This is a genomic window from Halobacillus sp. A1-3, from assembly GCF_050971765.1.
Taxonomy (GTDB): domain Bacteria; phylum Bacillota; class Bacilli; order Bacillales; family Halobacillaceae; genus Halobacillus; species Halobacillus mangrovi_B.
Genome location: NZ_JBPCEO010000009.1, coordinates 115,343 through 173,013, shown reverse-complemented (window position 1 = coordinate 173,013; position 57,671 = coordinate 115,343). Strand labels below are relative to the sequence as shown.

Here is a 57,671-nt window from a genome sequence, read left to right as displayed (position 1 = left end):
GCGATTACAAGGATAAATACTATGAAACCAAACCTGGTGGCATAGATCGATTCACGTAACACCCTCCTATCTCCCGTAGGAATTCATGTTCTTCTCTATGGCAGGTCTCCTGGCTTAGATTCATCAGCTCATAACCCTTCCCATCTTAAAGACAGTGGTTTGTTATGACCTTCCTCTATACAGTGGCGGGACCGCGTTGGATTTTCACCAAACTTCCCTTTTCAGCTTCTCTACGAAGCCACCATAGAGCGTATTTAATTGTCTAGGAGAATATCTCCATAGATCAACTATCTCATATAGTAGAATGATTCGCCATTCTTTTCTTGAATAAATTACCACCTCAGGTCATCCAGAATCTGGATGACCTGAGGTGGTATGTGTTTGGTATATTTTGGATGACCTGAGGATCTATAATTTACCAAATCCCGGTCTATTCTTTTATGATCTTGCTTTCATATGGTTGGAGGTCAATTTCTCCGTGTTTTTTGATCTCATCACTATGGTTCATGACGAATAGATACGAACCTTCCTCCGTCTCACGGCGATACACTTCAACATTTTCATCCGACTTCTCATATCCGATGGAATGGTCTTCAACTACCTTTTCTGCTATCACATCTAGAGCAGCTTCATCGAGTCCTCCTCCGATGTAATAGACGGTTCCTTCCCCGAAGTCGTTTTTCGTAACTGCGGCGTAGTCACTATAGAATTGATCCTGATAGCTGTAGAGAACGTCTGCTGTTTCTGGCACAAGCAGGTCACGCCACACCGAAATATGTCCAGGTACAGAAGCGAATTCTCCTTCGCCTTTCAATTCCAATGCATGCGCTTTTGTTAAGGACTCGATCTCTTCAATCCTTGCACCAACTAAATCACGGACCAGTCCCGGCTGAACTTCACCCAAGCGAAGGTTGTTATCTTTCCCTTTTAACCCTGTACGGTAGGAAAAGATAACAGTTCCACCGCGCTCAGCAAAGGCACGCAAACGATCAGCCAGTCCTTCATCCATCACTTGCATAACGGGCACCACAACAACTTTATAAGCATCAATGGCGCGATCAGCAGGAATGACATCAATCCGGCTGTTTAAGTTATAAAATGGACGGTACAGTCTCAACAGTTCTTCATTAAAATCAAAGTCTTTGCTTTGAATCTGACCGCGCCATGACCAGATATTATCGTAATCATAGAGGACGGCGATGTCTGATTGAATCTCAGAATTCAAGACGTGCTCGTAATTTTTAATATCTCCAAACAAGGATTGAACTTCCTTATACTTTCTTCCGTACACATTGTCATGGTCAACGACCCCATAGCAAAATTGCTCGGCTCCTTGAGTCATACCACGCCAGCGGAAGTAAAGCATGTTGGAGCACCCATGAGCAAAGGCCTGGTAGGACCACATCTTCGCCTGGTTCGGTCTTGGCAGATAGCCAATCACATCATGCCCTTGTGCGCCCATCAGCTCTTCGACAATCCAGTAGTTTTTGTTCAGTAATCCACGGTTGAAATCATGCGTCATCGCAATCTCTGCAGGGGAAACCGGTTCCTCGAGGCCGCCCCAAACTGGATAATTATCATAAGATACGTAATCCATCAGCTTTACATTTTCAGCATGATCAAACCATTTCCCGAAAAATCCGCCAGAAACGTTTGTTGTCACGTCCTGATGCGCTCCCTTTTCTTCCTGAACGATTCGCGTCATCTCGTGAGCAAATTGATTTAAGGATGCAGAGCGAAAGCGCGCCCATTCCAATTTCAAGCTTGGATTGTGCGTCGTCACCGTCGGTTTAGGGGCTGGGATTTCAGAAAAATCATTGTACGTTTGCCCCCAGAAGATCGTTCCCCACTCATCATTCAAAGCGTTGATAGAGGAGTATTTTTCTTCTAAATAATCCTGAAACTTATTGTGACACTGATCGCAATAACACATGTCGCTGCCTTCATGACCGAACTCATTATCGATTTGCCAGGAGATAATCGATTCTTCGTCGCGATAATGCTCAACGAGCTTGCGTGTAATCACTGCTGCATGGTTGCGGTAAGCATCTGAATTAAAGCAATATTGGCGGCGTCCTCCAAATACACGGGGATTTCCGAACTCGTCCTCAGACAAAATCGAAGGTTCTTTCTTCGCCAGCCAGGCAGGGAAAGTCGCCGTTGGAGTACCGAACATCACTTTTAGCCCTTGTTGTTTTACCTTTTCAATCACTTCATCGAAAAAGGAAAAATCGAATTGTCCTTCCTCGGGCTCCATCCGATGCCAGGCAAACTCACCAATCCGTACGATATTTGCCCCAAGGCCTTTAATGCCTTCTAGATCTTCTGGAATTTTTTCTTTCGGCCAATGTTCAGGATAATAATCTACACCTAAATATGTCATTCTGGTTCCCTTCCCTCTCTATAGCTGATTGATAAATTTAAGAAATGCTTCCTGTCCTTCGTCGTCCCGCTTAAAGACACCAGCGTGCTCAAGTACCTCTGAAAAACGCTTGCCGATTTCTTCCTGTAGTACTTCTTTCACATTGTCACTAGTTATGTTTGTTTCCTTAACGATGGATTTCGCCCAAGGCACATGCTTAGCCGTTTGCTCATCTTCCAGAGCTGCATCGTCTAGTTTTCCATTGACCATATAATCGCCTAATGCCTCAATTTCATCAACCAGTCTTCCAGGAAGAACGGCAAGCCCCATCACTTCAATCAAGCCGATATTTTCCTTCTTAATATGGTGTACTTCTTCATGAGGGTGAAAAATTCCCATTGGATGTTCGTCACTCGTCCGGTTATTACGGAGCACAAGGTCCAGTTCGAACTGCCCGTCGCGGTATCTAGCAATCGGGGTAATGGTGTTATGTGGTTCACCATTCGTTTCGGCGTAAACATCCGCGTCTTCATCCGTGTATGAGCGCCATGAGTTCAGAATCAAATTACCTAGCTCAGATAGACGGTGGCGGTCAGCTCCTCGCAAGCGAATGACAGACATCGGCCAGCGTACAATTCCTGCTTTTATATCCTTAAACCGAGGAACCGTGAATTCATGTTCAATCGGGGCTTTCGCCATTGGGAACTCGTGGTGTCCTCCTTGAAAATGGTCATGGCTTAGGATCGATCCGCCGACAATCGGAAGATCCGCATTCGATCCGACAAAATAGTGAGGCAGCTGATCGGTAAAATCAAGCAGACGATCGAAGCTCTCCTTCGTAATACTCATCGGGCGGTGCTCCCTTGAAAGTACAATCGCATGTTCGTTGTAATAAACATATGGAGAATACTGAAAGAACCAATGCTCACCTTCCAAGTCAAGCGGAATGATGCGATGATTGTCCCTTGCCGGATGATCAAGTCTTCCCGCATAACCGACATTCTCTTTACACAACAAGCAGTTCGGGTAAGAGGCATCTTTGTTCGCTTTGGCTGCAGCGATCGCTTTAGGGTCTTTTTCAGGCTTTGATAGGTTGATTGTGATTTCTAAATCACCATACTCTGTCTCGCTGTACCAGTGCATGTTTTTCGCGATCCGGTCTGTCCGGATGTAATGCACATCTTTTGAAAGCTGGTAAAAGTAATCCGTAGCCGCTTCAGGACCTTCTTTTTCAAACTTATGATAAAAGTCACGAATGACCTCTGAAGGCCTTGGAACAAGACGATCCATGATCTTCGGGTCAAACAAGTCCCTTTCTGTCGTTGTGTTATCCTCCAGGATGCCTTCGTCCACTGCATAATCGAGCATTCGTTCTAAAATGGATGCAGGTGTATCCGGAGGTTCTTCATTGATGGTAACCGGGTCTTCTCCCTTTAATTCAAACAAGTGAAACAAAGCGTTGCGCACATAATCGATGTCCCAGACACTAATCATTTCCTTATGCAGTCCGTATTGAATCAAGCGTTCGATATCATGATAGATCGTCATGTCACTTCACCAGTCCTTTCGATTATTTTTCGTATCCGTCCGGGTGGTTTTGGAACCAGTCCCAGGCAGTTTTTATCATTGTATCGAGATCTGCGTAGTTCGGTTTCCAACCAAGTTCATTAATCGCTCTTTCAGAAGAAGCGACAAGCTGTGCCGGGTCGCCTGCTCGTCTTGGAGCGACTTCAGCGGGAATCGTTTGACCCGTGACTTTCCTTGCACTGTCGATAACCTCTTTTACGCTGAATCCCTGGCCATTTCCGAGGTTATAAATACCGCTTTCTTGATCACGTTTTAATTTTTCAATCGCCAGCAAATGGGCGTCTACAAGGTCGTTGACGTGAATGTAATCACGGATACATGTCCCGTCCTCTGTTGGATAATCATCGCCAAAGATCATGATCTTCTCACGCTTTCCTTGAGCGACTTGCAAAATAATTGGGATCAAGTGCGTTTCTGGACGGTGGTCTTCACCGATTCTTCCATCAGGGTCTGCACCCGCAACGTTGAAGTAGCGAAGAACGACGTGCTTAATGCCGTGCGCTTGCTCCGCCCATTTGAGCATTTTTTCAATGGCAAGCTTTGTCTCTCCATATGGATTGGTCGGCACAGTAAGGTCCGTTTCCTGAATCGGCACCTGTTCCGGCTCGCCATAGACAGCTGCCGTTGATGAAAAGACGATACGCTTCACCGAATGTTTGGCCATCGCTCTTAGCAGGCAAACGGCTCCATAAACGTTATTATCATAATATTTCAGCGGATCTTCTACACTTTCTCCTACCAATGAATCAGCAGCAAAGTGGATCACTGAGTCAATGTCATTTTCTTCGAAGACACGATCGATGAACAATTGATCTCTCAAGTCTCCATTGTAAAATTCCGCTCCTTCTAAGACGGCATCATTGTGTCCTTTTTGCAGATTGTCTGCAACGATTACTTTTTCATTACGATCGATTAATTGTGCGACGGCATGGCTTCCTATATAACCTGCCCCTCCACATACAAGTACTGTCATTTGTCATTCCTCCTCCAGTTTTTTCGCTCCGTCTCCAATTTCAACAACATAAAAATCGGCCTCTAAACCTGTTTCATGGTAATAAGCTTCTCCGACGCGTTCAATAAACGTGTCCACTTGAGACTGATCGACGATGCTGATCGTGCATCCTCCAAATCCTGCCCCAGTCATCCTCGAACCAATGGCTCCTTCATTCCAGGCGGCTTCAACAAGGGCGTCCAGTTCTTTTCCTGTTACCTCATAATCATCTCTTAGAGAGACATGGGAATCATTCATCAATTGACCGAATCCTTCGATGTCCCCAGCATTCAGTTTATCTACGGCTTCTATCGTCCGGTTATTTTCGTACACTGCGTGCTTAGCACGTTTTTGTGTCATCGGATCTTCAATCAGGTGTTTGTTTTCTTCAAATGCTTCTTTGGATAGATCTCCAAGCGAGTGGATATCTAAGTTTTGTTGTAAGGCTTTTAACGCCTCTTCACATTGATTGCGGCGTTCGTTGTATTTAGAATCAGCAAGTCCTCGCCTTTTGTTCGTATTAGCAATGATCAACGAATGATCGGTAAGGGAAATAGGAGTATGCTGAAAATCAAGCGTATCACAATTTAAGAGGATCGCGTGGTCTCTTTTTCCCATACCGATGGCAAATTGATCCATGATGCCACAGTTCACACCAACAAATTCATTCTCGGCTTTTTGAGACAGCTTAATCATGTCGATTTTATCTATCGATAGATCATAAAGTTCCTTCAAGATTACAGATGTGGCTAGTTCAATAGAAGCGGATGAAGACAGACCTGCACCATTAGGAATGTTGCCAAAGAACGCAACATCAAGTCCTGTCTCTACCTCATACCCGCTTTTTCTGAACGTATCGATTACGCCTTTGGGATAGTTCGCCCAATCGTGTTCTTCAACGTAACTTAAACCGGAAAGCTCTGTTTCAATTACTCCTAGCTCCGGAAAGTTCATAGAATAGAAACGGAGCTTTTCATCCTGACGTTTTTTTGCAACGGCATACGTACCTACGCTCAGTGCGCACGGAAACACGTGCCCTCCATTATAATCGGTATGTTCACCGATCAAATTGACACGCCCTGGAGCGAAAAATGATGTCTCTCCTTTTACTCCGAATTGATTTTCAAATGCTTGTTTTAACTCCTGCATGATGATCACCTCTCACAGTATTTAAGATTGTTTGACTTTTGATAAAACAAAGAGCTGGGAGGAAAAGTCTCCAGACTCTTCTATTCCGCCTGTTTGTGCTCCGTTATAGGCGCTCTCGAGCTGAAGGCCTGCTTGCATCAGTTCGTCTCCGAAATAGGTACCTTCAAATCCTTCGACACGGTATTCGATGTCTGGACCGAGTCCCGTAAGTCGCAAACGGTTAAAACCGGGATTCGGTCTTGCTAATATTTGATAATAGCCTACGATCGCCTTTTCTTTATCGTCAGAAACGACCATCCAGCTTGTTTCATTTCGGTCATCTTCAAAAGGACTAATCAGCCGGTAAAACTGGCCGTATTGGAAAAGTTCTCTGTGCTCCTTGTACCAGTTCACTTGCTCTTTTATCTGCCGCTGCTCCGATTCAGCCATTTCGGTTACATCAAGCTCATAGCCGAACGCTCCGAAATAAGCGACGTCTCCTCTTGTCTTCAAACTTGTCATCCGTTTCACTTGATGATTCGGAACGGCTGAAATGTGTGCGCCCATGCTGCTTAAGGGGTAAACCATTGACGTTCCGTATTGAATGCTTAACCGTTCCATCGCGTCCGTATCGTCGCTTGTCCATCCTTGAGGGGCGTAGTAAAGCATTCCAGGATCGAAGCGAGCTCCCCCGCTGGCACAGGATTCGAACAATACATGTGGAAATGATTCCAACAGACGCTCGTACAAGGAATAAACACCCAGGATATAGCGGTGAGGCACTTCCATTTGTCTGTCTGATTCATGAGCGATTGAACCAATTTCCGTCATGTAACGGTTCATATCCCACTTCACGTAATCGATAGTGGCCTCAGATAAAATGGCCGCCATTCTTTCATAAATGTAATCAACGACTTCTGGATTTGAAAAATCTAGTACAAGCTGGTGTCTGCCTGTTGACGGATGTCTCTTTGGAACATGGATGATCCACTCTGGATGCTGTTCGAACAACCTGCTTTCTCTTGAAATCATCTCCGGCTCGAACCAGAGACCGAACATCATTCCCATACTGTTGATCTTTTCGGCTAGGGGAGCAAGTCCATTAGGAAGTTTTTCCTCATCAACAAACCAGTCTCCAAGTGAAGTCGTATCGTCATTTCTTTTACCAAACCAGCCGTCATCAAGAACGAAGAGTTCAATCCCAAGTTCGTTCGATTTTTCAGCTATGGATAACAATTTCTCTTCATTAAAATCAAAATAAGTGGCTTCCCAGTTGTTGATTAAGGTTGGTCGTTCACGGTCTCTCCACTGCCCCCTTGCAAGACGTTTCTGATAAAGGTCATGATAAGTTTGGCTAAGCCCATTCATCCCCTGATCAGAGTAAGCGATAACCACCTCTGGGGTTTGAAAAGCCTCTCTAGGTCCGAGCTTCCAACTGAAATCAAACGGGTTGATCCCCATGCTGACCCGGGCATTTTCATAATGGTCGACCTCCACCTGCGCAAGGAAATTGCCGCTGTAAAGAAGGCTGAAACCGAAAGCCTCACCCTGGTGTTCGGTCGTTTCTTTACGTTTCAATGCTAGAAACGGGTTATGCTGGCTGCTGCTCGTCCCCCTCGTGCTCGTGATGCTTTGAATGCCTTGCTGAAGTTGGCGCTCGTGGACGTGGCGCTCCCGTGACCATGAGCCCGATAACTGAACGAGATCATACGCTGCATTAGGAAAATCAACCGAGGTACTTAATGCACGCTGAAGTTTGTGGGTCTCTTCCCCTTTATTAATGAATCGAGCTGAGCGTGCAACGACATTACGCTTATGAAACATTGAATACATCAGCTCAAGTCCCATCTGAGTAACTTCATCAAACAGATTAATAATTAGTGTTTCTGCTTCTTCATCGCCTTCTGTATAAGTCGCTGGCAGACCCTCCAGCTGTGGCTTTCCTTGAATTACTTCATGGGAACGGTACGTAAAATTAGAAATACGGCTGCCATTCGGTTGAAGTAATTGAAAGGCCGGCTCACGGTAATCTGAGGTTCCGTAGCTTGGATATTCCTGTCTCAATAAGTCCAACGAAAAAGAAGGATCTTCTTCATACACATAAGACGAAGCTACCCGATGCTCAACTTTGGATAAATGACTAAAGTCTGTACGGTTCCTAAGTCGTTTCCCGATATATAATTGGCCAAGCTGTCCGTTTTTCATCACGTGAAAAACGTAGCTGATATTTTTGCCTTGCAGATGAAATTGTTTGTTTTCTTCATTGATGAAAATTGCCATATGTTTGCCCCCCGTTCTCTGGTCGCAAGCGCTTCCAAGAATATATGGAAGATTTAATTTTATTTTAGAAACAGAGCCCTTTCTTATCAATGGTAAATTAAAAGAGGTATTATTCCTTTTTTTGCTTGATGAATTGGTTATAATAGATATAAAATCTATGTATAGGTAAGTTAAAGGTTGTATCCCTCATATTTAAATGCAAAAATTTGCTCTATCGTAGAAAGGATGAGATTCAGATGAACCAGTTGCCTCCTACCTTTGGATCCTATGGTTACCGCTTTTCCGATCCAAAGCTTCAGCAGTTAGCGCAAATTTGGTCGCTTGGCTGGGACGAGCAATCCACCACCCTTTATGATTGGGATGGAACGAATCGCAGGGATACAGGAAAATTCATTTTTCAATATACAGTTTCAGGGGAAGGCGCCATAGAAATTAACGGAGAAAGACACCCATTGACGGCGGGTCACGCGTTCATCGTCAACATCCCTGGTAACTACCGCTATTTCCTGCCTCAACATAGCGACAAATGGGAATTCATCTATTTGACATTGTACGGAGATGTCGTGGAACACTATTGGAATGAAATTCAAGATGATATCGGACCCATATTGACTATACCGCCAGATGCGGCTCCTGTTCGTTACCTGCTTCAATTGCTTGAAAACGCAGCCGAAAAGAAGATATCTAATGCCCATCAGGCTTCTGGATTTGCTTATCAATTTACCATGGAACTTTTTCATTATTGCTCGAATTTGGAGAAGAATTTGTCACAGTGGCCGGAGACAATCATTGAAGCAGCGATGTATGCCAAAAACCATTACAGCGAAGATATCAGCCCTGACGATATGGCAGAAGCCTGCGGGATGTCGCGTTATCATTTCACTCGACAGTTCAAGCAAGCGACTGATCGAACGCCTATTCAATATTTGACTGATTTAAGAATTAATAAAGCGAAAGAACTGCTGCAAAATACGAAATACTCGACAGAAGAAATTGCAGCACTGATTGGATATAAAAATGCCAATTACTTCAATAAAGTCTTTAAGAAAGTAACGGAGACAACACCGGGGAAATTTCGAGAAGTGAATCGAGGAGCGATGTTCGATCATCATTAAAGAGAAGGCCGTGTATTCTACACGGCCTTTTTCCTTATTTAGACACTTCAATCGTTACCGAGCGATGATCATAATTGATCGTCATACTCTTCCCGGAGTCTACAAAATTCTCCAGTATATCTTTTGATAGTTGGAGCGCAAATTCCGTACGCTCTATTTTTTCCAGGTCCGCTGGCGTCTCCTGATCTAGAGATCCTTTTACATCTTCAGCTTCCTTATGAAGAGCTTCCATGGTTTCATACACTTTATGATAAAACGACTCAATGGGTTGACTAGCTTTAGCCATTCCGATCCCGCCTTTCACTCAATTTAACAATGTTTCCATTATATCAAATCGAGCGAGCAGGCAGTATGATCAAATAATTCCCGCTGGAGAAAGCAGGATATAAATGATGATCATGGCTAAGGTTGCAGCGATCCCAACTGGATAAACGAGTTTCCAAGGCTTCATATCAACTTTAGATTTTTGTTCAAGTATGAAATCTGTCTCACGCGGACGAATTTTCCCAATCAATAGCATTAACAGGGAACAAGCGACAAATAAAATAGCAAGAATGTGCAGGAAGTGAACGCCTGTATCCCAGAACAGCTGCGTTGTCGCGTAAATAGCGATAAATACAAACAAGGAAACTTTTGCTGCGATCGCTGGTACACGTTTCGTCAAATAACCTACGATTAAAATTGTGAAGATTGGAACGTTGTAAAATCCGTTAACGATCTGCAAATATTGGAAAAATCCTTGAGGGACTTTATCAATCAGCGGTGCAATACACATCGCAAATAACGCAAGAATGATTCCAACTGTTTTACCTTTTCGTACAATTTGTTTATCCGGAGCATCCGGATTGAAATACGGCTTATAAATGTTCAGAGCGATCAGTGTCACAGATGAGTTCAACGCTGAGTTAAAGGACGAAAGAATCGCACCGAATAATACTGCCGCGAAGAATCCTACTAACGGTGTCGGAAGGACTTCGGTAACCAAGCGAGGATAAGCGTCTGTCGGCTCAAGTCCAGGTCCAAACATGTTAAATGCAATAATTCCAGGCAGGATCAAGAATACTGGTCCAAGTAGTTTCAAGAAGGCTGCAATTAGAACACCTTTTTGACCTTCCTTTAAGTTCTTAGCTGCAATAGCTCGCTGCATGATGTGCTGGGCAGTCCCCCAATAGAACAAGTTAACGAGCAGCATTCCAGTGAACATCGTTCCAAATGGAACCGGGCTTTCAGGTCCCCCGACTGAATTTAGCTTCTCAGGCGAATTTTCTACGATGGTTTGGAACCCGCTTGTGAAGGAGCCGTCTCCAAGTACAAACAGCCCGATGATTGGAATTAGCAATCCACCGATAAGCAATCCAACTCCATTGATCGTGTCCGATACAGCAACGGCTTTCAATCCACCGAAAATAGCATAGATCGAACCGACAATACCGATCGCAAATACGGTAACCCACAAGCCGCCGGTACGACTTAAACCAAGAGCTTCAGGAATGTTGAAAATTCCGTTGATCGCTACAGCTCCGGAATAAAGAATCGGAGGCAGCAAGTTGAATACATACCCGAATAAGAAGAGAATCGTTACAATCTGCTTTGTTCCAAAATCGTAGCGATCTTCTAAGAAATCCGGAATCGTTGTAATTCCGCCTTTTAAATATCTAGGAAGCAAGAAGAAGGCTACTACGACAAGCGCAATGGCGGAACCTACTTCCCATCCCATAACAGCAATCGTATCCGAGTACCCTTGAGCATTCAGACCAATAAGCTGCTCTGTAGATAAGTTTGTCAGCATTAAGGAACCTGCGATCACCCACGCGCCTAAGTTCCTTCCACCCAGGAAATAACCGTCCTGTGTATCTAAGTTTTCTTTTCTCGTGAACCACCATGAAACTAAAGCGACGAGCGCTGTAAAAAATAGAAATGATGCAACTGTAAATAGATTCATCGTTGTCTCTCTCCTTCTGTAAGCGGAATCAAATTTGTGCATGAATTGATGAATGCGCTTTTTTATCTGTGTTTTATTGTAGCTAGATATGTGAAAGCGTTTCAATGGTAAAAAAACAGAACTTTTATGCACTTTTTTGCTTTCCGAAAAGAGAGAAACTCTATTTATTTTATTGATGCAACAGTACTATAGGACTGATTATTATGAATTACATTCGAGCATAACTTCTTTAAAAATATCCTTTTTTGCTATATAACCTTTCCTGTTTTGCTTAGTCACTTCTTAGTTCGAATATGATAGATTGACAATCGCCAGCTCTTTGCGCCTGATGATTAGCCCCATTGAATTCGACCGGCAGAGCTAAACCTCGTTCCATTAGTTCATCTCCATAACGTAACTGCATTTCATGACCATTGACTTTATAGATCAAGGATTCATCGAGACCTTTCAATTTCAACACTCGATTACCTGGAGGGTTGGGCATATTTTTTGGCTGATACCATCCAATCAGCGCCTTTTTCCTATCTTCATTAACTACCATCCATGCCGTCTCAGAATCTATGAAAGGACTTTTCAGGCGATAAAATTTTCCTTGCTGAATTAGCGACCTATGCTTTGTAAAAAACTTGATCTGCTGCTTGATTTCTTCTCTTTCCTCTTGCTTAAGCTGAGAGGGATCTAATTCGTATCCGAAGGTGCCAAAATAAGCCACATCCCCACGAAATTTTAATGGTGTGCTTCTTAACGTCTGGTGATTAGGCACTGCTGATACGTGAGATCCCATTGTTGATAACGGATAGCCTAATGAAGTCCCGTATTGGATCTTCAACCGTTCAACGGCATCTGTGTCATCACTCGTCCAAGCTTGAGGGGCATAATACATCATTCCAAGATCAAAGCGTCCTCCACCTCCAGCACACGATTCAAATAACAGATGAGGATAATTCGTTGTTAATCGTTCATATAGATCGTACACACCTAGCATATAGCGATGGAAAAACTCCCCTTGATTACGAACTGATCTTGCATATGGTTCTGTTATATTACGGTTCATGTCCCATTTGATGTAGTCTAGATCTGACTCTTCAATGATTGCCGATATTTTTTCATATAAGTAATGAACAACTTCAGGATTTGCCAAATCAAGCACTCGTTGGTTTCGACCGAGCGTATTCGATCTGGCAACTGAACCTATCACCCACTCAGGGTGCTTTTTAATTAATTCACTTTCAGGACTTACCATCTCCGGTTCAAACCATAGTCCGAATTGAAGGCCACTCGCTTTCACTTTCTTCGCTAATTCGCCAATCCCATTCGGAAGTTTAGACCTGTCTACATACCAGTCTCCTAGAGATGTCGTGTCATCATTCCGGTTTCCGAACCACCCATCATCCAGGACAAACAGTTCTACACCCAGATCCTTAGCTTCATCTATAAACTGATCGAGCTTTTCTTCATTGAAGTTAAAATAGGTGGCTTCCCAGTTGTTTATCAAAACTGGACGTTCTCTTTCCATCCATTTTTGATTGATCAGATGATGGCGTTGGAAATCGTGCAAAGAATGACTTAAACCATTTAAACCTTCTTTTGTAAAAGAGAGGACACTTTCAGGCGCCTGAAAGCTATCCGCAGGTTCAAGTTTCCATTGAAAACCTGTAGGGTGGATTCCCATTGAAACCCTTGTTGTTTCATAATGGTCTACTTCCGCCTGGGCCAAAAAGTTCCCACTATAAATGAATTGCACACCAATCGATTCCCCCTGATGCTCTGTTGTTTCTTCTCTTTTTAGCACGAGAAAAGGGTTGTGGTGATGGGAACTAGAGCCTCTGATACTTCCAATCGACTGCAGGCCTTGTTCAAGTTTCCTCTTTCTTATATGCCGCTCTCTCCCCCAGGCACCTGATAGATGAAGCATTTCATAATCAGCATCCGGAAGATCAAAAGTTAAAGACATTAAACGCTCAATTTTAACCGACCGTTCTCCTTTATTCACTACTCTCACACTTCTAGTGATAATTGGGAGATCAGCAAATATAGAATAATAGAGATCAACTCCAACATTTGCAGTCAGGTCCAATAGAGAAACCTTTAACGTTTGTACGCTTCCTTTATCGCCAAAAGCGGCAGGGAGGCCATCTAATTCAGGCTTCCCTTCCACCACTTCAAAGGATTTAAATACAAAATCCGATATAAACTCTCCTTGGTCATCAACAATGATAGAAGCAGGTTCTCGAAAATCCCCTTTTCCATGGACCGGAAACTCCTGCCTTACCGTTTCTAACGAAAAGGAGGGGTCATCTTCAAATACATGTGTCGAATAAGGAGCTGGATTATCGTACGCTTGGAAGTGAGAATAGTCTCCCTCCTTATGAAGAGCTCTGCCCATGTACAAGTGTCCAAGCTGTCCATTTTTCATCACATGAAAAATATAACTGATCTTTCCATTCGTTAAATGAAATTGTTTCATTTCGTCATTCACATGGATCATCTACGTCACCGCCTAACCGATTATTCTTTAACAGAACCTCCAAGAATTCCAGAGATAAACTGCTTCTGAAGCAATAAGAAGAAAATCATGATTGGCAATGTGGACAATGTCGTCCCCATCATGACCTGTCCGTAGTCAATACGGGACATACCGACTAGACTAGAAAGTGCAACCGGTAAGGTGTACATATCCTGAGACTGCAACACAACTAATGGCCAGATAAAATTATTCCACTGGAACATGAATAAGAAGATAGCCACTGCAGCAAGAGCAGGCCTCATAACAGGCAGGACAATTCTGAAAAAGATATGAAATTCCCCTGCTCCATCCACACGAGCCGCTTCAAGGAGCGAATCAGGGATCGCTTGCATGTTCTGTCTCATTAAGAAAATCGCAAACGGATAAGCAACCTGGGGCAGGATCACCGCCTGGAAGGTATTCAGCCATCCAACATTCGAGAAGATTTCAAATAAAGGAATTAAGGTTACGTGATACGGAATCATGATGGCAACCAGCAACATGAAGAATATCGCATTTCTTCCTTTAAATTGGAACTTAGCAAAAGCGTAACCTGCTGCTGTACAGATAATCGCTGAAATTACCGTAAACGATAAGGTTATGAACAAGGAGTTTCCAAGTACCCTAACGATTCCTACATTTTCATTTAAATTTTTAAAGTTTTCCCATCCATAGTCTCCTGGAAGGAAGTTCGGTGGAACCTTAAAGATTTCACCAGATGGATTCGTCGCTCCTACAAACATCCAATAGAACGGAAATACCGAAACAATTACACCGACGAATAAAAAGATGTACAGAAGTGTTTTTCTAAAAGGACTGACGTTATGCCTCATTTATCTTCACCTGCCCATTTCATTTGTGCCCAGGAGAGTACTCCAATGATCAGAACGAGCACATATGCGATTGCGGATGCGTATCCAAAGTCAAAGTATCTGAAGCCGTTTTGATATAAGTACAAGGTTATGGTTAGTGTAGAATTATTCGGACCGCCTTCGGTCAAGATATACGGTTCATCGAACAATTGGAGCGTGCCGATCGTAGATAACACAAAAGTAAATAAGAAGATCGGTTTTAACTGCGGAACAGTAATATAGAAGAATTGACGCAGTTTTCCGGCTCCATCCATTTCAGCTGCTTCATATAGAGATCCTGGGATGTTCTGAAGACCGGCTAAGAAAATAACCATGTTATACCCAGTCCAGCGCCATGTAATAGCTGCCATCAGTGCTACCTTGGCCCAAAACGGATCTGAGAGCCACGCAATCGGGTCGATCCCTACAAATGATAATAGATAGTTTACGAGACCATAATTCTCATCCAGCATAATCATAAAGATAATAGAAGAAGCTACAAGTGCTGTAATCGCTGGCATGAAGAACGCAATTCTGAAGAAGCTCTTCATTTTAACCAACTGAGAATTCAATGCTACTGCAATGACAACTGCGAGGAACAATTGAATGGGGACTTGGATGATCAGAATTAGGAATGTATTTCCTAACGCCTTATAAAACAATCCATCTTGAAAGAGCCTTATATAATTTTCCAGCCCTGCAAATACATACTCCGAACCTTCACGTTTTTGAAAACTTAATAAAAGCGAGGAAATAACGGGATAAACCGTAAAGATAAGAAAGAATGTAACAGCTGGCAAGATAAAGATGTACGGGACATTCTTAGGTGTGATCCAGCGTTTTCTTGACTTAGGTTTGCTCGACTTAGCTACATTTTGCTCATTCGTTTCTTCCAACGCAAAATACCTCCTTAATAGACTGACAGCCTTTTCGTTGAACCGCTTACATTTTATTACGACGGCTGACTTTGTTAATTAATTTAATTTACTTAATAATAACATATAGCCCTAGAGATGTCTGCTTTATTTCGGAAAAATCTAAAAAATCGGTTAACGCCTTATGGACGCTAACCGATTTTTACAATGACAGTCTATTTTGAATAGTATCGTCTATTCGCTTATTTTACGATCTGTCTCACTTTTCAGTTTCTCTGCCGCTTCCTGTAATGCTGTATCAATATCTTTACCATCTAACAAGATAGATGCTTGAGTATCAGACATTGTATCAAAGGCACGAGAGTAATCTGACGTATAGTTCGCTACAGGAATCTCTGATACCTCATCCGCAAACAGTTTGAAGATTTTCTGATTTGAGAAGAATTCAGACTCTTGATTGAAGAAGTCTTCTTCATAAGTTGAATTTAGAGATGGGAAGATCCCTTTCTCTTCCAAAGCTTTCATTTGAGGATCCACTTCTGTTGTAAAATATTCAACAAACGCATAGGCTGTATTCTTATTTTCAGATGAGGATGGGATAACTAGATCCGAACCGCCTAAGTTCGCTGCACGGTTGCCGCCTTCTTCAAATGCTGGCAGTTGGAAAACTCCCCACTGGCCGCTTTGATCAGGAGCCTGGTCCATAATCGTACCTGTGTACCAAACTCCGAATGGTACAGTAGCTACTTCACCGTTAACCGTCGCTGAAACAACCCCATTCCAACCATCATTGTTTAAGATGAGCTCTTCATTATTCAATTGGTTAATGACTTCAAACGCTTTTTTAGATTCCTCAGAAGTCACATCAATATTTCCTTCTTCATCATAGTAATAAGCACCTTGCTGATTTAACATCATACGGTACAAGGCATCATCTTTCGCGATATCCACAGGCACCATATTTGTTCCTGTTTTCTCTTTTATCGTTTTACCGGCTTCGATGTAGTCATCCCAAGTCTTAATATCCTCTGGATTTACACCTGCTTCTTCAAAAATGTCTGTGCGGTAAAATACACCTGTTGGTCCAATATCCCATGGTGCCGCAAAGAAATCACCATCTGAGTTTTGAGTTACAGAAAGTTTGTACTCCCCAAATTTATCTTCATGTTTGTCATAACCCATTTCTGATAAGTTCGCTAGTGCATCCGGGAATTGTTCTTGATAATTAGCTAATCGATCTGACTCTACTAATACTACATCCGGAAGGCCATTACCGCCTGAAGCTAGTCCGACAGTTAATTTTTCATAGACATCTAACCGGCCGATGTCTTCCACCTTAACTTCCACATCAGGATACTGCTCTTTAAAACCATCGACAGCTAACTCCATTGATTCTGCTGCTACGTTCCAACCCCATACAGTGATTTCACCTGAAGGCTCACCGCCACTTTCACCAGAAGTATCCTCACCACTATTGCCAGAACAGGCAGACAGCACCCCTGCGACTAGCCCAACTAAAAGAAATATACTCAACCATTTTTTCATCTTGCTAGACTCCCCCTTTGTTAGCGTTTACAAAACTTAATAAAATAAATTAATTAACTAATACTAACGTAGCATAATTATCATAGATTGAAAAGACTTTTCTTAAAATTAGAACATTTTAAAAGGGGTTTAGAAGGTGAAACGATAGGTTAGTTGCTTGTTCACTTAATAAATTTAATTAATTAAGTTGATAATTATGATATGATAAATGTATTCAGAATTGTTGGAGGGATTGGATGACCACAAAGTATACTAGGGGAAGTTTTCAATTGATGAAGTCTATGAATCGTTCCATCATATTAAATATGATCAGGAAACAAGGGCCTATCTCTCGAGCAGATATAGCAAAGCAAAGCCGGCTTACTCCCCCTACTGTCAGCAATATTGTTAAAGAACTGATCAATACTAAATTTGTCATAGAGACCACTCAAGGAACATCGAAAGGCGGTAGAAAACCTACCCTTCTTGAGATAAATGTTGACTATTTTTACGTTCTAGGAATTGATGTTGGAACAACAAGTATGAAATTTGTTGTAACAAACTTATTTGGTGAAGTTAAAGATACAACAAATCTGGACATCCCTCCCTCCCCTTCTAATGACGATTTATTAGTAACGATGAAACAAGGGATCCATGATTTATTAGCTAATGGAAATAATGATCCTGATAAGTACTTAGGAATCGGTGTGGGCATGCACGGCATTGTCGATCCTGTAAATGGAATTTCTTTATTTGCTCCTACGTTCCAGTTACACGACATTCCTATTAAGGAAGAATTGGAAAAAGAATTCAATATGATTGTAAATGTAGAGAACGACGCAAGAGCTATGACCTTAGGAGAATATTGGTTTGGACATGGCAACGATGCAGACAATATGGTCGGCGTAAACGTAGGAAACGGAATAGGGGCGGGCTTAATGGTAAAAGGAAGATTATTTCACGGAGAAAATAGTCTTGCTGGAGAAATTGGACATATAACCATTGACCTTTCCGGCCCTAAATGCCCATGTGGAAACTACGGCTGTCTACAAACGCTAGCTGCGGGTCCCGCTATTGCTGAGAGAGCCATAAAAGAATTGAAATCTGGAAAGAAATCAATCATCCAAGACCTAGTTAAAGGTGACTTTGATAAGGTAGATGGACGTGTAGTATACGAAGCAGCTTGCCAGAATGATGAATTTAGTATTCAACTGCTCAACCAGACCGGAAGATACTTAGGTATTGGCCTTACCAATCTGATCCATACCATCAATCCAAAGAGAATAATCATCGGAGGCGGCGTTTCTAAAGCAGGATCTTTCTTAATGGAGGGTATTGAGGAGACGATTCAAACAAGAGGGCTGACAGACAAAGCGAAAGAAACATCGATCGTTATTTCAAAATTGGGTGAACATGCGTCTGCTATAGGAGCATGTGTCCTTATATTAGAAGAATTCTTTGCAAAATAAAATTCTAGAAATACGAAAAACCTTATGAATGCCATAAGGTTTTTTGTTTTCCATTATTCATTGGCAACTTGCAGGATCATTCCTTCCAGTACTTCAATATTCCTAGCATTGAACTTAATGCCTTTATAATCAAACACAAGTACTTGCTGATCCTGCACCTGTAATAATTCTTCATAATTTCTTTTATCCGTCTCTATTTTCTGATATGTGACCATTGTATCGATGTTTTTCCGTGCTAGAAGAACTTTCATCCCCTCAATGGACGATTGGTATTTTTTATTTGGTGGTTCGGTTTCGTAAAATACCACAATGTGATACTCATTTTGAGAGGAAGGAGTAAAATGTTGAACGGCCTGTTGTGAACCACTAGCGCACCCTGCCAAAACCAACATCACAACGAGCCAACAATAAAGCTTTTTCACCCTTACACGCCTCCAAATCGGTATTTCCCTTCTTATAAGATACGTGAGGAAAGTATGGAATATCACCGTCTAATGAGAAAAAAAGGGGCCTCAGGTCATCCAATTTCTGGATGACCTGAGGCCCCTTTTTTTTGGTATTTCATATTACTGTGCGAGAAGAGATGCGCCGATGACTCCTGAGTCTCCGCTTAAGGCGGCTGGCTGAAGATTCACTTTGTCGACTAAGCCAGGATAGAGGTATTTTTTCACTTTCTCTCTTAATGGTACCCAGATCAAGTCGCCTGCTTTCATAACACCGCCACCAATGACGAATACATCCGGGTTTATCGTGTGAGTCAAGTTGGCAATGCCCATTGCTAAATATTCAATAGCTTCATCTACGATGCGTTGAGCTCTCTGATCTCCCTCACTGACGAGTTCAAACACCGCTTCAGCTCCGCCTTCAATTTCATACAATTGATACGCTCGCTGACCGATTGCTGTTCCACTTGCATAACCTTCCAAAGCACCCTTATTCAAATTGCTGTATTGATAACCGCCAGGATTTAAAATCATATTACCGATTTCACCGCTATAGCCTTGCGCCCCGCTGAAAACTTTTCCTCCTATGACCAATCCGCCCCCTACACCTGTGCTTACCGTAATATAGAAGACACTGTTGTATTCTTTTCCACTTCCAAATCTCGCTTCAGCAAGGGCGGCGGCATTTGCGTCGTTGTTCAATTGGATATTGTCGGTGGAAAAATACTTTTTCAATCCATCAACCAAATACACTTCCTCCCATCCTGGCAGGTTTGGCGGGTTCAGAATCACCCCTCTGTATGGATCAAGGGGACCTGGTGCTCCAATTCCGATCCCTTCGACCTTTTCATCTTCTGCCAGGGTCTCAATCATTCGGATTATATTGTTGATCGTATGAACAGGTCCTTTTTCTGGTTCGGTCTGTTCCTGTAACAACTCTTTAACGGTTCCATTTTTATTTATGATCGCTACTCTTACATTCGTTCCTCCAAGATCAATCCCGATATGAATCCCCATGTCAAACCTCTCCTTTTTTTTAAAAATCCCTTATATTAATCGTTTACCCCTTCTCCTTTTATCATAAATGTCTGAAAGTTATTTTTACAGGAATCTACAAAAAACGTATAATAGAGTAGTAACTTTCTATGAAAAGAGGTGGGGGTATGAGTCGCAGAGCAATCAAGAAGAAAAAGAGACGTAAAAAAAGACGTTGGAAGATTCTCCTTTTTGTAATTGCTATCATACTTGTAATCGGAGGCTTTTATCTTTTCTCCGTATATAATAATGTTAGAACAACCGTTAACCAAGACTTACACGAAGACGTTTCCTCAATAGATACTGATGAGACAAAAGAAAAAGTAGATAATAAAGAGCCTATTAACATCTTGCTCCTGGGCGTGGATGAACGTGAAAATGATGTCGGCCGCTCAGATACTATGATTGTTATGACGCTTGACCCTAACAACGATCAGATGCAAATGGTCAGCATCCCGCGTGATACGAGAGCTGAAATAGCTGGAGACGGACGAGTAACGAGAATCAACCATGCTTACGCTTACGGAGGCAGCGATATGGCGGCTAATACCGTTGAAAACTTCCTTGATATCGACCTTGACTATTACGTTCGGGTCAACATGGAAGGGCTATCGCAGTTAGTGGATGCCGTCAATGGAATTACCGTACAAAATGACCGAGCTTTTAGTTCGGGCGGTTTCAATTTTAAAGAAGGTCAAATTGAACTCGATGGACGTGAAGCACTCGCGTATGTGCGCATGCGTAAAAATGATCCAAGTGGTGATCTTGGCCGTAATGAACGTCAACGCCAGGTGATCCAAGGGATTATTGATAAAGGGGCCAGTCTCAATATCATGAACAAAGTGGATGAAGTAATGACTGTACTCGGGGACAATGTAAGCACGAATATGCAATTTGCTGATATGAGACGTCTGGCTACGAATTATAGAAGTGCCAGAAAAGATATTTCCACTTACCAGATGAGTGGACAGGGTACGATGTCTAATGGGATGTACTTGATGATCATGTCTGATGAAGAGATTCAGAAGACGCATGATATGATTGTGAATTTTGGTTCGAAAGAATAGGAAAGAGCTGTCCTGGTTTTCAGGACAGCTCTTTTGATGATTCGTTGATTCCTTTTTTCTAAATGACATGGGTTGGACTTTATTCAAGGTGCCAACAGGAAAGTGGAAGACTCTATTTCGAGACTTTATTGGAAGGTAGTGGCGTTGGGGAAGGATTCACCTTTCCTGCAGGGAAACTGGCAAGCCTTCTCTTTCGCTTCGCTCTCAGCGGCGTCTCGCCTAGTTCCTTCTCGTGCGAGAGTCCACCGTTTTCCCATCCACCATCATTTAAACAAAAGTCTCGCAACTGAATCTTTAAGAATATGAAGCTTGTTTTTAAGTATAATCTGAGTTTAACTCTTTAACCGCTGGGACAATGGATAAATGCCTAAACTTTGAATAACAAGCGATAGAAATACGACACCAAAGCATAAAGCAAGCAGTGTGTCTGCTCTGCCCGATGTTTCAGCTTCAAGGCTCAAAAGGAGGACGACAGACATGGTGCCTCTAATTCCGGCCCATGTGACGAGGGTGGCAGACTTCCACCCTAAGGCTTTTCTCCAGAATGGAAAGAATTGCACCATCCCTGAAATAACGACGAAACGAATGACAAGAGAGGCGATAAACAAAAGAACAATCCATCCCCAAAGATCTATCGAGACGTGATCGGTCATCTCAATCCCCATGATTAAAAATAAGATAGATAACAATGTGGGCTCGACCACATCCCAGAAACCAGCCAACGACTCTCGGTAATGGTCTTCTTTGTTGGTATGATTGAATTCCCATGACAGCATGATCCCAGCCGCTACGGTCGATAAGACACCTGATACGCTTAGGTGTTCAGCGATGTGAAAAATCCCATAAGCGAGCACAATGCTTAACATTACCTGAAATTCTTTATGGTGAGTAACGTGGACAGCTTTGCTGACTCCCCACCCAAATAAAATTCCGAGAAGAGCTCCTCCTAAAGAAACATAGAGAAACTCCCCAAAGAATGACCAAAATTCAAAAGACTTCTCATTCGTATATACACCGAGCAAAACAGTAAACAAAACGACACTTGTACCATCATTGATCATCGATTCTCCATCGACCACATCTGCTACTTTTTCGTCGTCAGAAGCGGACTTCAATATCGATACGACTGAAACTGGATCAGTGGGAGTAAGTATGGATGCGATTAATAAGGCTCCTATAAGGGTCAGAGATAGCACAGAACCTAAAACAACATAAGTAAAGAACCCTAGAAGAACAGCTGTCACAACAAGCCCAACCGTACTCAACGTCGCAATGATTCCAGCATGTGCCCTCAGCGCTTTTGGAGAAAAACGATAGGCTGAAACAAACAATAAAGCAGGTAGGAAAATGTCATAAAGCACTTCTTTTGTCACTTCTATATTTTGAAAATAGGGAATAAAAGACACGCCGATCCCCAGTAGGAACAGCACGGTCGGAACAGGGATATTCTTTTGTTTTTTATCTAGTGTAAAGACGGTGTAGCCAATGAAAAGTAAAAGAATCACCTGAGAAATTGTCATTTCACCCATTCCTTTCATAAAGAAAAAACACATCAATTTAGGCTGATGTGTTTTCTGTACGACTTTGTTGTATTCTTTTTACCCAATATACAGTGGCGCGAATCATCATATAAACGGAACAAAAGGCCAAGAAGCCGAGAATACTGATTGCCGCATCAGCAAACTCCATATTCCCTCTACCTGTAATTTTTTGCTGGATCTCAACTGCGAATACGAAGACGAGCATCAACGTAAACGAAAACAAAAATGAGATAGCTGTTATGCTCAACTTTGCTAAGTAATGAAATAAAATATCGACAAAAAATAATCCAATGAGTCCAAGAATGCCAATCACCCAAAAATGGAGGTCCTTGTCTGTAAGGTTCCATCCCATTAGGCTCGTTACGTCTATCAGCACATCATGCCAAACATTTACGAGTTCAGCTAATAACAAAATTACTTCTTTCATAAGACTCTCAATCTTCTCCTTTTCAAGTGCCTAATCCTTCCATTTAGGTAACTCTACCATATTTCCTTATGATTTAATAGTTTTTTCTTATAGCTTGATCTCTCTTCATAAGTGTTTGAGCCTGTCACTTTCTTTTAAAAAATAGAAAGGCTCTCTTGTATAAGAGAACCTTTACTGATAGCTTTCTTGATAAACTTTTTCTCCCTGCGGGTGAAATCTATAATAGAGTGGATACGCTCTCGTATAGCAAAGCTGAATTACAGGGCCAAGGAAAAGCATTGGAGCTAACGTTCCCAGTCCAACAGGTCCTCCTATGGCCAGAGCTAGAGATGTCATGATTACCGCTACAAGCGTTTGACCTGCCTGGATACTCAAGTTAAAACGGTTACTGACGGCAAGGAATAACTGATCAACCGGCGCACGCGGGAATTGAGGAAGAATATAGATCGCTACTCCCAGACCAATCACGGCTACACCTGTCAATAACGTTAGAACTTGAACGAGATAAGGAGCGGTGGATAGATCAACATTCCCAAACACAATTTCCAGCCAAAAGTCCAAAATTAAACTTTCTAATACGACAGGAACGACAGCTCTCACTTCAGGCAGCTGTTTCATCAATTTTGCATTGATGAAAATAATAAGCAACTGGAACGCTCCGTACCAAAAACCGACCGTGTACCCGAGATGATCGGACACTCCAATGAAAAATGATGTCCAAAATCCGGCCCCCAGTGTGGCATTGATCAGTAAGGCAACTCCGAAAAAGTTGACGAACATGCCTAACAGGTAAACCAATGAGCGATAAAGCATGACGAACTCCTCCCTTCTCCGTAAAAAATGTGGTCACGATAGAGCTTCTGGCTCAAATTTCGTGACCACATTTTATTAGCGATTATTTTTTGCGTCAATCCGTAAAACTCACTTGAAATATAATTTTTACATTTCAGCTGAAACCTTTGGCATTACTGGGTTTTAGGCTCTTATTTTTCCAGCATTATTTGATGATTGTGGAACCTTTCAGCATTTCTGGTTTTGCACCTAAAATGAGCAAAAATAATTTAGGATAACCTATGTTTTTGTGCTTTCTCAGCCGTTCCTGCACTACCTGGATATCTTCATGCTCTTTGAGCATTGTGACTTCTCTTTGGTAAAGGGAAAGAATAGATTCCTTCACGTACTCAGGATAATAGGGGGTGAGGTCTTCATTCATGACTAGAGAGCCCATATAACCATATTTAATTTGAAGCTGGCGTGTCAGACTGACGACATGAAGCAGCTGCTCGAACACAGCTGGATGCGTTTGTTTCAGGTTCTCAAAATCTTCTTTCGCAGACTCTAATTCACCCAAGCTGGCTAATGTTTTCAACATAATTGTCTTCCTCCTTTTCCCATGGCTTTTCGAGGCCAATGATCTTTGTCAGCTCGCGACTGTGTTCTCTTCTAATGTGTCTTGTCTTCGCACGCTCTTCACCTGATTGATAAAGAAATTTCTCTTCTTCTGTTTCAGGTACCACATCTGGTACTTGGATTGGTTTTTTATTTTCATCAAGAGCAACAAACGTTAAAAAGGCCGTTGCTGCCATCCTGCGCTCTCCAGTAATCATGTCTTCGGCAATCACTTTGCAGAAGATTTCCATCGATTTTTTACCTGTATAGGAAACAAACGATTCTACACATACTGAGTCAGTCTGGTGAATCGGATGCAAGAAATCAATCGAATCCGTTGAGGCCGTCACACATTCTTTTACCCGTGCGTGGCGTCTTGCGGATAACGTTGCGTTATTGTCCAATTTTTTCATAAGAACTCCGCCGAACAAGGTGTTGTAATTATTCAAATCATTGATCATTACTTGATCCGTATTGATGACTAAACTATCTTTAGGGCTTTTCGCTTTCATAGGTCCTCTTCCTTTCTGTATTTATTCATCGCTAAGCGCTTATTCGTAGTGACATGTCTCTACAAAAAGGATGATACATTCAGTCTAAGGACCTTTTATAGAAAAGTGAAATAGTGATTTCTCATGGGTTTCATAGACATTATCTATGTAAATGGTTACATGGATGCATGACGGGCATAGTTTGGAATAAATATCCCCCTCAGGTCATCCAGAATCTGGATGACCTGAGGGGGAGTTAAGTTTTCCCAACCGTTATTCAGCTGAACTATTTGGGTCTTGGGTAAGGCGGGTTTGTGTGTAGGTGAGCCATTCTTTTGTTGCATAGGAGAGGTATCGCTCCTTAGGCCAGATAATGGCAAGCTCCCACTCTACGGATGGTTTGGTGACTTTGATGGCTTTAACATCTTCTTTGAGGAGTTTGGAAACGCTGTTTGGCAGGATGGAAATGCCGAGGTTCGAAGCGATCATTTTTCCAATAAAGTCCCATTGAGAACTCTTAGAAATAACTTTTGGAAGAAATCCAGCTTCTTTACATGCGCCCGTAATCCTGTCATTAAGTACAAAATCTTTGTTAAACATAATGAAGGATTCTTCCTTTAGCTCCTCTAGTTTTATTTCCTCTCTTTCGTAAAGAGCGTGAGAAGGCGGCAGGACGACTTTAAGCTCTTCTCGTAATAAGAAGAAGTAATCGAAGTCTTCTTCCTTTGTGGGCAGGACGGTAATCCCGACGTCAAGCTCATCAGCAAGGATATTCTCTTCAATTTTTTTCGCTCCGTTCTCGATGAGCTGGAAGGTAATGTTCGGATACTGGTTGTGAAAGCCTCCCAGGATATGAAAGAACTGCTCTGCATCCATAATCGGAGGCAGGCCGATTCGTATATGACCTTTCTGCAAACCAAGAAGGTCATCCAGCTGAGTCTGGAGGTTATTGAACGCTTTATTGATGACTTGAGCTTGCGCTAGAATGACGCGTCCTGCATCCGTTAACGTGATTTGTTTACGTGACCTTTCAAATAGTTCTACGCCAAGATCTGCTTCTAGATTCTTGATCATCTTACTAATCGTTGGTTGACTTATGTATAAGTGTTCTGCCGCTCTCGTGAAACTGTTGAATCGAGATACTTCGATAAAATATTGTAAATGTCGAATATCCAAACTTCCTCACTCTGCCTCTCTCCATAAATTCTATCCCCATCATAGAAAACCAGCACTCAGCAAAGCAAGAGATAAATTTGGGATTTTCTGTTACCTCAGGTCATACATATTTTTCCATTCAACGACCAGATACTTTCTTTGCTCCTTGCTAAGCTGGGGCAATAGCTATAAAATTCATACATAAGACTTTTTTGACAGAAACTTTAACGTTAAGGAGAACTCATTATGGCACGGACCGTCTCTTTTCAGCCGAAACACTTCATTGATCGGCTTTCCCCTTTCCAGATCATCGTATTGTTCTATGTGTCTGCGGCACTACTATCAACGTTGTTGATCAGTTTGCCTTTTTTACATAGAGAAGGGGTTCAATTGAGTTTCATTGATAGCTTATTCACGGCTGTAAGTGCAATCAGTGTAACCGGCCTAACGGTTACATCAACAGCCGAAACCTTCAATACAGCCGGTTATTTTGTCCTTATGTTCATTCTCCAGTTCGGCGGGATAGGTGTAATGACCCTCGGTACTTTCGTCTGGCTGCTGCTTGGTCAAAAAATCGGACTTAAACGAAGGCAACTGATTAAAACAGACCAGAACCGCTCGACCTTTTCCGGTATGGTTAAGCTAATCCGGCAGATCTTACTTATCATCGTGATCATCGAAATCATTGGTGCTATTATTTTAGGTATCTATTTTACGCAATATTTCCCTAGTGTCGGCGAAGCTTTCGTCCAAGGAGCATTCGCTTCAGTGAGTGCTACGACGAATGCAGGGTTTGATATCACAGGTTCTTCGCTCGTCATGTTTGAGAACGATTATTTTGTCCAATTCATTAATATCTTGTTATTAACGCTCGGGGCCATCGGTTTCCCAGTACTAATTGAAGTCAAAGATTATTTAACCAAAAAGCAGGAAGATTTCTTTACGTTTTCCCTGTTCACAAAGTTGACTTCGATTACATTTGCTGCCTTAGTTGTGATTGGAACGATTCTTATCTTCCTATTCGACCGGACTCACTTTTTTAGTGATAAATCGTGGCATGAATCTTTCTTTTACGCTTTTTTCCAATCGGTAACCACTCGTAATGGGGGGTTAGCCACGATGGACGTTGCGGAGTTTACGTCTCCGACGCTGCTCGTCATCTGTGTCCTCATGTTCATCGGTGCGTCCCCAAGCAGTGTTGGAGGAGGGATTCGGACGACCACATTTGCGATTATGCTTTTAAGTATTCTGGCTTATGCGAGAGGGAAAAGGCATGTGCGTGTCTTCCGCAGAGAAATCCATGAAGAGGATATCTCCCGGTCGTATATTGTTATTACGACAGCAATGATGATTACGGGTGGTGCAATTATTTTATTAAACGCCTTCGAGCCGCAGTTTACCCTCTTGGAAATAATCTTTGAAGCTTGCTCAGCTTTCGGGACGACAGGGCTTTCGATGGGGATCACTTCTGACCTTCACACAGCAGGAAAAATCATCATTATTTTCTTAATGTTTGTTGGCCGAATCGGGATCTTCTCCTTCCTCTTTATTTTAAGAGGCCGTGGGATCACCGACAATTACCGCTACCCACGTGAACAAATGATCATCGGCTAGGCAGGATAGAAAATGTAAAAAACCCCCACCTCAGGTCATCCAGATTTTGGAAAAATCGAGTTGGGGGTTTTCTAGTGTTTTTCTTGTAAGCGATTTCATTTATATGAGTTTTAACTAATGACTCTGTGTACTATTTTAATCCAGCCAAAGAACGAACACCATAAAGGAATACTCAATATCAGGGACCATCTCAAACCTGTTAAGAAATCATTTTCTTTAAACATTTTGATGACCTCCGCTTCTTTGAATATCTTAATAACTATAGAATACCCATAATATAAGAATTTTATAACCTATGAATCTGCACCAGATGTTTTTTCCTTCTGATCACAGTTGAAACAAACTAACGACTGATCTTCCTTGATCACTCCATCAAGAAAGCCATCCCTGCAATAAATCTCACTCCCGCACCGAGTGCAGGTTCCTACTAATTCTACCATTCTGCTTCACTCCTGTTAAAACTGAAGTAGATCGGGCTCGATTTAGAGTACCTCTATCATGACATAAAAAAACCCTGACGTATGTAAGTCATCGTCAGGATTTTTCTATCTTCATTTCGGTTAAGTGAAATGGAAAGATATTTTTCCTAGCACGAATTCTCAGTTTTTTTTACAGATTTTCGTATTTCAGGAGGTTTTGCGCGAATCCAATCTTTCGCTTCTAGTTCTTAACAACTATTATCATTGATACATGAACCTCATCATCACGTGAGCAGCCAGTCTGCTCGTAATATCCCTTACGTCCTTAGAAGGATCCACCTCAACAATATCCATAGCTTTGACCAAAGGGTGTCTGGAGGCCATAGCTACACTTGAAAGCAATTCACGGCTCGTCATGCCTCCTGGCCCGACCGCTGGACACCCTGGCGCAAATGCTTGATCCACAACATCCATATCGACGGAAAGATAGATCATATCGACTTTGTCTTTTAATCTTTCTATCTCTTTCGACACTACAGTGTCCAGCCTTTGCCGCTCCAATTCCCCCATTGTATAAAAGCGGACACCCTGTTCTTTTGCGTAATCCGAATAGGCCTTTGCATTGGAGAAATCTCGTATACCAATCTGAACAAGATCTTCTCCTTGTAAAACATCAGCCTCAATCAAACTGCGAAAGGGTGTACCATTCGTACGTCCCCCATCATCCAAATTTCGCAAATCATGGTGAGCATCCCACTGGATTACGCCAACTCTGCCATATTTCTTATGAAAAGCAGAAATAGATGGAAAGCTGATGCCATGGTCGCCTCCAAGGACTATATAACGGCTGCAAGCTTCTGTATCGATCATATCGGTTACGCTTTGTTTCAGCCGATGCAGCGTTTCTTCAAGATCGGTCGGATGTGTTTGTACGTCCCCATAATCCAGCCAGACCACATCAGAATAATCACGATCCCGGCTACCGTCATACGTACTGAACGTTCCAAGTGCGCTCCTAATCGTTTTTGGTGCTTCTGAGGCCATCGAAAAGGAAATCGATGATTTAGAAAAAGGTAATCCGACTACACCAATATCGCCTTTAGTCCCTTTCTCATAAAAAAGTCTCGATTCGTCCGCTTTTGTTGTGTAGCGGTCTTTAAATTTAGGAATGGCTTTCGGATTGAGGTACTGAAAAGACATGACTATCACCCCGCTCCCAAATCTTTTCGCCACGCTTCCAGACCGTACTCACGTGATTGGTGCCAAAGTGGTACGGGATATATTTATAATTCGGTGCTTCCCACAGCACAAGATCGGCAGCAGAACCCACCTCTATACGTCCTGCCTGTTTCTCTCTACCTATCGCAAATGAAGCATTAGCGGTGACCGCATTCCAAATTTCTTCCGGTGTCATTTTCAGCTTCAGCGCAGCTAACGACATGATCATTTGCAGGTTTTCAGTCACGCAGCTTCCCGGATTGAAATCAGTAGCGAGCGCGACCGCCGCGCCAGTGTCAATCATTTTTCTGGCAGGGGCATACGTATCTTTTCCAAGGTAAAACGTTGTCCCTGGTAAAAGGACAGCAACTGTTTCTGAAGAAGCTAAATCCTGAATGCCCTGCTCTGAAGCTGCTACGAGGTGGTCTGCTGACACAGATCCCATTTCCACGGCGAGCTCCGTACCTCCCAAGGGGTCAATTTCATCGGCATGAATTTTCGTTTGAAATCCAAGCGCTTGGGAAGCTTGCATAAAACGTCTCGACTGCTCAATTGTAAACACCCCTGTTTCGCAAAAGATATCCGTGAATTGAGCTAAATCATTTCTTTGGACTTCTTCCAGCAAAGCAATCATCTGAGTCAGGAAGCTTTCAGGATCCTCTTTGTATTCAGGTGGAATCGCATGAGGGCCAAGGTACGTAGACACAATGTCCAGCATGCTTTCTTCATTTAACTGCTTAGCAACTTTCAATTGCTTAAGCTCCGTTTCTTTATCCAGGCCATAGCCACTTTTCGCTTCAAGAGTAGTCACGCCATAGGATGCGATTCGTTCTAAGAAAAACTTCCCCTTTTCCAAGAGCTTCTCTTCGGTTGCTTTTCTAGTAGCCCTAACGGTGGAGAGGATTCCTCCACCTTGTTTCAAAATGTCGAGATAAGGGACGCCTTGCTGTTTTAAAGCAAGCTCTTCTTCGCGCGAGCCTCCAAAGATTAGGTGAGTATGAGGATCGACAAGTCCAGGGGAAACGACTCTGCCATTTGCATCGATGGTCTCCTTTGCCTCTACTCTTTCTGTTGCGCTACCTATCCATGCCACTTTCCCGTCTTTCAACGCTACCGCCGCGTTTTCTTTTACATTTAAAATCTTCATTTCTTCCCCTTTTAGAGGTCCTTTTTCAGGAAGAATGAGCTGCCCGATATTCGTGATTAATGTATCGTACATGTTGGGGTACCTCCTTCTTTTAACAGATGATTATTTTTGCACCTTAAACGAATTATGATTGATCAAATATTCCAATGTGATGTTTCTTCGCCATCTCTTCTGCTTTCTCATAACCTGCGTCAGCATGTCTTAAAATCCCCATACCAGGATCTGTCGTCAATACGCGTTCTAATCGTTCTTTTGCTAAGTCCGTACCGTCGGCGACAGCGACCATACCTGCATGAAGGGAGTATCCCATACCAACACCGCCGCCATGGTGGAAGGAAATCCACGAACCGCCTGCCGCTGTGTTGATGAGCGCGTTCAATACCGCCCAGTCCCCAACAGCGTCACTGCCATCTTTCATCGCTTCTGTTTCTCTATTCGGCGAAGCAACCGAACCGCAGTCCAGATGGTCTCTTCCGATAACAATAGGCGCTTTTAATTCCCCGGTTTTAACGAGTTCATTGATGGCAAGACCCATTTTTGCCCGCTCACCATAACCGAGCCAGCATATTCTTGAAGGAAGTCCCTGGAACTGGACCTTTTTCTGTGCCATATCGATCCATCTGATCAGCTTTTCATTTTCTGGAAAAAGTTCTTTAATCAGCCGGTCTGTACGATAGATGTCCTCTGGATCACCAGATAAAGCGGCCCAGCGGAAAGGCCCTTTTCCTTCACAAAATAACGGGCGAATGTAGGCAGGGACAAAGCCCGGGAAGTCGAACGCAGCCTTCACCCCTTCATCAAAGGCCACTTGGCGAATGTTGTTGCCGTAGTCAAAGACAATAGATCCTTTCTTTTGAAAATCTAGCATCGCTTTTACGTGTTTCGCCATAGATTTTGAGGCTAACTGCACATATCGTTCCGCATTTTTTTGGCGTAATTCTTCCGCTTCAGCTAGCGAAAAACCTTCTGGAATGTACCCATTTAAAGGATCGTGAGCAGATGTCTGATCTGTAACTATATCAATCTCTACGCCTTTATCCAGCAATTGATGATGGATATCAGCGGCATTTCCTAAGAGTGCAATGGAAAGCGGCTTGCCTTGCTGTTTAGCTTCCTCTGCCATTAGCAGAGCTTCGTCAATGGAGTCAGCTTTCTGGTCACAATATCCTGAAACTAAACGTTTTTGTATCCGATCAGCGTCTATCTCCACTGCGATGACGACTCCACCGTTCATCGTGACGGCTAAAGGCTGCGCTCCTCCCATACCTCCAAGGCCTGCCGTCAAAGTGATCGTTCCTTTTAACGTACCACCAAAATGCTTCTCTGCGAGCGACGCAAACGTCTCATAGGTCCCTTGCAAAATTCCTTGAGAGCCGATGTAGATCCAGCTTCCTGCTGTCATTTGGCCATACATCATCAATCCTTTCCGGTCGAGCTCGTGAAAGTGCTCCCAAGTGGCCCATTTCGGAACGAGTACTGAATTTGACAGAAGCACCCTAGGAGCTGCTTCATGTGTTCGAAATACTCCAACCGGCTTTCCTGATTGGATCAGCATCGTTTCATCTTTTTTCAACTGCTTTAATGTTGAGACGATCGCCTCGAAAGACTCCCAATTTCGTGCCGCTTTCCCTATCCCTCCATAAACAACTAGTTCCTCTGGCTTTTCAGCGACCTCCGGATCAAGGTTGTTGCATAACATTCTTAAGACAGCTTCTTGCTCCCAACCGAGACATTCAAGGTTCGTGCCTTTTCTTGCACTAATACTACGTGTTTTCGACATAATATCTTCCCCCTTCTGAATACGATTGCCATGCGTTCCACTCAAATTGGTCTCCCTTCAACCACTCCGTCAGCCTTTCAATATCATTTGAGAAGACGCGATCTTCTACAATAGGCGGTACAATAGTCCTCGCCGCTTCCCACAAACTCCTTGTTACAGGAGCTGCTTTTTCTATTCCTCGATACTCTATGGCCTGCATCGCACAAATCAGTTCAATGGCTACGACTTTGTACGCATTTTCAATGATCATTGAGGCATGGCGGGCTCCAATTGTTCCCATACTTACATGGTCTTCCTGATTGGCTGAAGAAGGAATCGAGTCTACACTTGCAGGATGGGCAAGGGTTTTATTTTCTGATACAAGCGATGCAGCAACATACTGCATAATCATAGCCCCAGACTGTACACCAGGGTCGACACTGAGAAAAGGCGGCAGGTCGTTCAGCTGCGGGTTCACTAACCGCTCGACTCTACGCTCTGATATGTTTGCCAGTTCACTGATACCGATTTTTAAAAAGTCCATCGCTAAAGCAATCGGCTGCCCGTGGAAGTTTCCTCCGGATACAACGAGGCTTCCTTCATTTAAAATAAGTGGATTATCCGTGGCCGCATTCATTTCAATCTCCAGTTTGTCTTTTACATACGAGAGCGTTTGCCAAGTAGCTCCGTGAACTTGAGGAATGCAGCGGAGCGAGTAAGCATCCTGCACACGCTTTTCGCCCTGATAGGAGACAAGGAGGCTTCCCGCTGTAATTTCACGAATTCTTCTAGCCACTTCCATTTGTTCCTTGTAACCTCTGGCTTCGTGGATCGCAGGGTGAAAGGCATCAATGATCCCTTCCAGTGCTTCCAGCGTCATCGAACCAGCCCAGTCGCAAGCTAAAGCGAGCTGTTCAGCTTCGATGTAATTGATCACACCCACCGCTGTCATCGCCTGGGTTCCGTTGATAAGGGCTAATCCTTCCTTAGCTTTTAATTGGATCGGTTTGAGCCCTAGTTCTTGGTAAACATGAACAGTTTCATGCACTTCACCTTTATAAAAGACTTCTCCTTCGCCCATAAGCACAAGTGCTAAGTGGGATAAAGGCGCTAAATCACCGGAAGCGCCAAGGGAGCCTTGAGATGGAATTCTCGGATGTATGTGTAAGTTCACGAGTTCGCACAAACGGACGACGATCTCTTCTCTGACTCCAGAAACTCCTTTCAGCAAAGCATTCAACCGAAGCACCGTCAGTGCCCGGCTGACCACCTCTGAAAAAGGCTCTCCGACTCCGCACGCATGAGAGCGAATTAAATGGAGCTGCAATGTATCGACTTCATGATCAGGAATTCTTACATCACTTAACTTGCCAAAGCCTGTGTTAATTCCGTAAACCGTATCTCCATTTTTAACAATGCCCTCGACAGAACGACGACTAGCACGGACGTTCTGCAAGCTGCCCTCACAGATTTTGACAGGTTCATATTGAAAGCATATCTCTTTCATCTGCTCGATCGATAAATGATTTCCGTCTAATACAATCATATTCTCTCCCCCTTTCTTTCAATGTTTTTAAGACATTAGACTAAAAAAAGAGACGACAATGGCATAGAAATACCATTGTCGCCTCCTCATAACTTATGACTATAGGCTACTTACTTATTTATATATGATTAATACCAAGTCCAAATGTCTCGTGTTCCAAACCTTTAACCGGAGCTCCTATTGTTCCGTAAAAAGCGACAGCAATCCAGTTGCCTTCCTCTTTACGGTCATAAGGCTCTCCCCGGACAATAGCAAAGCGAAGTCCGACCGTCCGCATCATATTACCGACGCCAAGCTGACCGCGCATAACTCCCTCAAGGGACTCTAAAATAGCGTGATACAAGGCGTGTGTTTCCCTGTATACGTCTTGCGAAATGATTCCGTTTCGTTTCGCTGCGGTTTCTACTGCCGCAATGACCTTCTGAATATCCATGGAACCTGCTTTTCCCTGACAAAACTGAACTTCTTCAAGAGAAGCTGCAAAAGGCTCAAGCTCATCAGGGGTGAGCGATGCTACAAGCATAGCCAGTTTGCCGATTTGAATTTTCTGCGTCATCTCATTCACCACATTCGTCTCATAACTAATAACTATCTAAATTGTAACCGCTTTCTTAAATTTCTGTCAATATCAGCTTTTGGAATAAACAACCACCTCAGGTCATCCAGAATCTGGATGACCTGAGGTGGTTAATATTCCCATCCCCTCAAAGGATTTGATCGATGATGCCGTAGTCTCTTGCTTCTTCGGCACTCATGAAGTAATCCCGTTCCATATCTTCGCGTACTTTTTCTGGTGACTGTCCTGTGTGATCGGCAATAATTTGATTGACCTTGTCTTTCAGCTTCAAAATCCGGCGGGCGGAAATTTCAATATCTGTCGCCTGGCCTTTAGCTCCGCCAAGCGGCTGATGAATCATTACTTCACTGTTGGGAAGGGCGTAGCGCTTGCCTTTCTCCCCTGCCAATAACAATATCGCTCCAAAGGATGCAGCCATTCCAGTACAAATGGTCCTGACATGAGGCTTGATGTGCTTCATCGTGTCAAAGATGGCAAACCCTGCTGAAGTAGAGCCGCCCGGGCTATTAATATAAAGGGAAATATCTTTATCAGGATCGTCAGCTGTTAAGAACAACAGCTGAGCAACGACTGTATTTGCTACTTGATCATTAATTTCATCCCCTAATATGACAATCCGATCTTTTAACAACCGGGAATATATATCGTAGGAACGTTCACCATTTCTCACTTGTTCAATGACATACGGAATCGTAGCCATCGCTTTATCCTCCTAAATCCTAAGCAGCTACGCACATAGGAGAGAAGCTTTGTTTTTTGGAAAGGCTTCGAGTAGAAGTGAATCCTTTGAGCAATGGAGCCATTTTTAACAACCGGGAAGGATCATTCGTTATCAAAGCGTTTCTGAAGAGTGGATAAAGGACTTCATAATCCTCTTCGTCCATCGGCTGGATCGAGCGTATTCCTTCAGATTGAAGTCTGCGCCTTGCTCTATGCAGGGTATCTTTTACAGCTTCTTCACTCATGCCGAGGTAATCAGCCAATTCACGGGACTTATAGAGGAAGACTTCCTTCAAGAAAAACGTGACGGCCTGCTTGGCTGTAAGCTGAGTCAGTAATTGATCGAGCACTTCTTCATTAGAAGGACTGTCTGTGTTTGTTTTCGACTCACTGACAGATTCATGGAGTTCTTCTTTTTCTCGTTTGCGCACTTGATCAACCCATGTGTGATAGGTCACTTTTTTCAATAGCGCAAGCGACCATTCATCCTGTGGGTACTTTAGAAGTGCCTTTACGATGGCTTCTTGTGCCAGGTCTTCTCCATCCCACTTATTCTTTGATAAAAAAAGTCCATACCGCTGTAGATTCTCCCACCAATTTTCCGGAAGTTTGTGATTGCTTTTAGTTTTTAAAACGGTTAACCGGTTCATTGCTCTACTCCTTTCCAAACCTCTCACCCTTATAAACGGTTAAGAAGTAAAAAAAGATAGGGGTTATTTAAATATTTTCCATGCTGACAAAAATCCGATGATCCATAATGGAATTGAAATCAGTGTCCCCCACAAGCACCCTTTATAAAAATTCGGCTCAGACATGTGACACTCCTTCCATATCTTATTATTCATTACTATACCCTGATATCCCCTTTCCCATCTCAGAAAAAAACTGCTGAGGAAGTCCCTCAGCAGTAGATCATTTATTTCTGTATAAACATTTGTGTCCAGTAGTGGCCGTAACCTCCACCTTCCACATGACCAATCCCGATATGTGTCAAATCAGGATCTAATATATTCATTTTATGTCCTGGACTATCCATCCACGCATTGACTACTCCCTCTGGAGTCTGCATGCCTGCTGCGATATTTTCAGCGGCACTCTCGTAAGTAATTCCAAATTCGCCCATCATGTCAAACGGTGAGCCGTACGTTGGAGATTCATGTGCAAAATACCCTTTATTAATCATGTCCCGGGATTTCTCTTCAGCAACCTTCGATAATTCTGTATCGATTGTCAGCGGTTCCAAACCTCTGCTAGTTCTTTCTTCGTTAGTCAGTACAACCACTTGTTTTTCAAATGACGTTACCTCTTGATCATCTGCATCAGAGGATTGCTCTTCTTGTTTAATAAACGATTGATCCATAGTTGCTGCTAACATTACGGAAAACTCAGCTCGATTAACACTTTGAGCAGGTCTGAATGTTCCGTCAGGATATCCGTTAATAATTTGCTGAGACGATAAATCAAGTACGGATCCTTTCGCCCATTTTATGGATGCCACATCGCTGAACTCCACCGCTTCGCCTGCTCTTTCTACACCGTAGGCATTATCGATGATCACAGCAGCTTCCGCTCTTGTAATCGCTTCAGAAGGCTTGAAAGTTCCATTCGGATACCCATTAATCAGCCCTTTTTCATTGGCTAGAGCAATGGCATTCGCATAAAAATTGTCTCCAGATACATCACTGAACGCTGGTACCTGGTTTGCTTGTTCGTTTGGATACAGAGCATTGACAAGCATTAACGCTGCCTGAGCGCGAGTAATGTTATCCTCGGGTCCAAATCGCCCATCCCCATATCCCTGAACAATGCCTTGATCATGTAAGTATTCAATTTCCTCGACTGCCCAAGGAACTTGATCGACGTCCTGGAAGGTGCTTGATGCACTTACCGTCCCAGTAAAAACAGAAAGCATGAGAGCTAAAGAAAAAATCGTCGACCCTATGAATTTCAATGATTATTCCTCCTCGTTTGAAATAATTTCTATACTACTAGTTTTATATATTCTATTCGAAGAAGTCAATTCCCTATTGAGGGTGTTCATTAAATCTACTAATCTTTTTAAGAAGTTTATTAAATTCTGTAATTATTTTGTAAAATTATCTATTATTTTAGTGCTTTGAATCGATTTCATAGATTATAATAAAAATGTTGGAAAAAACTAAAACTACATCAAGGAGGAATTTTTCGTGCACATGTTTAAAAAAAGTGCATTGGCTTTATTTGTCATGCTTTTGGCCTTCACCGCCTTTAGTACATCTACGAGTTTTGTACAAGCCGCTGCGAACACAAAAATCACGATCCTACATACCAATGATTCTCATGGTCGTGTATTTGAAGGTGCCTATGACGGTATGGGATTCTCTAAACTAGCTACTTTGGCAGAGGATATTCAAGCTGAAAACCCGAACACCCTGCTTTTGGATGCAGGTGATACCTTCCACGGAACTCCTTTCGCTACACTGGAAGAAGGTTCAAGTATCGTTGATATTATGAATCAGCTTGAGTATGACGGAATGGCTGCTGGAAATCACGACTTCAACTACGGCCAGGATCGTCTGCTTGAACTGAGAGATATGGCTAACTTCCCAGTGATCAGCGCAAACATCCGCCACAAAGATACAAACAACCAATTTTTAGACACTCATTTCATTAAAGAGGTTGATGGCGTTAAGATCGGCGTCTTTGGTCTAACCACTCCAGAAACTACCTACAAAACGAATCCAAACAACATTACAGGACTTGAATTCACAAATATTGTTGACGAAGGAAAAGCCATGGTCAAAAAACTTCGTGAAGAAGATAACGTTGACATGGTTATCGCTCTTACACACCTGGGTACGGATGCTTCCAGTACTGAAACATCCATCAAGCTTGCTGACAACGTAGAAGGCATCGACTTGATCGTCGATGGCCACAGCCATACGGTTGATCATACAGCTGATAACGGAACTAATACAATGATCGTCAGTGCAGGAGAATATACGAAGAACCTTGGTATCGTTGAGCTTGAATTTGATGCAGATAAGAATTTGACTAACATTACCCCAACTCGTATCACAAAAGAACAAGCTGCTGATACTAACAAAGATCCAGAAATGGAAGATGTCATCACTGATATTGAAGCTGAGCAGGATGAAATCATGTCAGAAGTCGTAGGAAGCTCAGAAGTAATCCTTAACGGAGAACGCAGCTCTGTACGCACAAGTGAAACAAACCTTGGAAACTTGATTACAAACGCCATGCTTGCTGAATCAGGAGCTGACCTTGCTATTACAAACGGAGGCGGAATCCGTGCTTCCATCGATAAAGGTGAAATCACACTTGGAGAAATCATCAATGTTTCTCCATTCGGCAACTACCTTGTAACGAAGAAAATGACAGGACAGACAGTTAAAGATGCCCTTGAGCATGGAGTCAGCGATTATCCAGCAACAAAAGGTGCTTTCCCGCACGTAGCAGGAATGACGTTTTCGATCGATCCTAGAGCTGAAAAAGGAAACCGTGTAAAAGATTTAATGATTCAAGGTGAGAAAGTTGACCTCAACAAAGAATACACCGTTGCAACGAATGACTTCCTAGCTGCCGGTGGAGACGACTACGATATGTTCCCTGGTACAGAATTAGTGAATGAATACGATGCGCTTGAAGAGATCATGAAAAGCTATATCAAAGACAATTCTCCAATCAATATGGGCGATGAGAACAGAGTAAATATCCACCTTCCTTTTAACGATGTAAGTCGTGATAACTGGGGATATGATCACATCGAACGTCTTTACGGACATGGTATCGTTAATGGCATGACTGAAGACATGTTTGGACCTAAGAAGACTTTGACCCGCCTACAATTCGCTGCGATGCTTGTACGTGGTCTAGACTTAGAAGCGACAGAAGAAGCTCCTTTCTCTGATTTGAAATATGTAAGAGAAGACATGCAAGAAGCAATCAATGCTGCTTATGAACACGGATTAGTTAAAGGACATGAAGACAATACGTTCCGTCCAAATATGGAAGTAGACCGTGACGAAATGGCGCTGATGATCAAACGTGCTTATGAAAAACAAACAGGCACAACAGTCGGCGGTACGAACGATTTGCCATTCACAGACCTTGGCAATGTTGACCGCGAAGCGCTTGATGCGATTCAAGATGTCTACTCCCTTGGATTCATGCAAGGTCACAATGAAACTACTTTTGAACCATTTGGTGAGGCTACACGTCAACAAAGTGCTAAAGTGATCGATTTGTTCTTGCAAAAGGTAAAATAACTTAGATTTAGCAGAGGCTTTCCCAATGTGGGAAAGCCTCTTTTCTTTGGTCTGTTAAAACATTTTTGTTGATTTATTTGTGTTTTAAATTGGTAATCTTCCAATTATTTAGAAAGAGGATCAGATGAAAATTCCCGCTTTTAATTATTAAACTTGTACAAAAGTACCACACTTTCCTTCTGACTCCCCCGAAAAACATGAGTGATTTGGGTCCTTCATTAATCACTCAACCTGAGGCGTATAAAAATAGAGAATAAATATATTTGGACTATAGGGCTGTAGGGTTGCAAGCTTTTTACCAAGTTGTAAGTAGTTAAGTTTTACTGCCTTCTTACCTAAAAAGTAAATACCTCATTTTAAGCGTAGCACTCCTGATTGCTGCAAAATCCAATAGAAAAAGCCCCTGCAAAGCAGGGACTTTTACTCTCACTTATTTGAAAATCATAACTTTACCAACTGTACCATCTTCACTTTCACCAGTAACACGGAACTTCAATCCGTACTCTGGTACATTACGACCAGCGTCAACTAGACCTTCATTTAAGTAGTTTTGGCTGTCATCGAAAAGTGGTGTACGCTTCGTATAGTTATCTTTAAGAGTTATTCCTGAAATATTTGAATAATCCAAGAACATTTTTTCTGTCTTATCTAAGCTAAATGCTGCATCGTGTACCTGGTAGCGAGTAGAAGCAACTGCTCCATCACTCCAGTAGTTCGTGTGCTGATCAGCATCAACAACTCCAACAAAACCGTCTCCAGGGTGAATGCCTGTCCAGTTTTCAGAGTATTGTTTATCTACATACCAGACGACAAGACCATCGTCGAATGTCATCAAGCTGTCACCACGGCGGATGTTTGCAAGACCTTCATCGACACCGTTGTGACTGCGCCATTCAAGCAGGTAGTAGTGATCAGAACGTTTGATACCATCATTCTTCGTAAATCCATCAAGATTGAATTTAGGCTCACCTTCTGCGTCATCAAATACAACTTCTTCTCCATCTACAACGATTGAAAGATCATCAGCATATAAACCTGGGTTAGAAACAGCTGCATCCGTAACATATTCAATCGCTACTTCAACTTCTTGTCCCGCATAAGCAGAAAGGTCAAAGGAAGCATCGATCCAGCCGTCAGAAGAACCAGTAATTCCATTCCCCAAGTTAGAATCATGAGGATTTTCATTTGTTGTGATATCGCTTGCAACTGGCTCACCGTTTACAGTTACATACGCGTAATCCCAATCTGTTTCGATATCATACCAGGCTTTGAAATTAAACTCGGCAGATGTAGCGTTCGTCAAATCAACCGTTGTAGTAAGGTAATTGTGCAAGTCATCTGCGCTTCCAGAGAAGTATTCATACTCACCGCTAGCCGGCTCATTGATCACTGTCTCTTTTTGTGGAAGATTCACTTTCACTACATCCTGGTTCGTACCTTTAGTCACCGCTTCATCTAGCAGGAATTCAGAACCCTCACTAGTAATATCTTTAAGGTCTAATTCTTCCCCAGATAACCAGTTTCCTTCTGTCCCTTCGTTATCTACAACTGCAGAAGCTTGCAACATTTCCTTCATGTATGGGCTGAACCCTGTCGGCATTGTTCCTGGGATATCTCCAGCCCAGCTTCCGCTTGACATGATAGACCAGTAGCTTACCGGCTCACCAGCACCAGAATACTGCGTATCATATTCATCTGGAAGCCCAAGATCGTGACCGAATTCATGAGCCATAACTCCGACCGCTCCATCTTCTGGCTCAATCGTGTAATCATAGGCCGCCATTTGACCACCCCAGTAAGGAACCGATGCTTCAGTGCCTGGAAGTGTTGTCACTCCTCCAAGATTCCATCGGTGAGACCAAATTGCGTCCGATCCTAATGATCCACCTCCAGCTTCTTCACCAACACCAGAGTGAATAACCATTAAGTGGTCGACAAGACCGTCTGCTTCAAGGTAGTTTCCATCGCCATCTAAATCATAGCGATCCCACTTGTCGTAATCGGCAATATTAACCTCTGGATCCGCAGCAGCTTTAGCCAAAGCTTCTTTAACTAGTCCCCGTGCATTTACATCGTTACCATCGGGCTGAGGGTCGTTGGCACCGTAATCGGCTGCCGGATTGTCAGCTGTGTACCACCCTGCAACTTCTCCTTCAACAGAGTAGCTTCCACCAGACTGCTGCTCATAATATTGTTTCATAGATACATAGTTCTTACCGTCTGGACCAGTCCAGCCGCCATCACCAAATAGCATGTCCTGATAGTGTTCACTAGAATACGCATCTTCACCTTCATAGTACATGTCGGTTTCATCCGCGCTCAATGAGTTATGAGGTTTGTCTGGATAATCGATCAACAGGACGAGTACTTTGTCGGTTCGCATTTCACCATCATAAGCTTCTTCTTCTATTCCATCAGGCGTATCAGCCTGTCCTAATTTATTCCCTTTACCATTTTTTAGGCTATTTTCATTCATTGCTTCTTGAAGTTTAGCTTTATTATCTTTCTCTTCATCTGATAACTCGCCTGATTCTTTCTTAGCTGATTCAGACTTCGCTTTCAGGTATTTGTTTAATCCTTTTTCAGCTTCCGCTTGAGTTGCATCCTCAGCGATTTTCCCATTCTCTTTCAGCATTTCAATTAATCGCTCATCGTTGGCAATCGCCAGATCAAATGGTGACCCCGTTTCAGAATGAGCATGAGACTTATGTAAGTCTTTATATGGTTCTAAAGACTTCTCCACGGCACTTGTGCTTATAGGCCCGACTGTCAGTGCGAGCGCCAGAGCAGAGGTTAATATTTTACCGGTTTTTTTCAAAGACTTTCTCCCCTTTACTTAATTTTGTAAAAAACTATGCTGCAAGTACTAATTTATCAAAATTTACAGAATAATCAATTCGAAATTTGTAATTTTCTAAAAAATAAAGCATATAGACTAAAGGGGAGTTTAAAGCGTTAAAGTGTGATTTGGTTCTTTCGGTTCACGAAATAAATGCAAAAACACACTAAAATTCACCTGTGAAAAATTAACCAGTTTATTGTAATAGAGGGATTATAGACCTAATTTATGAAAGGGAGAGTTTTCATTAGAAAGAAAAAAAGACCTAAGAAAAGTGCGTCTTAGGTCTTTTGGAGGTATTAGGTATTTATGCCCACCACATTTCAGTGGCTGGTTCCTCAATCAAAACCGACTTGAGGTTTTTTACTGCTTGATTGAACCCTTCATTAATCGACATGATCGGATCTTCATGTTCGATGCTGACCACATGATCATAACCATAAGTCCGAAGCGCACTAATGATATTCGACCATTCTTTCGTTCCATGGCCATAACCGACTGAACGGAAGCTCCATGCGCGGGTTTTCACATTCCCATAAGGCTGCATATCTGTAAGGCCATACATATTGACGTTCTCTTGATCAATGTATGTGTCTTTAGCGTGGAAATGGTGGATGGCATCTGCATTTCCAAGAATTTTTATTGCAGCTACAGGGTCGATTCCTTGCCACCATAGATGACTCGGATCCAGGTTTGCACCGATCGCTTCATTTGTTGCTTCACGAAGCTTCAACATCGTGTAAGGAGTATGAACAAGGAAGCCTGCGTGTAATTCCAAGCCGACTTTCACCCCATGAGCTTGAGCGAATTCCCCTTGCTCTTTCCAATAAGGAATCAGCTTTTCAATCCATTGCCAGTCGAGTGTTTCTGAGTACTCTGGAGGCCATGGAGTTACAGGCCAGTTAGGGGCTTTGTCCCCTTCGAATCCACCAGGTGTTCCAGAGAATGTGTTAACGACAGGCACATCCATCAGACTGGCTAATTTTACGGTTTTTACAAAAGCATCATGGGATTCTTTTGCGAAGTCTTCGTCAGGGGAAATCGGATTTCCGTGGCAGCTGAATGCGCTGATTGTAAGACCACGCGAATGGACTTTGTCTAAGTATTCCTTACGCAAATCCTCACTTTCAAGCAATTCATCGACATTGCAATGAGCATTTCCAGGATAGCCGCCAGTTCCGATTTCTACTGCTTTCAAACCAGCTTCTTTCACATGATCCAGCATTTCTTCAAACGATTTATCAGAAAATAGTACGGTAAATACACCAAGTTTCATTCCGAGTTCCTCCATTCTATTTTGTAAATGTCACACTCTTCCCTGTGTCACTGCTCTTATAAATGGCTTCAATTAATTGAGTGACTTTCATGGCCTGTTCGGGTTTCACAATCAATTCATCCTGTCCTAAGCAGCTATCGACAAAGTTTTTTGCTTGTACAAGACCAGCGTCAGGCTCACCTTCTCTGATTTTCGCAGAACTGTCCCAAAGAGCTCCGTATTTAGCCTGATAAAGCTCAAATGGATACACACTAAGACCACCGTCCACACCCGAGATGCTAAGAGTGGTGTGGTCTTCTTTGATGTTGGCAGCCCATGAGCATTCAAACTGCATGGACAAGCCATTAGAGAAGGTAATGTAGCTTGTGACATGGTCATCGACATTGAATGTTTCATGGTCGAAAGCTCCCCAATCGTTCACTTGATCTGGTGTCTTACTTAGCCGATTGTAAGCTTTCCCCATCACTTCTACAGGCTCAGGATCATCAAGCAGCCAAAGCGCAAGATCAAGAAGGTGGCAGCCAAAGTCGATCAAGCTGCCTCCACCCTGTAAGTCTTTGTTGGTAAATACACCCCAGCCCGGAACTTTTCGCCTGCGCATCGCTTGTACCCTTGTTACAAGAGGGTCACCAATTTCTTGATGATCCATTGCTTTTTTAGCTAATTGAGCCTCAGGTGAGTACCGGAAATGATAAGCAATCGACAATAAGCGGTCATTTCTATCGGCAGCATCGATCATTTCCTGGCATTCTTGTGAAGTGATCGCCATCGGCTTTTCACAAAGAACATGGCAGCCTGCTTCAAGGGCAGCAACAGCAATGCTTGAATGAAATTTATTCGGTGTACAGATCGTCACTGCGTCCACCTGTTTGAATAGGTCTTCATAATCGCTAAATGCATGAGGAATTTCGAATCTCTTTGCTACTTCTTGAGCACGTTCTTCGTTTACATCTTGGACCGCAGTCAATTCAACTGTGTCACTAAGACGCTTGAAGGATGGGATATGCCGGTCTTGAGCAATCCCCCCAACTCCAATCACGCCCATTTTCAAACGTGTCATTTTGTAATGCCTTCCAAACTGCTGATTTTTCGCGTTTCCCCTGATTGAAGAGCACCCAGGATAACCTCTAGAGATTTAAGACCTTCTTCTCCATCTATTAATGGCTGTTTATCGTTTAAAATGCAGTCTACAAAATGATCGATCACATGGGAATCACTTTGCCCGCCTTCATCATTAGACTGAATTTTTCCGAGTTCGTAGTTCACGACATCACCATTTGTATACTGTGCAACAAGGGAATAAACGGGATCATCTTCAAGTCTTAATGTTCCTTTTTCACCATAGATGATGGTGGAGTTATCTTCTGCAGGGTTATACGCCCAGCTCGCTGCCATTGTCCCGACAGTGCCGTTCGCTGTACGAAGAATGCAAACCGCATTATCATCTACTGTGATGTTTTCTTTAGCATTGTTTTCAATAAAACCGGCAACGTCTACGAATTCTTGTCCAAGAATATAACGGAGTAAGTCTGCTTTATGTACTCCAAGGTCTCCCATAGCACCAATAAAGGCTTGTTGTTTCTTAAAGAACCAGCTGTTTTCTCCATCTGCACTCCAGCCTTCAGGGCCTCCGTGGCCAAATGCTGTGCGGAAACTGTACACTTTTCCAATCGCTCCAGTTTCGATCAATTCCTTCGCTTTAACGTGGGAAGGGACAAAGCGCTGGTTATGAGCGATCATCAGTTTTTTACCGTTCTTCTCAGCAGCTTGAATCATTTGCTCAGCTTCTTCTCTGGAAGTAGCCATTGGTTTTTCGCACAACACGTGGCAGCCTGCATTCAGGGCAGCAATAGAAACTGGTGCATGCAAATAGTTCGGGAGGCAGACACTGACAGCGTCAACATTCTCAGCTTCGAGAAGTTCTTCGTAATCTGTGTAAGCTTTTGCGGCATATAGCTGGGCAATGGCTTCTACCCGTTCTTCTACAATGTCACACACGGCTGTAATTTCCACCTCTTCGTTCGATTTATACTCTAAAAGATGTCGGTGTTGAGCGATGCTTCCGCAGCCAATAACAGCAATTTTCAATTTTGTCATCCAAAAACAACTCCTTATTATTTAGTAGTAATCGTTTCTAAAGGTTTCGCATTACCATAAACAGGGGTAGGCGTTTGAGTATTATTCACCCATTTCACACCATTGCGGATTACTGTCTGCACTTCTTTGTTGTAATAAGTCGGGTATGTTTCGTGACCAGGGCGGAAGTAAAAGATTTTCCCTTTTCCTCTGCGGAAAGTAGCTCCACTTCTGAATACTTCTCCACCCTCAAACCAGCTGACAAAAACCAACTCTTCCGGTGTTGGGATATCAAAGTGTTCACCATACATTTCTTCTTTTTCAATCTCGATGTATTCCCCAATTCCTTCTGTGATTGGATGACTTGGATCAACGACCCATAGACGCTCTTTCTCATCAGCTTCACGCCATTTTAAGTCACAAGTCGTACCCATCAATTTCTTGAAGATTTTTGAAAAATGAGCAGAGTGCAGCACTACAAGTCCCATCCCCTCAAGGACGCGCTGCTTCACTTTTTCAGCTACTTCCTCCTTAACCTCATCATGAGCCATGTGGCCCCACCAAACGAGGACATCTGTTTCAGCTAAGACTTCATCCGTCAGCCCGTGCTCTTCCTCATCAAGAGTCGCTGTTTTTACATTCTCATGATCCTCACTTAGAAAGTTCGCGATTGCCCCGTGAATCCCTTCTGGATATAAATCTCGTACGACTTGATTTTCTTGTTCATGACGGTTCTCGTTCCAAACCAGTACGTTCATTCTCATTCTCCCCCATCTGTGTTTTTCATTAAGATACATGCGTCGTGATCTTTTTGAAATCGATTTCAAAAATCCTCAAAAAAATATCTTCTTGCTGTAAATCCTTTAAACGGATTTGTTCACCTCAACATGAATGCGTTTGCACAAAAGTCTATAAATCTACAAGTTATGTAAATACTAACATCCTTCTATAGCAAGTACAATAATAAATTCTGACAAATTTTTTCAAGACTTATGGTCCTAAACATGAAGGCCTCGTCCCTTACATAAGATGAGAAGGAAGAGGTGAGTGGAATGAAGAATAAAACAAATATTAATTGGGAAGCTTTCTCTGAAAATGTGGAAAAAGTTCTAGGTGAGGACTTTTGGAATGAAATGCAGCATGTTATTCCTAAGAGAGGACCGGCTTATGATTATTTTGAAACGGAAAAAGAGGGCGTGATCTTTATTGACTTACCTGGTTTTACCACAAATGATACCGTACATCTCTCTCAACAAGGAACTCGCCTTATTGTCAAAGGAGAGCTCAATTATCCGTATCCCATACCCGAGAAGGAATTGATTCATAGTGAACGTCTAAAAGGGAAGTTTAAACGCATCATTACCGTTCCTTTTCACTTCACATCTGAAAATATTCAAACTTCTCTGCAACATGGAGTCCTAATCATCAAAATTACTAAAATGGCTGAAGAAGAAATTGTTGTACGTATTCACGATCAATAATGGACGTTGATTTCTTCTTCATTTGCCAATGGGACCACTTATCTTCCTTCTTCTACTCCATCTATAAAAAATTCATTATGTTTTAGAGTAATACGGACCGCTTCCACCGAAACGCCCGGTGGCAGTCGAATTTTAATAATATAGACGTTGAATCATTCACTTCACCATGACTACCGTCTTTCTTCTCCTCTATATCTCCTGGGAAAGCCTCTTGTAAAAGCTTTAGCTCCTTCTCAATAGAATACTCTTACTGAACATGTTTTCTAATTATTTTTAGATATGCTCCCTTACCAAAAGGTGAAACGCTCTCTGAATGGATGGAATAAATGCTGGAACACAGCAAATGGAAAAGGCAGCTCCAGATTCTCCTTGTCCTTTTCCATTTGCTGTTCCGTCTCCTTTACTCCCTCTTTCAATTGGCGTATATTCATCACGGATGATGTGGTTAAAGTGCATCACAAATCAATGTTCCTACTGCTATGGCTTCTTTTTGGTGTGTAAACCATCCGTATTAAATGTTAAAAACAACGAGGAATCCTGAACTCTTCAGGTTTCTGTTCTTTCCTCCGTCAGTAGATGGTCATAGCATTGGTAACAGAGATGAATTTGAATCGTTCGCTCACGTTTCAAAGTCACCTTCTCGCCATCCGTTAGCTCCGTCCTGCAGTGCCAGCACACAGCTACTTTATCGTTGATTTCCTTTAACAGAACTTGATAATTGGACAAGTCTCTCACTCCTCTCTTCTTACTAAAAATATAATCGGTGTTAGAGAAAAAGTCGTCCTTGTAAAATGCTTTTTTTGTGCTTGAGACTGGCTCTATACCGCTATTTTCACCTATGGATTTTTTAACAACTAAAGGGTTACACACGATAAAACTCCAACTATGTTATATAATGGAGCAAATGGTTGAAAGGGAGATGAGAATAGATGACGTCCATACCGGTTGCTGTTCAAATGTACACGTTAAGAAATGAAACCGCAGAAGACTTTTCAGGCACTTTAGAAAAAGTAGCTGAACTCGGATTTGACGGAGTTGAGTTTGCAGGTTTTGGAGGATTATCAGCAGCGGAAGTTAGAGATTTGTTAGATCAACTTAATTTGAAAGCCGCTTCGAGCCATGTGCCTTTAGACGACTTGAAAACGAACCTTGACCAAGTGATTAAGGATCAAAAAACCATTGGCAGTCAATATATCGTGTGTCCTTACATAACGGAACGAACAGAAGAAGATTATACTGAACTCGTTAAAGACCTTGAAGAAATCGGTAAGAAGTGCCGAGAAGAAGGCCTTACGCTTTGTTATCACAACCACGACTTTGAATTAGAACGACTCTCTGATGGCAGGACTGCGCTAGATAAAATTCTTGAAGATACTGAGCCTGACCATGTGAAAGCAGAATTTGATATTTATTGGCTGCAAAAAGCGGAGGAAGAGCCTGTGACATGGATGGAACGTTATGAAGGAAGAACCCCTTTAGTCCATCTGAAGGATATGACCACGGATAAAGAACAATTCTTTGCAGAGCTTGGTACCGGCGGAGTTGATTTGGATAAAGTTCTAAACCGTGGGGAGAAAAGCAAAGTTCAATGGTGGATTGTAGAACAAGATGAAAGCCGTCTTTCGCCATTCGAAAGTTTAGAAATCAGCATGAATTATTTGAAAGATAAACTTCCTAATCTTAAGTAAATTCTTATATAAATAAAAATGCCTGACTTTCAGTTGAAAGTCAGGCATTTTTTATCATTATTTATTTTGATGTATTCTCCACTTGTTGAATTCCAAATACTCGCGGAATTGATCTTTAGATACTCCCGAGTTCATAGCCTCTTGTACGAGTTCCAACCAGTCCTCATCAAGAGTTTCATCCTTTGTCTCTGACTCACCATGAAGGAGAAAATTCATTGTTACACCTAGTTCATTTGATATCTTCTCCAAAAACTGGATGGATGGGTTGGTCTGGATATTCCGCTCGATTGAACTCAGGTATGATTTAGCTACCCCTGCCCGTTCAGCTAGCTCAGATAGCGACATATGTCGGTCTTTACGTATTTTTTTTATGCGTTCACCGATCATATTCTCACCTTCTTTCTTGGTATTATGAGTATAGCATATTTTGTGTATTCGTTCTATTTAAAGCACAAATTTTATCATTTAGTCCTACATATGTTCTTTAATGTATACTCCAATCTATCTAGTGGGTGATTGTTTAGTCCCTATTATTATTCATCGGACCGTGACGGCTAAAAGTTAAACAATAAAAACCAATAATGTGTGAGTCCTAAGTAGATCAGATATACTAGGAGTAAACGAAGAATTGGGTGAAAGTTATGATCGATATGGTAGGACGTTTTGAAATTACTTTTAATCAAATCCACCAACATTTAAAAGAACTAAATGGTTATCCGAAAAATGATAACTTTGTTGAGCTTCTGCAAAGATCTAAATTAAAACATAGCGTCATTCGAGTACATTTCGACCAGCTTAAGCAATATGCCAAGTTACGAAATGCGATCGTTCATGAAAAAACGAGCGGTGATTATTATATTGCAACACCGCATGAGAAAGTTGTTGAAGAACTGGAACGAATAAAACAAATCCTTGAAAAACCTCCATTAGCCATAGAATTCGCCACACGCCCCGTTCTATTTTATAAGGAAGACACTCCACTTGTCCATGTGATGGAGGCTTTTGATCAACATGGTATTTCGCAATTTCCTATTTACTCGGATGAGCGTGAATTCATAGGTCTGCTTACGAATGATGGTGTGGTCCGTTATATTTCGAGATCTGTTCAGGATGGTGTCATTGATCTTAGCGAAGTTAAAGCAAAAGAACTGATTTCAAGCGAGCTGATTCCGGATGTCGAATTTCTAGCAGCGACCGGTACCGTATTTGACCTGGAAGAGCGTTTTGAAAAAAGTCTAGAAGACGAACGCAAATTAAAAGCGGTCATTCTTACGGAATCAGGTGAAGCTGATGAGCTTCCAATTGGAATTGTTACCACTTGGGATCTGATTAAGGTTGATCGGAGGAATCGGGATGAGTGAAGGGTCCACATCTATTAAAGGTTTTTTCACATTTGTTAAGGGTGGACTTCCAGCTAAAGGACTCATTGTCATCGCGCTGTTATTAAGCTTGCTTGAGACAGGTGCTAGTCTTGTCGTTCCGCTATTTACAAGAAACCTAGTTGATCAACTATCGACAGGCGCAATAAGCACAGGACTAGTCCTTTTTTTAGCAGGTACGTTCATTATTCAAACCGTCTCCAGCGGTTTTTCCTATTACCTTCTCGCTTATATCGGAGAACACATCGTTTCATTTATACGAAGAGAACTTTGGGGAAAGGTCCTGCATTTGCCGATCAGTTATTTTGACGAACACGAATCAGGAGAAACGATGAGCAGAATTACTCAGGATACAAACACAGTAAAAAACTTGATCACAAACCACCTCGTGTCATTTGTTACTGGCATCATTTCAATTATTGGAGCTGTAATCATCCTATTAACCATTGATTGGCGTATGACGCTGATCATGCTTCTAGCTGTTCCTATTGCTTTTCTCATCATCCTGCCACTAGGACGCAAAATGTACAAAGTTTCAAAACAGATGCAAGATGAAATGGCAGACTTCAGTGCTAACCTTGGTCGTGTCCTCAGTGAAATCCGATTAGTCAAATCTTCAAATGCTGAAATTGCCGAGAACAAAAAAGGGCGAAACGGAATTTCACAATTATTTACATATGGACTGAAAGAAGCAAAAATTCAAGCTGTCATCTCCCCTTTTATGACAACCATCATTATGGTCGTTCTCGTTATCTTGATCGGGTACGGGGGTGTTCGGGTCGCATCAGGAGCCTTGAGTGCAGGATCCCTTGTAGCAATCATTATCTACATGTTCCAAATCGTGGTACCTTTCAGTCAACTGGCTACTTTTATGACTGCCTTTCAAAAAGCAATGGGAGCAACAGAAAGAATTCAAGGTATGCTATCGAAACCTACAGAACCTTTTGACCAACCCTATGAATTCCGAAAAGAACCTTTGTCTTTTCATCATGTAAGTTTCGGATATGACCCAGATCATTCCATCCTTTATAATTTAAATTTTTCAGTGGAACCAGGAGAAACCGTTGCCATAGTTGGCCCGAGCGGTGCTGGAAAGACGACTATATTCTCTTTAATTGAACGTTTTTACTCTCCGACTTCAGGATATATCACTGTCGGGAACATATCGATTTCAGATATCAAGCTCGATCGCTGGCGGCAATCGATTGGCTACGTTTCACAGGAGAGCCCGATCATGGCTGGTTCCATCAGAGACAACATTTGCTACGGTGTTCATCGTGAAGTTAGAGAACCGGAAATAGAAAAGGCATTAAAGCAAGCCAATGCTTATACTTTTGTTATGGAACTACCTGACCGTATGGAGACGCTGGTTGGTGAACGCGGAGTAAAACTATCCGGGGGACAAAGACAGAGAATTGCAATCGCCCGTGCGCTCTTAAGAAACCCTGATTTCTTATTATTGGATGAAGCAACGTCAAACCTGGACTCTGAGTCTGAAGCAGCCGTACAGGGGGCTCTTCGTGTACTCATGAAGGGAAGGACAACCTTTATCATTGCTCACCGGTTATCGACCGTAATTGAATCCGATCGCATGATTGTATTGGAGAGAGGCAAAATCACAGGTGAAGGAACGCATGATACGCTCTATCAGCAGAATTCTATGTATCGTCACCTTGTTGACCAGCAAGTCCTCACCTAAAGGGTGTATTCTTATTTTTCTGAATGATTACTCAATTAATTCTTGTGTGAAAGCGATTCACAGTTTATGATAAAACTAACGACTATTAGTTAAAGGAGTATGGATATGCTGCGAGAAAGAAGGAACGAACCATTCCGTTATACCTTTTTGACTCCGTTACCCGGTTTTTACAATAAAAAGTTGAATCGGCAGGTCGCTGGAGCTTTACAAGTGAAGGATATCAGCTTGAACGGACTGCGTTTTTCCTGTGATGCGAATCCAAGCCTTTCTATGAAGGATGAATTAATTTTGACCTTTATTTATAAAAATGAAACATTCTCTGCGGAGGGCAGAGTGATTTGGTTGAAGACAGATGAGGATTGCTTGACATGCGGTATTCATGTTTATGAATTTCCTGAGCGCATGCAGGCTATTATCTATCAGCTGGGTGATTCAATGAACGATTCGAATAAAATTCTTGGTTAAGAGTCTCCATGTTTGGAGGCTCTTTTTATATTCCTCAATCTTCTTTTTCTTTAGTAATAAAGTTTTCTTTTTATAGTATTAGCCTCCTATTACTGAAGACTTGAATTCAATATGATGGATTTGTTTAGAGGGGCTATTTCTATATACACCTCAGGTCATCCAGAATATGGATGACCTGAGGATCCATGATTATCCTTCTGATGAAGCTCTTGAAGAAGGTGCAGATTCGCGTCCTTCTAAGTCGACGGTTGTGACGTAATAGGTGTATTGCGAAGCGTCAGGATCTGAATGAGTCTTGCGCTCGTGGGCAGATATACTCGCCACTTTTTTGAAGTTTTCACCATCAGCACTTCGATAAACCCGATATCCTGCTACGTAGTCTTTCCTGACTGCATGCCATGTCACGAAAGTCCCGTTTACTTCAACGTTTGTTGGCGAATCAATTGTCACTTTTGGTTCTTTTAGCTTCGAATAGACAACAAGCCTATCCTGGTGCCCTCCTTGATCCCTGATAAACTCCCCAGTACACGTGATAAGATTCAAACGCTTTTCATCAGTTCTCCCAAAGATTTTTTCAATCGGGGAATTGGTTTGAGGGTAACTTTCTAATTTCTCTACTATATAGGTTTTTTCATTACCTTCTTGATCATAGACGACGATTTCATCACCTGCTCCCACCTGTGTTAAATCGTAAAACACAGCTGGCCCAGTCCGGCTATCCACATGACCTGCGATCACCGAATTCCCTTGGCTTCCAGGCTCAGTTCCTGGTTCAAACCAGCCTGCTTTGTCAGGATCATCTGGTACTCCCATTTCCCCGTTATCTAACACTCCGACCGACTCGATCGATGCGTCCACATCGATCGATGGAATCTTGATGCGACGAGGAGTTATTCCGCTTCTTTTTTGTTTTTTATTTTTTACTACCTCTGCTGAATTCATATTTTTGTTTTTGTTAATGACCGTAAACTCTCCATCAAGTACCTCTTCCTCTTGCTCCTCTACTTTTTGTTCTGGTACAAGATTTACAGATTCATTCTCAGGGTTTTCTACACGAACCACATCCGTCTTCTTTGAAGAGTCGGTTAGGTGAGCCCATACATTCGTTTCATAACCGACCATAAGAAGGGAAATCAAGCCCACAACGGTAAAATAGATCTTCCATTTTCTCTCCATTGCCCATCACCTTCTACTTGTTACATATTTTCAAACACCGAAGAAGAGAGGCACCCTCTCTTCTTCCGCATGGACTCCCTTTTAAAGATGAGACTTTTTCCTGTAAAGGACCGCTCCTGTCAAGAGAGCTAAAGACCCAAAGGCCATCCATATCCACTTAGAAACAGATGGAGTATCGTTCATTCCACCAAGTCCTGTATCAGGCATAGATTCTGGCATCATTTCAACACCGAATTTATCAGGCATTTGTTTGGCAATCGCGTCTCCCAAGGTTTCTCCAATACCAAACATATAACCATATCCTTCACGGAAAGAATCGTAAGTGGCTTCATAATCTCCTTCTACATAGTGATCGAAGGTCTGTAATACATCCTTTTCATGACTCCAAACCGCTTCTGAGGCTGTTTCTTGAGGCAAATTCTCATCGGTTGCCTTTGCTAAAAATGCTCCAAAATCCCCCGCAAAAGTATTAAGGCTGCCTTCTGCTTTCATACGAAGTTCTTGGTTTTCTTCAAGTGCAGCTGTAACTACGTTAGTCTGAGCATTGATGTGATTTTGCTGCCACACCTTTTCAAACTCAGCCGCACCTTCTTCTCCATAAAGAGACTGGATGACTGCTTTGAAATCTGCGGTGTGCTGGTTCTCAGCCCATGTTACAAAATCATAATCAGGGGCCTGGTTAAAACCTTTCTGCATTTCTAGCGTTGCAAGAGCAAAGTGTTCAGAAGCCAATGCATTCAAGTTTGATCGCAGATCAGCCGCTTTGGAATCCGCTTTTGTATTTTCGAATTTATCGGGCATTTGTGCTGCCATTGCTGTAGATAGAACCTTACTGATGTCGAACATACGGTTGAATCCATCTCTGAACGACTGATATGCTTTTTGATATTCTTCATTCACATAATGGTCAAACACATCAATGACGTCTTGCTCATGAGCAGCTAATGCTTCTTTTGCTGCTTTTTCAGATAGTCTTCCTTCTGTTGCTTTTGCTAGAAATGAACCAAATTCATTCACGAACTCTTCCACTTCTTTTTCTGCTTCTTGCCGAGCTTCTACAAAACGATCAGAGTAGTCATTATGTGAACGGAACAATTCTTCAAACTGCGCAGCTGCTTCTTCTCCATAAACCGAAGCGATTGCTGTAGTCATGTCTTTCGCATTTTGGTCGAGCTTATTCCATACTTCTTTCGCATCCTCGGTATCCTCATAAGACTTCATCATAAACATCGTTGCTAAAACGAAGTGTTCCGATAGCAGCTTGTCTAAGTCTGCACGTAAATCAGCCGCTGGTGTTTCCACTGTTGCTTCTTTATGGTCCTCAGCCATGGCTATAGACGGGATGATTACCATGATGACCATCAACAAAACAAATACTCTCTTCACTGTCTCCACGCTTTCATCTCCTTTTGATTGATTCATGTATTTTGCTAAAGTGATTGACGTTTCTCACCTAGCTATCGCAAGAGATGAAAGATTGGATCACATTTTTATAGATTTTTTTAGAAAGGTGACACTTCGTGTAGAGAAAATGAGGGGAGAGCCATAAAAGTGGGACACCCGATTAGAAGTTAAAGTCCAAAAAAATAACCCGCCTCGAATTTCCATTTAATGGATGACCTGAGGTGGGTTATTTTTACAGATTACTTATTCATGATTAGTCTTCTACTCTCTTGCGAAAGAATCCTGTGATTTTGTTTGATAGGTCGTCAAAATACGTGTAGACGACAGGGATTAACACAAGGGTGAAGAAACTGGATACTGTAAGACCAAAAATAATCGTTATAGCAAGCGGCTGTTGGGCTTCAGCTCCTCTTCCAATCCCTATCGCAAGCGGTACCATTCCAAGCACGGTCGTCAACGTTGTCATAAGGATCGGACGGAGACGGTTCGGCCCGGCTTCTAATATCGCTTCATATCTGTCATAAGATTTCCTTCTTAATATATTGATGTAATCAACAAGCACAATGGCATTATTCACTACAATCCCAGCTAGCATAATAATCCCTACAAACGCTGGCAAGCTGAAAGGAAGACCGGTAATAAACAGACCTCCCGTAATCCCAATGATTGTCGCGGGTAGTGAAAACATAATGATGAACGGGAACAAGAAGTTCTCAAACTGGATGGCCATTACAGCATAAACAAGAAATATGGAGAAAATTAATGCCAGCGATAAATCTCCAAAGGCCTCCTGCATATCCTGAGCCTGGCCGCCAATTTCATAGGAATAACCATCTGGGAAATTAAGACGCTCAAGCTCTGTCCGCACTTCTTCAGTAGCTGTTCCTAAATCAACGTCCACTACTTCTGCTTCAACGTTCACTTGCGGCTGTTGATCTTGCCGAAGTAAGGAAACAGGACCTTGAACTTGTTCAAGGTTAGCGATCGTTGCAAGTGGAATTAAACTGCCTGTTGGAGCTTGAACAGTCATTCCCTCTAAATCAGAAATGGTCTGTCTTTCATCTTCAGGGAAGATCATTCGTACATCAAGCTCATCTCCGCCACTGCGGTATCGCGTTGCAATTTGGCCGTTAAAAGCAAGCTGGACTTGGCCGATTACTTGCTGATATGTCAATCCATATTGGGCTGCTTTTTCCCGGTCTACATCAATCTGCATCTCTGGTCTGCCTTCATCTGTTGAAGAAGTAGCGTTACTGACACCTTCAATATCGTTCATAACATACGCAACCTGATCAGCTAATTGATCCAATACTTCATACTCTGTTCCGTTCAACTGCACTTGTAGAGGTGCACCTGTGCCGAGTCCAGCGTCCAACTCACTGACTTGAATTTCTGCACCGGGCAAGTCTTTTAGAGCTTCATCGATATCCTTCATGGCCTGCTGAGTTGTGATTTCCCGATCTCCTGGATCAACAAGCTGGATCGTATAATTAGCAAAATCAGAGGATTGATTTCCGACTCCGCCACCGAAGCCTCGCCCTCCGATAGAAAGATAGCTGACTTCAATTATTTCACTAAAATCTCCAATTCGTTCATCTACCTTGTTTGTAAAAGCTTCAGTCTCTTCCATCGCTGTGCCTTCAGGCATGTTCACATCAATTTGAATCTGGCCTTGGTCTGAAGGTGGAATAAACTCAGTCCCGATAAGGGGAATTAGGGCTGCACTACCTGCAATTAAGGCCAGTGTAATGGCAATTGCCGTTTTTCTGAATTTTAATACCCACCTTAACATGGCACGATATCCATCGTTTACTTTATCCATAAACCGATCAAACCAATATCTGCGTCCATTGTCTTTTAATGATTTGGTCAGTAATTTTGAAGATAACATTGGAATTAGGGTGACCGAAACCGCCAGTGATGCGATTAACGCAAACATAATCGTCAACGCCAGAGGAGTGAAAAGTTCTGAAGCTATTCCCTCTACGAATATGATTGGCAAAAAGACGACCAATGTCGTTGTTGCAGAGGCAATAACGGCAGGGGCAAGCTCGGAAGCACCTTTTTTGGATGCCTCAATCATGGAATACCCTTGTTGTCTGTAACTTACGATGTTTTCCAAAATAACAATGGAACTATCCACCATCATCCCTATTCCAAGCGCAAGTCCCCCCATAGTCAGCACGTTCAGGGTTTCCCCTGTAAAGTACATGAGTGTAAACGTGGAGATAATGGCAATGGGAATTGAAAGACCGATGACGAGCGTGGCTCGTACACTTTTCAAGAATAAAAGCAGTACAATTATGGAGAAAATTCCACCTAAGATGATGTTTAATACAACACTGTTGATAGAGATTTTAATAAATTCAGAGGTATCTAGTACGATCTCGGAGTTTACTCCTTCTGGCAAATCTCCTTTCATCTCATCTAAGGCGTCGTTCACTTGATTCGCTGTTTCCACTGTGTTGGCATCTGTTTTCTTAAGAATTGATAAGACAACAGACGAGGAACCATTAACTTTGGAAATGGTATTAGAATTCGTTAATACTTCTTCTACTTCAGCGATTTGATCGAGAGTGACTTTGGCCCCTGATTGCGACTGGATAATCGTATCCCTGACATCTTCTATTGACTCGAACTCTCCTTCAACTCTGATCTGCAAGTCTTTTTGGCCTTTATTAACTGCACCAGCTGAAGCAGATTGGTTGGAGGCACTTAACGTTTGCACAATCGTTTGAGAAT

Annotated in this window: 49 protein-coding genes and 1 riboswitch (1 of these 50 cut by a window edge); of the genes, 10 read left to right on the top strand and 39 right to left on the bottom strand. The window is 42.5% G+C overall.

Going from position 1 to position 57,671, the window contains the following annotated elements; translation table 11 throughout:
- Positions 1 to 82: 82 nt before the first annotated feature.
- Positions 83 to 261: riboswitch (cobalamin riboswitch) on the bottom strand.
- A gap of 169 nt (positions 262 to 430) precedes the next feature.
- Genes ACRYKC_RS16440 through ACRYKC_RS16420 form a run of 5 tightly spaced genes read right to left on the bottom strand, consistent with a single transcriptional unit; the run spans position 431 to position 8,348 of the window.
- Entirely contained in the window at positions 431 to 2,383 is a 1,953-nt protein-coding gene (locus tag ACRYKC_RS16440; RefSeq protein WP_433808275.1) for a beta-galactosidase, read from the bottom strand.
- A gap of 18 nt (positions 2,384 to 2,401) precedes the next feature.
- A complete protein-coding gene (gene galT / locus ACRYKC_RS16435) occupies positions 2,402 to 3,910 on the bottom strand; it encodes a UDP-glucose--hexose-1-phosphate uridylyltransferase (RefSeq protein WP_433808273.1) in 1,509 nt (502 codons plus the stop codon).
- A 22-nt stretch (positions 3,911 to 3,932) separates the two neighbouring features.
- Positions 3,933 to 4,922 carry a UDP-glucose 4-epimerase GalE gene (gene galE, locus ACRYKC_RS16430; protein ID WP_433808271.1) on the bottom strand — a complete coding sequence of 330 codons (990 nt, stop codon included), beginning with the start codon at positions 4,920 to 4,922 and terminating at the stop codon, positions 3,933 to 3,935.
- A gap of 3 nt (positions 4,923 to 4,925) precedes the next feature.
- Complete coding sequence (locus tag ACRYKC_RS16425; RefSeq protein ID WP_433808269.1) at positions 4,926 to 6,089, bottom strand: galactokinase; 1,164 nt, start codon at positions 6,087 to 6,089, stop codon at positions 4,926 to 4,928.
- A 21-nt stretch (positions 6,090 to 6,110) separates the two neighbouring features.
- A complete protein-coding gene (locus tag ACRYKC_RS16420; protein ID WP_433808267.1) occupies positions 6,111 to 8,348 on the bottom strand; it encodes an alpha-galactosidase in 2,238 nt (745 codons plus the stop codon).
- Between the two features lie 236 nt (positions 8,349 to 8,584).
- On the opposite strand from ACRYKC_RS16420, the gene ACRYKC_RS16415 reads away from it, so the two are divergent.
- Entirely contained in the window at positions 8,585 to 9,463 is an 879-nt protein-coding gene (locus ACRYKC_RS16415) for a helix-turn-helix domain-containing protein (protein WP_433808265.1), read from the top strand.
- Between the two features lie 34 nt (positions 9,464 to 9,497).
- On the opposite strand, the gene ACRYKC_RS16410 is transcribed toward ACRYKC_RS16415, so the two are convergent.
- From ACRYKC_RS16410 to ACRYKC_RS16385, 6 genes are all read right to left on the bottom strand, one after another.
- Entirely contained in the window at positions 9,498 to 9,749 is a 252-nt protein-coding gene (locus ACRYKC_RS16410; protein ID WP_433808263.1) for a hypothetical protein, read from the bottom strand.
- A 69-nt stretch (positions 9,750 to 9,818) separates the two neighbouring features.
- Positions 9,819 to 11,405, bottom strand: coding sequence for a solute:sodium symporter family transporter (locus ACRYKC_RS16405; protein WP_433808261.1), 1,587 nt, complete (start codon positions 11,403 to 11,405; stop codon positions 9,819 to 9,821).
- Between the two features lie 271 nt (positions 11,406 to 11,676).
- A complete protein-coding gene (locus ACRYKC_RS16400; RefSeq protein ID WP_433808259.1) occupies positions 11,677 to 13,893 on the bottom strand; it encodes an alpha-galactosidase in 2,217 nt (738 codons plus the stop codon).
- A 20-nt stretch (positions 13,894 to 13,913) separates the two neighbouring features.
- Complete coding sequence (locus tag ACRYKC_RS16395; protein WP_433808257.1) at positions 13,914 to 14,744, bottom strand: carbohydrate ABC transporter permease; 831 nt, start codon at positions 14,742 to 14,744, stop codon at positions 13,914 to 13,916.
- Positions 14,741 to 15,595: a carbohydrate ABC transporter permease gene (locus ACRYKC_RS16390; protein ID WP_433808367.1), complete on the bottom strand. Its 855-nt coding sequence runs from the start codon at positions 15,593 to 15,595 to the stop codon at positions 14,741 to 14,743. Before ACRYKC_RS16390 ends, ACRYKC_RS16395 begins: the two co-directional genes overlap by 4 nt.
- Positions 15,596 to 15,871: 276 nt before the next feature.
- Positions 15,872 to 17,182 carry an ABC transporter substrate-binding protein gene (locus ACRYKC_RS16385; RefSeq protein ID WP_433808255.1) on the bottom strand — a complete coding sequence of 437 codons (1,311 nt, stop codon included), beginning with the start codon at positions 17,180 to 17,182 and terminating at the stop codon, positions 15,872 to 15,874.
- A gap of 236 nt (positions 17,183 to 17,418) precedes the next feature.
- On the opposite strand from ACRYKC_RS16385, the gene ACRYKC_RS16380 reads away from it, so the two are divergent.
- Entirely contained in the window at positions 17,419 to 18,630 is a 1,212-nt protein-coding gene (locus tag ACRYKC_RS16380; RefSeq protein WP_433808253.1) for an ROK family transcriptional regulator, read from the top strand.
- A gap of 53 nt (positions 18,631 to 18,683) precedes the next feature.
- Here the strand turns inward: ACRYKC_RS16380 and ACRYKC_RS16375 are convergent, their stop codons facing one another.
- On the bottom strand, positions 18,684 to 19,052 hold the full coding sequence (locus ACRYKC_RS16375; protein ID WP_433808251.1) for a hypothetical protein: 369 nt from the start codon (positions 19,050 to 19,052) through the stop codon (positions 18,684 to 18,686).
- A 144-nt stretch (positions 19,053 to 19,196) separates the two neighbouring features.
- A complete protein-coding gene (locus ACRYKC_RS16370; protein ID WP_433808249.1) occupies positions 19,197 to 20,090 on the bottom strand; it encodes an ROK family protein in 894 nt (297 codons plus the stop codon).
- 146 nt (positions 20,091 to 20,236) lie between these two features.
- Between ACRYKC_RS16370 and ACRYKC_RS16365 the strand changes: the two genes are divergently transcribed.
- Positions 20,237 to 21,175 carry an LCP family glycopolymer transferase gene (locus tag ACRYKC_RS16365; protein ID WP_433808247.1) on the top strand — a complete coding sequence of 313 codons (939 nt, stop codon included), beginning with the start codon at positions 20,237 to 20,239 and terminating at the stop codon, positions 21,173 to 21,175.
- Between the two features lie 332 nt (positions 21,176 to 21,507).
- On the opposite strand, the gene ACRYKC_RS16360 is transcribed toward ACRYKC_RS16365, so the two are convergent.
- The 6 genes from ACRYKC_RS16360 to cidR form a co-directional block, all read right to left on the bottom strand.
- Positions 21,508 to 22,695, bottom strand: a complete 1,188-nt coding sequence (locus ACRYKC_RS16360; protein ID WP_433808245.1) for a cation:proton antiporter — start codon at positions 22,693 to 22,695, stop codon at positions 21,508 to 21,510.
- A 37-nt stretch (positions 22,696 to 22,732) separates the two neighbouring features.
- Positions 22,733 to 23,143 carry a hypothetical protein gene (locus ACRYKC_RS16355; RefSeq protein WP_433808243.1) on the bottom strand — a complete coding sequence of 137 codons (411 nt, stop codon included), beginning with the start codon at positions 23,141 to 23,143 and terminating at the stop codon, positions 22,733 to 22,735.
- Between the two features lie 171 nt (positions 23,144 to 23,314).
- Entirely contained in the window at positions 23,315 to 23,956 is a 642-nt protein-coding gene (locus tag ACRYKC_RS16350) for a YczE/YyaS/YitT family protein (protein ID WP_433808241.1), read from the bottom strand.
- A 184-nt stretch (positions 23,957 to 24,140) separates the two neighbouring features.
- Entirely contained in the window at positions 24,141 to 24,515 is a 375-nt protein-coding gene (locus ACRYKC_RS16345; protein ID WP_433808239.1) for a hypothetical protein, read from the bottom strand.
- Complete coding sequence (locus ACRYKC_RS16340; RefSeq protein WP_433808237.1) at positions 24,487 to 25,044, bottom strand: acyl-CoA thioesterase; 558 nt, start codon at positions 25,042 to 25,044, stop codon at positions 24,487 to 24,489. The genes ACRYKC_RS16345 and ACRYKC_RS16340 overlap by 29 nt, the downstream gene beginning before the upstream one ends.
- Positions 25,045 to 25,296: 252 nt before the next feature.
- Entirely contained in the window at positions 25,297 to 26,199 is a 903-nt protein-coding gene (gene cidR / locus ACRYKC_RS16335; RefSeq protein WP_433808235.1) for a cidABC operon transcriptional activator CidR, read from the bottom strand.
- A 225-nt stretch (positions 26,200 to 26,424) separates the two neighbouring features.
- Between cidR and ACRYKC_RS16330 the strand changes: the two genes are divergently transcribed.
- A complete protein-coding gene (locus ACRYKC_RS16330) occupies positions 26,425 to 27,792 on the top strand; it encodes a TrkH family potassium uptake protein (RefSeq protein WP_433808233.1) in 1,368 nt (455 codons plus the stop codon).
- 293 nt (positions 27,793 to 28,085) lie between these two features.
- Here ACRYKC_RS16330 and ACRYKC_RS16325 read toward each other — a convergent pair whose 3' ends face one another.
- From ACRYKC_RS16325 to ACRYKC_RS16285, 9 genes are all read right to left on the bottom strand, one after another.
- Positions 28,086 to 28,232, bottom strand: coding sequence for a hypothetical protein (locus ACRYKC_RS16325; RefSeq protein ID WP_433808231.1), 147 nt, complete (start codon positions 28,230 to 28,232; stop codon positions 28,086 to 28,088).
- 240 nt (positions 28,233 to 28,472) lie between these two features.
- Positions 28,473 to 29,411, bottom strand: a complete 939-nt coding sequence (gene hutG, locus ACRYKC_RS16320; RefSeq protein WP_433808229.1) for a formimidoylglutamase — start codon at positions 29,409 to 29,411, stop codon at positions 28,473 to 28,475.
- Positions 29,374 to 30,648, bottom strand: coding sequence for an imidazolonepropionase (gene hutI / locus ACRYKC_RS16315; protein WP_433808227.1), 1,275 nt, complete (start codon positions 30,646 to 30,648; stop codon positions 29,374 to 29,376). Before hutI ends, hutG begins: the two co-directional genes overlap by 38 nt.
- Positions 30,649 to 30,700: 52 nt before the next feature.
- Positions 30,701 to 32,356: a urocanate hydratase gene (hutU, locus tag ACRYKC_RS16310; protein ID WP_433808225.1), complete on the bottom strand. Its 1,656-nt coding sequence runs from the start codon at positions 32,354 to 32,356 to the stop codon at positions 30,701 to 30,703.
- Complete coding sequence (hutH, locus tag ACRYKC_RS16305) at positions 32,340 to 33,881, bottom strand: histidine ammonia-lyase (RefSeq protein WP_433808223.1); 1,542 nt, start codon at positions 33,879 to 33,881, stop codon at positions 32,340 to 32,342. The genes hutU and hutH overlap by 17 nt, the downstream gene beginning before the upstream one ends.
- A gap of 118 nt (positions 33,882 to 33,999) precedes the next feature.
- Positions 34,000 to 34,437 carry a histidine utilization transcription antiterminator HutP gene (gene hutP / locus ACRYKC_RS16300; RefSeq protein ID WP_433808221.1) on the bottom strand — a complete coding sequence of 146 codons (438 nt, stop codon included), beginning with the start codon at positions 34,435 to 34,437 and terminating at the stop codon, positions 34,000 to 34,002.
- A gap of 148 nt (positions 34,438 to 34,585) precedes the next feature.
- Entirely contained in the window at positions 34,586 to 35,158 is a 573-nt protein-coding gene (gene clpP / locus ACRYKC_RS16295; protein ID WP_433808219.1) for an ATP-dependent Clp endopeptidase proteolytic subunit ClpP, read from the bottom strand.
- Between the two features lie 19 nt (positions 35,159 to 35,177).
- Entirely contained in the window at positions 35,178 to 35,828 is a 651-nt protein-coding gene (locus ACRYKC_RS16290) for a sigma-70 family RNA polymerase sigma factor (protein WP_433808217.1), read from the bottom strand.
- Positions 35,829 to 36,094: 266 nt separating this feature from the next.
- On the bottom strand, positions 36,095 to 37,129 hold the full coding sequence (locus tag ACRYKC_RS16285; protein WP_433808215.1) for an S-layer homology domain-containing protein: 1,035 nt from the start codon (positions 37,127 to 37,129) through the stop codon (positions 36,095 to 36,097).
- A 241-nt stretch (positions 37,130 to 37,370) separates the two neighbouring features.
- Here ACRYKC_RS16285 and ACRYKC_RS16280 point away from each other — a divergent pair, with 241 nt between their 5' ends.
- Positions 37,371 to 39,446: a 5'-nucleotidase C-terminal domain-containing protein gene (locus ACRYKC_RS16280; RefSeq protein WP_433808365.1), complete on the top strand. Its 2,076-nt coding sequence runs from the start codon at positions 37,371 to 37,373 to the stop codon at positions 39,444 to 39,446.
- A gap of 430 nt (positions 39,447 to 39,876) precedes the next feature.
- On the opposite strand, the gene ACRYKC_RS16275 is transcribed toward ACRYKC_RS16280, so the two are convergent.
- The 5 genes from ACRYKC_RS16275 to ACRYKC_RS16255 all read right to left on the bottom strand — a co-directional run bounded on the left by ACRYKC_RS16275 (position 39,877) and on the right by ACRYKC_RS16255 (position 46,395).
- Positions 39,877 to 42,264 (bottom strand): immune inhibitor A domain-containing protein, encoded by a 2,388-nt coding sequence (locus ACRYKC_RS16275; RefSeq protein ID WP_433808213.1) that lies wholly within the window; start codon positions 42,262 to 42,264, stop codon positions 39,877 to 39,879.
- A gap of 328 nt (positions 42,265 to 42,592) precedes the next feature.
- A complete protein-coding gene (locus ACRYKC_RS16270; protein ID WP_433808211.1) occupies positions 42,593 to 43,561 on the bottom strand; it encodes a sugar phosphate isomerase/epimerase family protein in 969 nt (322 codons plus the stop codon).
- A gap of 16 nt (positions 43,562 to 43,577) precedes the next feature.
- Positions 43,578 to 44,621, bottom strand: coding sequence for a Gfo/Idh/MocA family protein (locus ACRYKC_RS16265; RefSeq protein ID WP_433808209.1), 1,044 nt, complete (start codon positions 44,619 to 44,621; stop codon positions 43,578 to 43,580).
- On the bottom strand, positions 44,618 to 45,658 hold the full coding sequence (locus ACRYKC_RS16260) for a Gfo/Idh/MocA family protein (RefSeq protein WP_433808207.1): 1,041 nt from the start codon (positions 45,656 to 45,658) through the stop codon (positions 44,618 to 44,620). The genes ACRYKC_RS16265 and ACRYKC_RS16260 overlap by 4 nt, the downstream gene beginning before the upstream one ends.
- 17 nt (positions 45,659 to 45,675) lie before the next feature.
- A complete protein-coding gene (locus ACRYKC_RS16255; protein WP_433808205.1) occupies positions 45,676 to 46,395 on the bottom strand; it encodes a ThuA domain-containing protein in 720 nt (239 codons plus the stop codon).
- Between the two features lie 294 nt (positions 46,396 to 46,689).
- On the opposite strand from ACRYKC_RS16255, the gene ACRYKC_RS16250 reads away from it, so the two are divergent.
- Positions 46,690 to 47,118 (top strand): Hsp20/alpha crystallin family protein, encoded by a 429-nt coding sequence (locus ACRYKC_RS16250; RefSeq protein WP_433808203.1) that lies wholly within the window; start codon positions 46,690 to 46,692, stop codon positions 47,116 to 47,118.
- Between the two features lie 273 nt (positions 47,119 to 47,391).
- Here ACRYKC_RS16250 and ACRYKC_RS16245 read toward each other — a convergent pair whose 3' ends face one another.
- Both ACRYKC_RS16245 and ACRYKC_RS16240 read right to left on the bottom strand, forming a co-directional pair.
- A complete protein-coding gene (locus tag ACRYKC_RS16245; RefSeq protein WP_433808201.1) occupies positions 47,392 to 47,574 on the bottom strand; it encodes a hypothetical protein in 183 nt (60 codons plus the stop codon).
- Between the two features lie 90 nt (positions 47,575 to 47,664).
- Positions 47,665 to 47,844, bottom strand: coding sequence for a hypothetical protein (locus ACRYKC_RS16240; RefSeq protein ID WP_433808199.1), 180 nt, complete (start codon positions 47,842 to 47,844; stop codon positions 47,665 to 47,667).
- A gap of 203 nt (positions 47,845 to 48,047) precedes the next feature.
- Between ACRYKC_RS16240 and ACRYKC_RS16235 the strand changes: the two genes are divergently transcribed.
- On the top strand, positions 48,048 to 48,806 hold the full coding sequence (locus ACRYKC_RS16235; protein WP_433808197.1) for a sugar phosphate isomerase/epimerase family protein: 759 nt from the start codon (positions 48,048 to 48,050) through the stop codon (positions 48,804 to 48,806).
- A 57-nt stretch (positions 48,807 to 48,863) separates the two neighbouring features.
- Here the strand turns inward: ACRYKC_RS16235 and ACRYKC_RS16230 are convergent, their stop codons facing one another.
- Complete coding sequence (locus tag ACRYKC_RS16230) at positions 48,864 to 49,193, bottom strand: helix-turn-helix domain-containing protein (RefSeq protein ID WP_433808195.1); 330 nt, start codon at positions 49,191 to 49,193, stop codon at positions 48,864 to 48,866.
- A 254-nt stretch (positions 49,194 to 49,447) separates the two neighbouring features.
- Between ACRYKC_RS16230 and ACRYKC_RS16225 the strand changes: the two genes are divergently transcribed.
- The 3 genes from ACRYKC_RS16225 (at position 49,448) to ACRYKC_RS16215 (ending at position 52,349) form a co-directional block, all read left to right on the top strand.
- Complete coding sequence (locus ACRYKC_RS16225; RefSeq protein ID WP_433808363.1) at positions 49,448 to 50,167, top strand: CBS domain-containing protein; 720 nt, start codon at positions 49,448 to 49,450, stop codon at positions 50,165 to 50,167.
- Positions 50,160 to 51,884, top strand: coding sequence for an ABC transporter ATP-binding protein (locus ACRYKC_RS16220; RefSeq protein WP_433808193.1), 1,725 nt, complete (start codon positions 50,160 to 50,162; stop codon positions 51,882 to 51,884). Before ACRYKC_RS16225 ends, ACRYKC_RS16220 begins: the two co-directional genes overlap by 8 nt.
- 105 nt (positions 51,885 to 51,989) lie before the next feature.
- The gene (locus tag ACRYKC_RS16215; protein ID WP_433808191.1) at positions 51,990 to 52,349 is read left to right on the top strand and encodes a PilZ domain-containing protein; all 360 of its coding nucleotides are present in this window, start codon (positions 51,990 to 51,992) and stop codon (positions 52,347 to 52,349) included.
- 189 nt (positions 52,350 to 52,538) lie between these two features.
- Here the strand turns inward: ACRYKC_RS16215 and ACRYKC_RS16210 are convergent, their stop codons facing one another.
- The 3 genes from ACRYKC_RS16210 to ACRYKC_RS16200 all read right to left on the bottom strand — a co-directional run.
- Entirely contained in the window at positions 52,539 to 53,525 is a 987-nt protein-coding gene (locus ACRYKC_RS16210; protein WP_433808189.1) for a class F sortase, read from the bottom strand.
- 81 nt (positions 53,526 to 53,606) lie between these two features.
- Complete coding sequence (locus tag ACRYKC_RS16205) at positions 53,607 to 54,947, bottom strand: copper amine oxidase (RefSeq protein WP_433808187.1); 1,341 nt, start codon at positions 54,945 to 54,947, stop codon at positions 53,607 to 53,609.
- 235 nt (positions 54,948 to 55,182) lie between these two features.
- Positions 55,183 to 57,671 carry the 3' portion of an efflux RND transporter permease subunit gene (locus ACRYKC_RS16200; RefSeq protein ID WP_433808185.1) on the bottom strand. Its footprint extends 589 nt past the window's final position, so 2,489 of the gene's 3,078 nt are visible here — the last part of the coding sequence; its start codon lies off the right edge, out of view; the stop codon is at positions 55,183 to 55,185.

What these genes read in the sequence shown, in the direction of transcription:
- ACRYKC_RS16380 (WP_433808253.1), top strand. Translation starts at nt 17,419, where the DNA reads ATGACCACAAAGTATACTAGGGGAAGTTTTCAATTGATGAAGTCTATG.
- galT (WP_433808273.1), bottom strand. Translation starts at nt 3,910, where the DNA reads ATGACGATCTATCATGATATCGAACGCTTGATTCAATACGGACTGCAT.
- hutP (WP_433808221.1), bottom strand. Translation starts at nt 34,437, where the DNA reads ATGACGCAGAAAATTCAAATCGGCAAACTGGCTATGCTTGTAGCATCG.
- hutH (WP_433808223.1), bottom strand. Translation starts at nt 33,881, where the DNA reads ATGATTGTATTAGACGGAAATCATTTATCGATCGAGCAGATGAAAGAG.
- ACRYKC_RS16255 (WP_433808205.1), bottom strand. Translation starts at nt 46,395, where the DNA reads ATGAACGTACTGGTTTGGAACGAGAACCGTCATGAACAAGAAAATCAA.
- ACRYKC_RS16340 (WP_433808237.1), bottom strand. Translation starts at nt 25,044, where the DNA reads ATGAAAGCGAAAAGCCCTAAAGATAGTTTAGTCATCAATACGGATCAA.
- ACRYKC_RS16385 (WP_433808255.1), bottom strand. Translation starts at nt 17,182, where the DNA reads ATGAAAAAATGGTTGAGTATATTTCTTTTAGTTGGGCTAGTCGCAGGG.
- ACRYKC_RS16405 (WP_433808261.1), bottom strand. Translation starts at nt 11,405, where the DNA reads ATGAATCTATTTACAGTTGCATCATTTCTATTTTTTACAGCGCTCGTC.
- ACRYKC_RS16395 (WP_433808257.1), bottom strand. Translation starts at nt 14,744, where the DNA reads ATGAGGCATAACGTCAGTCCTTTTAGAAAAACACTTCTGTACATCTTT.
- ACRYKC_RS16215 (WP_433808191.1), top strand. Translation starts at nt 51,990, where the DNA reads ATGCTGCGAGAAAGAAGGAACGAACCATTCCGTTATACCTTTTTGACT.
- ACRYKC_RS16360 (WP_433808245.1), bottom strand. Translation starts at nt 22,695, where the DNA reads ATGACAATTTCTCAGGTGATTCTTTTACTTTTCATTGGCTACACCGTC.
- ACRYKC_RS16225 (WP_433808363.1), top strand. Translation starts at nt 49,448, where the DNA reads ATGATCGATATGGTAGGACGTTTTGAAATTACTTTTAATCAAATCCAC.
- clpP (WP_433808219.1), bottom strand. Translation starts at nt 35,158, where the DNA reads ATGGCTACGATTCCGTATGTCATTGAACAAGTGAGAAATGGTGAACGT.
- ACRYKC_RS16245 (WP_433808201.1), bottom strand. Translation starts at nt 47,574, where the DNA reads ATGCACTTTAACCACATCATCCGTGATGAATATACGCCAATTGAAAGA.
- ACRYKC_RS16330 (WP_433808233.1), top strand. Translation starts at nt 26,425, where the DNA reads ATGGCACGGACCGTCTCTTTTCAGCCGAAACACTTCATTGATCGGCTT.
- ACRYKC_RS16220 (WP_433808193.1), top strand. Translation starts at nt 50,160, where the DNA reads ATGAGTGAAGGGTCCACATCTATTAAAGGTTTTTTCACATTTGTTAAG.
- ACRYKC_RS16325 (WP_433808231.1), bottom strand. Translation starts at nt 28,232, where the DNA reads ATGGTAGAATTAGTAGGAACCTGCACTCGGTGCGGGAGTGAGATTTAT.
- ACRYKC_RS16425 (WP_433808269.1), bottom strand. Translation starts at nt 6,089, where the DNA reads ATGCAGGAGTTAAAACAAGCATTTGAAAATCAATTCGGAGTAAAAGGA.
- ACRYKC_RS16230 (WP_433808195.1), bottom strand. Translation starts at nt 49,193, where the DNA reads ATGATCGGTGAACGCATAAAAAAAATACGTAAAGACCGACATATGTCG.
- hutI (WP_433808227.1), bottom strand. Translation starts at nt 30,648, where the DNA reads ATGTACGATACATTAATCACGAATATCGGGCAGCTCATTCTTCCTGAA.
- ACRYKC_RS16235 (WP_433808197.1), top strand. Translation starts at nt 48,048, where the DNA reads ATGACGTCCATACCGGTTGCTGTTCAAATGTACACGTTAAGAAATGAA.
- ACRYKC_RS16280 (WP_433808365.1), top strand. Translation starts at nt 37,371, where the DNA reads ATGTTTAAAAAAAGTGCATTGGCTTTATTTGTCATGCTTTTGGCCTTC.
- ACRYKC_RS16420 (WP_433808267.1), bottom strand. Translation starts at nt 8,348, where the DNA reads ATGGCAATTTTCATCAATGAAGAAAACAAACAATTTCATCTGCAAGGC.
- ACRYKC_RS16270 (WP_433808211.1), bottom strand. Translation starts at nt 43,561, where the DNA reads ATGAAACTTGGTGTATTTACCGTACTATTTTCTGATAAATCGTTTGAA.
- hutU (WP_433808225.1), bottom strand. Translation starts at nt 32,356, where the DNA reads ATGTCGAAAACACGTAGTATTAGTGCAAGAAAAGGCACGAACCTTGAA.
- ACRYKC_RS16440 (WP_433808275.1), bottom strand. Translation starts at nt 2,383, where the DNA reads ATGACATATTTAGGTGTAGATTATTATCCTGAACATTGGCCGAAAGAA.
- ACRYKC_RS16345 (WP_433808239.1), bottom strand. Translation starts at nt 24,515, where the DNA reads ATGTTGAAAACATTAGCCAGCTTGGGTGAATTAGAGTCTGCGAAAGAA.
- ACRYKC_RS16350 (WP_433808241.1), bottom strand. Translation starts at nt 23,956, where the DNA reads ATGCTTTATCGCTCATTGGTTTACCTGTTAGGCATGTTCGTCAACTTT.
- galE (WP_433808271.1), bottom strand. Translation starts at nt 4,922, where the DNA reads ATGACAGTACTTGTATGTGGAGGGGCAGGTTATATAGGAAGCCATGCC.
- ACRYKC_RS16415 (WP_433808265.1), top strand. Translation starts at nt 8,585, where the DNA reads ATGAACCAGTTGCCTCCTACCTTTGGATCCTATGGTTACCGCTTTTCC.
- ACRYKC_RS16410 (WP_433808263.1), bottom strand. Translation starts at nt 9,749, where the DNA reads ATGGCTAAAGCTAGTCAACCCATTGAGTCGTTTTATCATAAAGTGTAT.
- ACRYKC_RS16400 (WP_433808259.1), bottom strand. Translation starts at nt 13,893, where the DNA reads ATGATCCATGTGAATGACGAAATGAAACAATTTCATTTAACGAATGGA.
- ACRYKC_RS16265 (WP_433808209.1), bottom strand. Translation starts at nt 44,621, where the DNA reads ATGACACGTTTGAAAATGGGCGTGATTGGAGTTGGGGGGATTGCTCAA.
- ACRYKC_RS16355 (WP_433808243.1), bottom strand. Translation starts at nt 23,143, where the DNA reads ATGAAAGAAGTAATTTTGTTATTAGCTGAACTCGTAAATGTTTGGCAT.
- hutG (WP_433808229.1), bottom strand. Translation starts at nt 29,411, where the DNA reads ATGTCTTTTCAGTACCTCAATCCGAAAGCCATTCCTAAATTTAAAGAC.
- ACRYKC_RS16250 (WP_433808203.1), top strand. Translation starts at nt 46,690, where the DNA reads ATGAAGAATAAAACAAATATTAATTGGGAAGCTTTCTCTGAAAATGTG.
- ACRYKC_RS16210 (WP_433808189.1), bottom strand. Translation starts at nt 53,525, where the DNA reads ATGGAGAGAAAATGGAAGATCTATTTTACCGTTGTGGGCTTGATTTCC.
- ACRYKC_RS16290 (WP_433808217.1), bottom strand. Translation starts at nt 35,828, where the DNA reads ATGAACCGGTTAACCGTTTTAAAAACTAAAAGCAATCACAAACTTCCG.
- ACRYKC_RS16260 (WP_433808207.1), bottom strand. Translation starts at nt 45,658, where the DNA reads ATGACAAAATTGAAAATTGCTGTTATTGGCTGCGGAAGCATCGCTCAA.
- ACRYKC_RS16205 (WP_433808187.1), bottom strand. Translation starts at nt 54,947, where the DNA reads ATGAATCAATCAAAAGGAGATGAAAGCGTGGAGACAGTGAAGAGAGTA.
- ACRYKC_RS16365 (WP_433808247.1), top strand. Translation starts at nt 20,237, where the DNA reads ATGAGTCGCAGAGCAATCAAGAAGAAAAAGAGACGTAAAAAAAGACGT.
- ACRYKC_RS16370 (WP_433808249.1), bottom strand. Translation starts at nt 20,090, where the DNA reads ATGGGGATTCATATCGGGATTGATCTTGGAGGAACGAATGTAAGAGTA.